Source organism: Gemmatimonas sp., assembly GCF_027531815.1.
Lineage (GTDB): Bacteria > Gemmatimonadota > Gemmatimonadetes > Gemmatimonadales > Gemmatimonadaceae > Gemmatimonas.
The window spans coordinates 113,989-171,659 of record NZ_JAPZSK010000010.1 but is presented as its reverse complement, the minus strand read 5'-3'; the positions used below and the strand labels follow the sequence as shown (position 1 = coordinate 171,659).

The 57,671-nt window shown below is 66.8% G+C and carries 54 protein-coding genes and 1 other RNA gene (2 of these 55 only partly in view); 39 read left to right on the top strand and 16 right to left on the bottom strand.

What is annotated here, in order from left to right; all coding sequences use genetic code 11:
- The 13 genes from mreC to O9271_RS13325 form a co-directional block, all read left to right on the top strand.
- Positions 1–573: the 3' portion of a rod shape-determining protein MreC gene (gene mreC, locus O9271_RS13385; RefSeq protein WP_298270583.1), read on the top strand. It extends 510 nt beyond the left edge of the window; the window shows 573 of its 1,083 coding nt (coding positions 511–1,083); the start codon falls outside the window, past its left edge; it ends in the stop codon at positions 571–573.
- Positions 573–1,082 (top strand): rod shape-determining protein MreD, encoded by a 510-nt coding sequence (gene mreD, locus O9271_RS13380; RefSeq protein ID WP_298270581.1) that lies wholly within the window; start codon positions 573–575, stop codon positions 1,080–1,082. Before mreC ends, mreD begins: the two co-directional genes overlap by 1 nt.
- Before the next feature lie 105 nt (positions 1,083–1,187).
- Positions 1,188–2,909: a penicillin-binding protein 2 gene (gene mrdA / locus O9271_RS13375; protein ID WP_298270578.1), complete on the top strand. Its 1,722-nt coding sequence runs from the start codon at positions 1,188–1,190 to the stop codon at positions 2,907–2,909.
- Between the two features lie 4 nt (positions 2,910–2,913).
- Entirely contained in the window at positions 2,914–4,179 is a 1,266-nt protein-coding gene (gene rodA, locus O9271_RS13370) for a rod shape-determining protein RodA (protein ID WP_298270575.1), read from the top strand.
- Between the two features lie 80 nt (positions 4,180–4,259).
- Positions 4,260–5,129: an acetyl-CoA carboxylase, carboxyltransferase subunit beta gene (accD, locus tag O9271_RS13365; RefSeq protein ID WP_298270572.1), complete on the top strand. Its 870-nt coding sequence runs from the start codon at positions 4,260–4,262 to the stop codon at positions 5,127–5,129.
- Positions 5,130–5,269: 140 nt separating this feature from the next.
- Positions 5,270–6,472 (top strand): Mur ligase family protein, encoded by a 1,203-nt coding sequence (locus tag O9271_RS13360; RefSeq protein ID WP_298270569.1) that lies wholly within the window; start codon positions 5,270–5,272, stop codon positions 6,470–6,472.
- A gap of 9 nt (positions 6,473–6,481) precedes the next feature.
- Entirely contained in the window at positions 6,482–7,783 is a 1,302-nt protein-coding gene (gene hisS / locus O9271_RS13355) for a histidine--tRNA ligase (protein WP_298270567.1), read from the top strand.
- On the top strand, positions 7,780–9,249 hold the full coding sequence (gene proS, locus O9271_RS13350; protein WP_298270564.1) for a proline--tRNA ligase: 1,470 nt from the start codon (positions 7,780–7,782) through the stop codon (positions 9,247–9,249). Before hisS ends, proS begins: the two co-directional genes overlap by 4 nt.
- Positions 9,250–9,269: 20 nt before the next feature.
- The gene (gene lysA, locus O9271_RS13345; protein WP_298270562.1) at positions 9,270–10,541 is read left to right on the top strand and encodes a diaminopimelate decarboxylase; all 1,272 of its coding nucleotides are present in this window, start codon (positions 9,270–9,272) and stop codon (positions 10,539–10,541) included.
- Positions 10,541–11,053: a metallophosphoesterase family protein gene (locus O9271_RS13340; protein ID WP_298270559.1), complete on the top strand. Its 513-nt coding sequence runs from the start codon at positions 10,541–10,543 to the stop codon at positions 11,051–11,053. The genes lysA and O9271_RS13340 overlap by 1 nt, the downstream gene beginning before the upstream one ends.
- Complete coding sequence (gene guaA / locus O9271_RS13335) at positions 11,053–12,603, top strand: glutamine-hydrolyzing GMP synthase (RefSeq protein WP_298270557.1); 1,551 nt, start codon at positions 11,053–11,055, stop codon at positions 12,601–12,603. The genes O9271_RS13340 and guaA overlap by 1 nt, the downstream gene beginning before the upstream one ends.
- Before the next feature lie 7 nt (positions 12,604–12,610).
- Positions 12,611–14,113, top strand: coding sequence for an amidohydrolase family protein (locus O9271_RS13330; RefSeq protein WP_298270554.1), 1,503 nt, complete (start codon positions 12,611–12,613; stop codon positions 14,111–14,113).
- Positions 14,114–14,171: 58 nt separating this feature from the next.
- Positions 14,172–15,488: an MATE family efflux transporter gene (locus O9271_RS13325; RefSeq protein ID WP_298270552.1), complete on the top strand. Its 1,317-nt coding sequence runs from the start codon at positions 14,172–14,174 to the stop codon at positions 15,486–15,488.
- Positions 15,489–15,507: 19 nt separating this feature from the next.
- On the opposite strand, the gene O9271_RS13320 is transcribed toward O9271_RS13325, so the two are convergent.
- Complete coding sequence (locus O9271_RS13320; protein ID WP_298270549.1) at positions 15,508–15,960, bottom strand: PTS sugar transporter subunit IIA; 453 nt, start codon at positions 15,958–15,960, stop codon at positions 15,508–15,510.
- Between the two features lie 81 nt (positions 15,961–16,041).
- Between O9271_RS13320 and dusB the strand changes: the two genes are divergently transcribed.
- Together dusB and ssrA are read left to right on the top strand one after the other, a co-directional pair.
- Positions 16,042–17,103, top strand: a complete 1,062-nt coding sequence (gene dusB, locus O9271_RS13315; RefSeq protein WP_298270547.1) for a tRNA dihydrouridine synthase DusB — start codon at positions 16,042–16,044, stop codon at positions 17,101–17,103.
- A 68-nt stretch (positions 17,104–17,171) separates the two neighbouring features.
- Positions 17,172–17,529, top strand: a transfer-messenger RNA (tmRNA) gene (gene ssrA, locus O9271_RS13310).
- 82 nt (positions 17,530–17,611) lie between these two features.
- On the opposite strand, the gene ppdK is transcribed toward ssrA, so the two are convergent.
- The 11 genes from ppdK to truA are packed head-to-tail and all read right to left on the bottom strand — an operon-like array spanning position 17,612 to position 30,702.
- The gene (ppdK, locus tag O9271_RS13305) at positions 17,612–20,275 is read right to left on the bottom strand and encodes a pyruvate, phosphate dikinase (RefSeq protein WP_298270544.1); all 2,664 of its coding nucleotides are present in this window, start codon (positions 20,273–20,275) and stop codon (positions 17,612–17,614) included.
- A 35-nt stretch (positions 20,276–20,310) separates the two neighbouring features.
- The gene (purF, locus tag O9271_RS13300) at positions 20,311–21,714 is read right to left on the bottom strand and encodes an amidophosphoribosyltransferase (protein ID WP_298270542.1); all 1,404 of its coding nucleotides are present in this window, start codon (positions 21,712–21,714) and stop codon (positions 20,311–20,313) included.
- Between the two features lie 11 nt (positions 21,715–21,725).
- On the bottom strand, positions 21,726–24,059 hold the full coding sequence (purL, locus tag O9271_RS13295; protein ID WP_298270540.1) for a phosphoribosylformylglycinamidine synthase subunit PurL: 2,334 nt from the start codon (positions 24,057–24,059) through the stop codon (positions 21,726–21,728).
- Positions 24,056–24,760 (bottom strand): phosphoribosylformylglycinamidine synthase subunit PurQ, encoded by a 705-nt coding sequence (gene purQ / locus O9271_RS13290; protein ID WP_298270538.1) that lies wholly within the window; start codon positions 24,758–24,760, stop codon positions 24,056–24,058. The genes purL and purQ overlap by 4 nt, the downstream gene beginning before the upstream one ends.
- Entirely contained in the window at positions 24,757–25,014 is a 258-nt protein-coding gene (gene purS / locus O9271_RS13285; RefSeq protein WP_298270536.1) for a phosphoribosylformylglycinamidine synthase subunit PurS, read from the bottom strand. Before purS ends, purQ begins: the two co-directional genes overlap by 4 nt.
- Positions 25,011–25,868 (bottom strand): CDP-diacylglycerol--serine O-phosphatidyltransferase, encoded by an 858-nt coding sequence (gene pssA / locus O9271_RS13280; RefSeq protein WP_298270534.1) that lies wholly within the window; start codon positions 25,866–25,868, stop codon positions 25,011–25,013. The genes purS and pssA overlap by 4 nt, the downstream gene beginning before the upstream one ends.
- Positions 25,869–25,897: 29 nt before the next feature.
- On the bottom strand, positions 25,898–26,059 hold the full coding sequence (locus O9271_RS13275) for a hypothetical protein (RefSeq protein WP_298270532.1): 162 nt from the start codon (positions 26,057–26,059) through the stop codon (positions 25,898–25,900).
- Positions 26,056–27,000: a phosphoribosylaminoimidazolesuccinocarboxamide synthase gene (locus O9271_RS13270; RefSeq protein ID WP_298270530.1), complete on the bottom strand. Its 945-nt coding sequence runs from the start codon at positions 26,998–27,000 to the stop codon at positions 26,056–26,058. The genes O9271_RS13275 and O9271_RS13270 overlap by 4 nt, the downstream gene beginning before the upstream one ends.
- Positions 26,997–28,445 (bottom strand): adenylosuccinate lyase, encoded by a 1,449-nt coding sequence (purB, locus tag O9271_RS13265; protein WP_343213915.1) that lies wholly within the window; start codon positions 28,443–28,445, stop codon positions 26,997–26,999. Before purB ends, O9271_RS13270 begins: the two co-directional genes overlap by 4 nt.
- Positions 28,446–28,461: 16 nt before the next feature.
- The gene (locus O9271_RS13260; protein ID WP_298270526.1) at positions 28,462–29,889 is read right to left on the bottom strand and encodes a trypsin-like peptidase domain-containing protein; all 1,428 of its coding nucleotides are present in this window, start codon (positions 29,887–29,889) and stop codon (positions 28,462–28,464) included.
- Positions 29,890–29,925: 36 nt separating this feature from the next.
- On the bottom strand, positions 29,926–30,702 hold the full coding sequence (gene truA / locus O9271_RS13255) for a tRNA pseudouridine(38-40) synthase TruA (protein WP_298270524.1): 777 nt from the start codon (positions 30,700–30,702) through the stop codon (positions 29,926–29,928).
- Positions 30,703–30,836: 134 nt separating this feature from the next.
- On the opposite strand from truA, the gene O9271_RS13250 reads away from it, so the two are divergent.
- Both O9271_RS13250 and trpD read left to right on the top strand, forming a co-directional pair.
- Complete coding sequence (locus O9271_RS13250; protein WP_298270523.1) at positions 30,837–32,147, top strand: GAF domain-containing protein; 1,311 nt, start codon at positions 30,837–30,839, stop codon at positions 32,145–32,147.
- Positions 32,137–33,195 (top strand): anthranilate phosphoribosyltransferase, encoded by a 1,059-nt coding sequence (trpD, locus tag O9271_RS13245; RefSeq protein ID WP_298270521.1) that lies wholly within the window; start codon positions 32,137–32,139, stop codon positions 33,193–33,195. Before O9271_RS13250 ends, trpD begins: the two co-directional genes overlap by 11 nt.
- A gap of 18 nt (positions 33,196–33,213) precedes the next feature.
- Here the strand turns inward: trpD and lexA are convergent, their stop codons facing one another.
- Positions 33,214–33,822: a transcriptional repressor LexA gene (gene lexA / locus O9271_RS13240; protein WP_298270520.1), complete on the bottom strand. Its 609-nt coding sequence runs from the start codon at positions 33,820–33,822 to the stop codon at positions 33,214–33,216.
- Between the two features lie 87 nt (positions 33,823–33,909).
- On the opposite strand from lexA, the gene O9271_RS13235 reads away from it, so the two are divergent.
- The 8 genes from O9271_RS13235 to O9271_RS13200 all read left to right on the top strand — a co-directional run bounded on the left by O9271_RS13235 (position 33,910) and on the right by O9271_RS13200 (position 41,650).
- Positions 33,910–34,782 carry an indole-3-glycerol phosphate synthase TrpC gene (locus tag O9271_RS13235; protein WP_298270518.1) on the top strand — a complete coding sequence of 291 codons (873 nt, stop codon included), beginning with the start codon at positions 33,910–33,912 and terminating at the stop codon, positions 34,780–34,782.
- Between the two features lie 3 nt (positions 34,783–34,785).
- Positions 34,786–35,448: a phosphoribosylanthranilate isomerase gene (locus tag O9271_RS13230; RefSeq protein WP_298270516.1), complete on the top strand. Its 663-nt coding sequence runs from the start codon at positions 34,786–34,788 to the stop codon at positions 35,446–35,448.
- On the top strand, positions 35,445–36,647 hold the full coding sequence (trpB, locus tag O9271_RS13225) for a tryptophan synthase subunit beta (protein WP_298270514.1): 1,203 nt from the start codon (positions 35,445–35,447) through the stop codon (positions 36,645–36,647). Before O9271_RS13230 ends, trpB begins: the two co-directional genes overlap by 4 nt.
- Complete coding sequence (locus O9271_RS13220) at positions 36,644–38,338, top strand: HEAT repeat domain-containing protein (RefSeq protein WP_298270512.1); 1,695 nt, start codon at positions 36,644–36,646, stop codon at positions 38,336–38,338. Before trpB ends, O9271_RS13220 begins: the two co-directional genes overlap by 4 nt.
- Positions 38,335–39,789, top strand: a complete 1,455-nt coding sequence (locus tag O9271_RS13215) for an HD domain-containing phosphohydrolase (protein WP_298270510.1) — start codon at positions 38,335–38,337, stop codon at positions 39,787–39,789. Before O9271_RS13220 ends, O9271_RS13215 begins: the two co-directional genes overlap by 4 nt.
- 4 nt (positions 39,790–39,793) lie before the next feature.
- On the top strand, positions 39,794–40,579 hold the full coding sequence (gene trpA / locus O9271_RS13210) for a tryptophan synthase subunit alpha (protein ID WP_298270508.1): 786 nt from the start codon (positions 39,794–39,796) through the stop codon (positions 40,577–40,579).
- A gap of 14 nt (positions 40,580–40,593) precedes the next feature.
- Positions 40,594–41,124, top strand: coding sequence for a hypothetical protein (locus O9271_RS13205; RefSeq protein ID WP_298270505.1), 531 nt, complete (start codon positions 40,594–40,596; stop codon positions 41,122–41,124).
- 196 nt (positions 41,125–41,320) lie between these two features.
- Positions 41,321–41,650, top strand: coding sequence for a LytR C-terminal domain-containing protein (locus O9271_RS13200; RefSeq protein ID WP_298270503.1), 330 nt, complete (start codon positions 41,321–41,323; stop codon positions 41,648–41,650).
- On the opposite strand, the gene rlmN is transcribed toward O9271_RS13200, so the two are convergent.
- Complete coding sequence (rlmN, locus tag O9271_RS13195) at positions 41,579–42,676, bottom strand: 23S rRNA (adenine(2503)-C(2))-methyltransferase RlmN (protein ID WP_298270500.1); 1,098 nt, start codon at positions 42,674–42,676, stop codon at positions 41,579–41,581. The two genes, O9271_RS13200 and rlmN, sit on opposite strands and share 72 nt — an antisense overlap.
- Complete coding sequence (locus O9271_RS13190) at positions 42,673–43,569, bottom strand: hypothetical protein (RefSeq protein WP_298270498.1); 897 nt, start codon at positions 43,567–43,569, stop codon at positions 42,673–42,675. Before O9271_RS13190 ends, rlmN begins: the two co-directional genes overlap by 4 nt.
- Before the next feature lie 172 nt (positions 43,570–43,741).
- On the opposite strand from O9271_RS13190, the gene aspS reads away from it, so the two are divergent.
- Genes aspS through O9271_RS13155 form a run of 7 tightly spaced genes read left to right on the top strand, consistent with a single transcriptional unit; the run spans position 43,742 to position 52,065 of the window.
- A complete protein-coding gene (aspS, locus tag O9271_RS13185) occupies positions 43,742–45,559 on the top strand; it encodes an aspartate--tRNA ligase (protein ID WP_298270495.1) in 1,818 nt (605 codons plus the stop codon).
- A complete protein-coding gene (locus tag O9271_RS13180) occupies positions 45,556–46,533 on the top strand; it encodes a PhoH family protein (protein ID WP_298270493.1) in 978 nt (325 codons plus the stop codon). Before aspS ends, O9271_RS13180 begins: the two co-directional genes overlap by 4 nt.
- Entirely contained in the window at positions 46,530–47,009 is a 480-nt protein-coding gene (gene ybeY / locus O9271_RS13175) for an rRNA maturation RNase YbeY (protein ID WP_298270490.1), read from the top strand. Before O9271_RS13180 ends, ybeY begins: the two co-directional genes overlap by 4 nt.
- On the top strand, positions 47,006–48,286 hold the full coding sequence (locus O9271_RS13170; protein ID WP_298270487.1) for a hemolysin family protein: 1,281 nt from the start codon (positions 47,006–47,008) through the stop codon (positions 48,284–48,286). Before ybeY ends, O9271_RS13170 begins: the two co-directional genes overlap by 4 nt.
- Positions 48,283–49,233, top strand: a complete 951-nt coding sequence (locus O9271_RS13165; RefSeq protein ID WP_298270485.1) for a CBS domain-containing protein — start codon at positions 48,283–48,285, stop codon at positions 49,231–49,233. Before O9271_RS13170 ends, O9271_RS13165 begins: the two co-directional genes overlap by 4 nt.
- Complete coding sequence (gene meaB / locus O9271_RS13160; RefSeq protein ID WP_298270483.1) at positions 49,208–50,374, top strand: methylmalonyl Co-A mutase-associated GTPase MeaB; 1,167 nt, start codon at positions 49,208–49,210, stop codon at positions 50,372–50,374. The genes O9271_RS13165 and meaB overlap by 26 nt, the downstream gene beginning before the upstream one ends.
- Positions 50,371–52,065 (top strand): methylmalonyl-CoA mutase family protein, encoded by a 1,695-nt coding sequence (locus O9271_RS13155; protein ID WP_298270479.1) that lies wholly within the window; start codon positions 50,371–50,373, stop codon positions 52,063–52,065. Before meaB ends, O9271_RS13155 begins: the two co-directional genes overlap by 4 nt.
- Here the strand turns inward: O9271_RS13155 and O9271_RS13150 are convergent.
- On the bottom strand, positions 52,062–52,502 hold the full coding sequence (locus O9271_RS13150) for a BLUF domain-containing protein (protein WP_298270476.1): 441 nt from the start codon (positions 52,500–52,502) through the stop codon (positions 52,062–52,064). The genes O9271_RS13155 and O9271_RS13150 overlap by 4 nt on opposite strands.
- 112 nt (positions 52,503–52,614) lie before the next feature.
- Between O9271_RS13150 and O9271_RS13145 the strand changes: the two genes are divergently transcribed.
- From O9271_RS13145 to O9271_RS13115, 7 genes are all read left to right on the top strand, one after another.
- Positions 52,615–53,370: a class I SAM-dependent methyltransferase gene (locus O9271_RS13145; protein WP_298270473.1), complete on the top strand. Its 756-nt coding sequence runs from the start codon at positions 52,615–52,617 to the stop codon at positions 53,368–53,370.
- A 76-nt stretch (positions 53,371–53,446) separates the two neighbouring features.
- Positions 53,447–53,860, top strand: coding sequence for a cobalamin B12-binding domain-containing protein (locus tag O9271_RS13140; RefSeq protein ID WP_291260951.1), 414 nt, complete (start codon positions 53,447–53,449; stop codon positions 53,858–53,860).
- A 4-nt stretch (positions 53,861–53,864) separates the two neighbouring features.
- Positions 53,865–55,481: an acyl-CoA carboxylase subunit beta gene (locus tag O9271_RS13135; protein WP_298270471.1), complete on the top strand. Its 1,617-nt coding sequence runs from the start codon at positions 53,865–53,867 to the stop codon at positions 55,479–55,481.
- Positions 55,481–56,857: an acyclic terpene utilization AtuA family protein gene (locus O9271_RS13130; RefSeq protein ID WP_343213914.1), complete on the top strand. Its 1,377-nt coding sequence runs from the start codon at positions 55,481–55,483 to the stop codon at positions 56,855–56,857. Before O9271_RS13135 ends, O9271_RS13130 begins: the two co-directional genes overlap by 1 nt.
- 5 nt (positions 56,858–56,862) lie before the next feature.
- Positions 56,863–57,216 carry a hypothetical protein gene (locus O9271_RS13125; RefSeq protein WP_298270467.1) on the top strand — a complete coding sequence of 118 codons (354 nt, stop codon included), beginning with the start codon at positions 56,863–56,865 and terminating at the stop codon, positions 57,214–57,216.
- Positions 57,213–57,356, top strand: a complete 144-nt coding sequence (locus tag O9271_RS13120) for a hypothetical protein (RefSeq protein WP_298270465.1) — start codon at positions 57,213–57,215, stop codon at positions 57,354–57,356. The genes O9271_RS13125 and O9271_RS13120 overlap by 4 nt, the downstream gene beginning before the upstream one ends.
- Before the next feature lie 32 nt (positions 57,357–57,388).
- Positions 57,389–57,671, top strand: the beginning of a protein-coding gene (locus O9271_RS13115) for a U32 family peptidase (protein WP_298270463.1). The gene runs 2,234 nt beyond the window's last position; only the first 283 of its 2,517 coding nucleotides appear in the window; it begins with the start codon at positions 57,389–57,391; the stop codon falls past the right edge of the window.

Sequence of the window (57,671 nt, the reverse complement as noted above, 5' to 3'; positions counted from 1 at the left end):
GCCATGAGCATCGACCAGGATGCGTTCGGCATCGTGCAGCCGTATCTGTCCACGGGCGCCGAGCGCTGGTTGCTGGAAATGCGCGGGGTGCCGTTTCGCGCCAAGCTCGATTCCGGCACGCTCATCGTGAGTTCGGGGCTTGGGTCCACCTATCCGCGCGGCATTCCTGTGGGGATCGTCATTGGCGAACTCAACACGCCCGAGAAATGGGCGCGCACCTACTTGGTGAAGCCCGCGGTGTTGCCGGAAAACCTCGGCGCTGTACTCGTGCTCATGCCGGGACGAGCCCAGCGCGGGGTGAATGGGGTATGGACGAGTGTGGCCGCGGCCGATAGTGCGGCCCGGGCGGTGGCGGCGACCGGGGATTCGGTTGGACGTTCGGCCGCCCTGGACGAGTTGGCGGCGCGGCGTGCCGCCCTCGATTCGCTGATGGGCGACAGTTTGGCTTTCGCGGACACCATCGGCGGCATGCGCCGGCGCCTGCTCCCGCGCCCCGACAGCAGTCGCCGTGACAGCGTGCGCCGTGACAGCGTGCGTCGCGATAGCGTCCCGCGTCCGGCAGGACGTCGCTGATGCGGGGGCCACAGCCGACACCCGGTCTTGGCAGTGCGCTACGCGCCTGGATGGGCTTTGCGCTGCTCATCACCGCGCAATTCGGGGTGCGCCCGCTCCTTGGTGATCGGGCAAGTGTCGACTTCGCGGTCATCGCGGTGCTCTTCTCGGCGGTCCGCATGCGGCCCGGGCTGGCCGCCGTTTCCGGATTCGCCACGGGGGTGGCGCTCGATGCCCTGTCACCGGGCAGCTTCGGTGCCAGTACCCTCGTGCTGTCGCTCGTGGCCTTCGCTGCGTCGTGGCTCAAAGCGGTTTTTTTTGCGGACCATGTGGCGCTCACGGGCCTCTTTGTATTCGCTGCCAAGTGGCTTTTCGACGTGGCCATGACACTGCTCACCGGCGTCGGTACCGGATCGTCGCTCGTGGTGACGCTGCTGCTGTGGGCGCCGCTGTCCGCCGCCGCCACAGCGGTGGTGGCGGTCTTGCTGCTTGTGCTCTTTCGTCCGTTGTACCGACCGCAGGCATTGTAGCAGTCTCCGTAACCGTCTTTCCCCTCTCCGCCGCGCGGTGCGCTCCCCGACGGTTCGCCATCCCTGATGAGCTACCATCCGAACTCCATAATCAGGCGTGCCCGCGTGGCGCGTGTGCTGCTCGTTGCGGCGTTCACGACGCTGGGGGGCGCGTTCTTTCGTGCTCAGGTGTTGCGCAACGAGGAGTTCGTGCTCCGCTCGGAGAGCAATCGGCTGCGTGAAGTCCCGTTGCCCGGGGCCCGTGGCATTATTTACGACCGGCACGGCCAGATCATCGCTGAGAACCTGCCGGGGTACTCGGTCTCCATTCTCAGTCCAACGGTGGATTCGCTGCGCTCGGCGCTGCGCTCACTGTCCCGGGTCATCGAGATCGACTCGGCGCAACAGGTACTTGCCGTGCGGCGCTTTCGGGCGGCGCCCACACGGCCGGCGGTGATCTTCAACGACGCGAGCTTTCAGGTCGTTTCGGTGCTCGAGGAGCGACGGGCCGAGTTCCCCGGCCTCATCATCCAGAGTGCCCCAAAGCGGTATTATCCCGATGCACAGGCCGTGGCGGCGCTGGTCGGATACACCGGGGAAATCTCCGAGAAGCAGCTGGCGATGCCCAGGTACGAGGGGTACAAGGCGGGACAGCAGGTGGGCCGGGAAGGGCTCGAGATGCAGTATGAGGAGCAGCTGCGTGCTCGGGAGGGCAGCCGCTTCGTGGAAGTGGACGCCAGAAATCGGGTGGTGCGCGATAACGGTGTGCGCGCCGAAGTGCCCCCGGAGGCACCGCCGCCGCTGCGCACCAACATCGACCTCGACTTGCAACGGTATGCGCACGAGTACTTCGGTGACTCACTGCGCGGCGCGGTCGTGGCCCTCGAGCCGGAAACCGGGGGCGTGCTCGCCATCTACAGTGCCCCCAGTTACGACATCAACCGCTTCATTGGCGGCGTGTCTTCGTCGTACTACCGCGAACTGCAGGAGCACAAGTACAAGCCGTTGTTCAACCGGGCGCTGTCCGGGCGCTATCCGCCCGCGTCCACCTGGAAGCTGGCCACCGCGGTACTGGGCATGGAGCTGGGGCTGGTCACCATGGAGACGCACCAGGAGCAGCCATGCACCGGCGGCTACTACTATGGCCGCGTGTTCAAGTGTTGGGACAAGCGCGGCCACGGCGACATCTCGCTGGCGCAGGCCATCGCCAAGTCCTGCGATGTCTACTTCTACCAGCTTGGCCTCAAGATCGGTCTCACCCGGCTGCTGGCAGGCGGTGTCCGGTTGGGGTTCGGTGACTCGACCGGCATCGACATGCCCGGTGAGAAGACGCCGATCTGGCCGGCGAGCACCGCGTACTTCGATCGGCGATACGGACCGCGTGGCTGGAACAGGTCGGTCGTGCTGAGCCTCTCCATTGGGCAGGCCAACAACTCCCAAACCCCGCTCAATATGGCGCGCTTCTACACCGCGCTCGCAACCGACGGCTACGCGGCAACGCCGCAGGTCGTGGCACGGACGCCGGAGCGCAAGAAGCTGTTCGATCTTTCACCGGAGCAGCTCAAGAGTGTGCAGCTGGCCCTCGCCGACGTGGTGAGCCGGGGTACGGCCGCCGGCGCGCAAGTCCAGGGACTCACGATCGCCGGCAAGACCGGCACCGCGCAGGTCCCGCCCGAGGAGGATTATGCCTGGTTCGTGGGGTATGCGCCGGCCGACAAACCGAAGATCGTGCTGGCCATCATCATTGAAGAAGGGCTGCACGGTTCGACGGCCGCGAAGGTCGCCACGAAGCTGATGGAGCGCTATCTCAAGACGAAGCTCACCATGAACGCCGTTCCCACCGACTGAGGCCATGGCTGCTCCCGGCATCCTGCGACGGCAGAGCATTGACGTCCCCCTGCTCGTCACCGCGCTCCTGCTCACGGTGTTCGGCCTCGCCATGGTATTCTCGGCAGGGCAGACGGACATGCCGGACAAGGGGCTCGAGACATTGTGGCAGCGGCAGCTGGCGTTCTTCGGCGTGGCGATGGCCGCCACCTGGGTGATCACGCGCGGCTCGGTGCGGCTCATCGAGTGGAGTGCGTGGCCACTGTACCTGATGGCCTGCATCATGCTCCTGCTGTTGCAGTTCCTCGGCAGCGGTGCCGGCACCGCGGCCAGCACCAAACAGTGGCTCACCATCGGTGGCGTTCGCCTCGGGCAACCGGCAGAGCTGGCCAAGTTGGCGACGACCTTCATGCTCGCGCGCGTGCTGGCCTCGCAACGCGACACAGTCACGTCGATGCGCGAGCTATGGAAGCCGCTGTTGGTGGTGGCGGTTCCCTGGGTGCTCGTGCTGGCCACCAAGGATCTGGGCACGGCGCTCACATTCATCGGCATCTGCTTTGCCATGCTTTTTTGGGCCGGCGTACCTTGGCCGGTGCTGCTCATGCTGGCCAGCCCGGGAATCAGCCTCGTCCTGGCTTTCAGCACGGGTGTGTGGGGCGCGTGGTTCCTCATCCTCGTGGCGCTGGTGCTGTGGTATCGCCCGTACCTCCTCGAAGGGGTGGTGCTGGTGGTGGCGAACGTGGTAATGGGAGTTGTGGCCCCTGTGCTGTGGGACAAACTCAAGCCGTATCAGCAGCAGCGGTTCCTGGTGTTCCTCGATCCGTCGGTCGACGCGCAGGGGTCGGGGTATAACGTGATTCAGAGCCAGGTGGCCATCGGCTCCGGCGGGCTGTTCGGCAAGGGGTTCACACTGGGGAGCCAGAAGCGTCTGAACTTTCTTCCCGAGCAGCAGACCGACTTCATCTTCTCGGTGGTCGGCGAAGAGTTGGGGTTCGTGGGTGTCGTGGTCGCCCTGTCGCTCTTTCTGGCGTTGTTCCTCCGCAGCACGCGCATTGCCGTGCGCGCCGCCGACGCGTTTCCCAGCCTGGTGGCCTTCGGCCTCATGTCGGCCTGGTTCGTGCACGTCATGGTGAACGTCGGGATGACACTCAACCTCATGCCGGTCACGGGTATTCCGCTGCCCTTCTTCAGCTACGGGGGATCCTTCCTGCTGGTCAGTTGGCTGGCCGTGGCGGTGCTGCTGCGGATCTCGGCCGAGGGACGGGGCCAGGCGGACGCGCTGGGGCTGTAGGGGCGCCCAGGCAAAACGACGGACCCAGGCGTGCGCAAGGTCTAGCCTTCGGGGGGAGAACTTCCGATCTTATCAGGCCTATGGCCTGGTTCCGGAAGGAAAAGAAGCCCCGACAGGCGAGTCGCGAGCGCCTCGAGATCCCGCGGGATACGTGGGAGAAGTGCGAGGCCTGCGGGCACACGGATATCCGTGACAAGTTCCTGCGCAACCTCAACGTGTGTCCGGCGTGCGATTTTCACCGCCGTATGCGCGCCTGGGACTACGCGGGTGCGCTGATCGACGACGGGACACTCAACGAAGTGGGCGGAGAACTCCGCTCGGTGGATCCGCTCGGCTTCCCCGATTATCCAAGCCGTCTCAAGCGCGCGCTCGCCAATGCCGGGGACACCGACGCCATCCTCACCGTCACGGGCCAGCTGGAGGGGATGCCTGTGGGTATCGGTATCATGGACTTCGCCTTCATGGGTGGCTCCATGGGGTCGGTCGTAGGCGAGAAGATCGCCCGCCTCGGCCAGCGTTCGCTCGAGAAGAAACATCCGCTCGTCATCGTGTCACAGTCCGGTGGCGCACGAATGCAGGAAGGCATCCTGTCGCTCATGCAAATGGCGAAGGCGTCTGCGGTGCTCTCCCAGCTGGCAGAACGCCGCATCCCGTACATTTCGGTGCTGACGAACCCGACCACCGGCGGCGTGAGCGCCAGTTATGCCATGCTCGGCGACGCCATCCTCGCCGAACCAGGGGCCGTCATCGGCTTTGCCGGGCCACGGGTCATCAAACAGACACTCGGGCAGGACTTGCCGGAGGGGTTCCAGACCGCTGAGTTCCTCCTCGAAAAAGGCATGGTCGATCGGGTCGTGCATCGCAAGGTGATGCGGGGTACGCTTTCGCGCCTCCTGCGTCACATGACTGGGCGTCCGGCCGCTGCCGGACACGACCAGCAGGAAAGCTGACCGCGAGCTGACCGCTGGACCCTCGGACCCCACGACCGGTTACGGCACTCCCGCCGGACGCCCGCGACGACGCCTATCATGAGGCCCTCCGTCGCCTTTTCGCGCGCACGGGGGGGGCGTGGCGCCTGGGGTTGGAGCGCGTGAGCGCCTTGCTGTCGGCGCTCGGCAACCCACACGTCGCCTATCCGGTCTTTCATGTGGCGGGCACGAATGGGAAGGGGAGTACCGTTGCCACGCTTGATGCCCTGTTGCGCGGGGCCGGAATGCGCGTGGGACGCTACACCTCGCCGCACCTGGTGGACTTCTCCGAGCGAATTGTCGTGAACGGCGCGCCCATGAGCCACGACGCGATCACGGCGTGGTTGACGCGATGGGAGCCGCTGCTGAGCGACCTCGGGGCGACCTTCTTCGAGGCCACCACCGCAATGGCCCTCAGCCATTTCGCGGAACAGCGGGTCGAGGTCGCTGTCGTGGAGGTGGGATTGGGGGGGAGACTCGACGCCACGAACGTCGTCCAACCGCTTGCCGCCGGTGTCACGCAGATCGGTTTCGACCACATGGAGTATCTTGGTGATTCGCTGGAAGCCATTGCCGGCGAGAAGGCAGGGATCTACAAGCGGTCGGCGGTCGCGGTCGTCGGCGATACCTCGCCCGAGATCCGATCGGTGCTGCAGCGGCACGCCGAAGCCTCCGGTGCCGCACCCATTCTGGTGACGGGTCGCGAGTGGCAGGTCGAGGATGTGCGCGTGCATGCGCAGGGCACGACCTTCACTCTCCATGCGGAGGGGCAGAGCCGGCGTCTCACGACCCCCCTGGTGGGACAGTTCCAGGCGCACAATGCCGCCGCGGCGCTTGCGATGCTGCGGGGGGCGGGTGGTCGATGGGCGGAGGTGGAGGCGCGGGCGGCCGACCTACTGCCGGGGGTACGGCTCGCGGGGCGCTTTCATCAAGCATCGCCGTGGCTCTTCGACGTGGCGCACAATGCCGACGGTGCGGCCACCGTGGTGGAGAACCTGCTTGCCGTAGGTATGCCGCGTCCAATGACCGCTGTGGTCTGCGTCCTGCGCGACAAGGACTGGCGCGGGATCATCCGGGCCGTCGCCCGTGCCGCTGAGCGGATCGTGGTCACGATTGCGCCCACGTCGCCGCCGAATCGTCTGTGGGACCTCCTCGAGGTGGAGCAGTGGGCGGTCGCCGAAGGATTGCCGATCGAACGCATCGATGATTTCGGCCAGGCGCTTGCCCATGCCCGCTCCGAGGCGGCCACGGTACTGGTGACGGGGTCTTTCCACACGGTCGGAGACGCCATGGAACGGTTGCAGGTGCATCCATTGGCTCGGTAGCTTACCGGGATGTCCCACAAGCCGCTGCCCGGATTCCGCGATTTCTATCCCGAACAGTTCGCCGAGCGAGCCCACATCTTCGACACCTGGCGCCGCGTCGTGCGGCGCTATGCGTTTCAGGAGTACGACGGGCCACCCCTCGAACCGCTCGAACTGTACACGCAGAAGAGCGGGGAGGAGATCGTTACGCAGCTCTACAACTTCGTGGACAAGGGTGAGCGTGCCGTGGCCATGCGCCCGGAAATGACGCCGACCTTTGCCCGCATGGTTGGGGCGAAGGCGCAAACGTTGCGCAAGCCGGTGCGCTGGTTCTCGCTGCCGCAGCTGTTTCGCTACGAGCGCACGCAAAAGGGCCGATTGCGTGAGCACTACCAGTTAAACGTGGACCTCGTCGGCGAAGCCGACGTGCTTGCCGACGCCGAGCTCCTCTCGGTGGCGCTCGAAATCATGCGTGCCTTCGGCCTCACCGCAGCTGACGTACGGGCGCGTGTGAGCGACCGCCGCCTGCTGAACGGGTTACTGACGCACTTGGCCATCGCCGAGCCGGCGTGGCCGGCGGTGTACACCGTGCTGGACAAGCTCGAGCGGCAACCGCGTGAGCTCTCCGCCGAAAAGCTGGCGGAGGCGGGGCTCGATGATGAAGCGGCAACGGCCGTACTCGGGTTTGGCGCCCTCGATTTCGCCACGATGCGCGCGCGCTACGGCGACGCACCTGCCGTGCAGCCCCATGTGGCGCGTTTTGCCGAGTATCTGGCCCACTGTGACGCGCTTGGCGTGGCCGACTGGATCCGGTTCGATCTCACCATCGTGCGCGGGCTGGCGTATTACACCGGCATCGTCTTCGAGCTGTTCGATCAGGTGGGTGAATTCCGGGCGATCTGCGGTGGGGGGCGGTACGACAACCTCCTCAAGTCGCTGGGCGGCGCCGACCTGCCGGCTCTGGGTTTCGGCATGGGCGACGTGGTGATCGGCGAATTGCTGCGCGCGCGGGGGCTCATGCCTCCTACGCCATCGACGGTGGCGATATGGGTGGCGCAGTCACCCGATACGCCGGATGCGCCGCACGCCGCTCTGCGCACCGCCGCGGCGTTACGCGGCGCCGGGTGCACGACCGAGTTCGCGTTGCGGGTGCAGAAACTGGACAAACAGCTGGAGTCCGGGCGCAAGGCAGGCGCCGGGACCTTCGTCATCGTAGATCCCGGCATGGGTGACGCGCCTTGGCGCGTCCGGCGAACCGGCAACGACGACGTGATCTTTTCTTCGCTCGACGCGCTGTGCGCCTGGGCATCCTCGAACGGAACCGTACGATGAGTGACGACAAGAAGCTGACCACCCGCGCCGAGAACTTCAGCGACTGGTACAACGAACTTGTGCTGCGGGCGGAGCTCGCGGACTACTCGCCCGTTCGCGGCTGCATGGTCATCCGGCCGCACGGCTATGGCGTCTGGGAGCGCATGCAGCGGGCGCTCGACGACATGTTCAAGGCCACGGGCCACGTGAACGCGTACTTCCCGCTGTTCATTCCCGAGAGCTTCCTGTCGAAGGAGGCGCAGCACGTGGAAGGGTTCGCGCCCGAGTGCGCCGTGGTGACCCACGGCGGTGGCAAGCAGCTTGAGGAGCGCCTCGTGGTGCGCCCCACGTCGGAGACGATCATTTACTCGATGTTCGCCAAGTGGGTGCAGAGCTATCGCGACTTGCCATTGCTGTACAACCAGTGGGCGAACGTGGTGCGGTGGGAGATGCGCACGCGCCTGTTCCTGCGCACGATGGAGTTTCTCTGGCAGGAAGGGCACACCGCGCATGCCACGCACGATGAGGCGGAAGCGGAAACACGCCGCATGCTGGGCGTGTACCGTGAATTCATGGAAGGCTGGATGGCCATGCCGGTCATCACGGGGCAGAAGACGGAAAGCGAAAAGTTCGCCGGCGCGCTGCGCACCTACGCCTGCGAAGCCATGATGCAGGACAACAAGGCGCTGCAGGCGGGCACGTCGCACAATCTGGGACAGAACTTCGCCAAGGCCTTCGACCTCACCTTCCAGAATGAGCAGGGGCAGCAGGATTACGCGTGGAACACCAGTTGGGGTGTATCCACGCGTATGATCGGCGGGTTGGTCATGACGCACGGAGACGACAGCGGCCTGCGTCTGCCACCCCGCCTTACGCCCATTCAGATGGTGATCGTCCCCATCTGGAAGACCGACGAGGAGCGCGCGGCGACGATCGAGGCGGCGAAGCGGATCGCCGACGAGTTGGGCAGCTACAAGCGCCCCGACCACGAGCGCATCCGGGTGCATGTGGACGACCGCATCGGCATCAAGCCGGGGGCCAAGTATTATCACTGGGAGTTGCGTGGCATTCCGCTGCGGTTGGAGATCGGGCCGCGTGACCTGGCCTCCAGTTCGGGGATGCTGGCGCGGCGCGATACCCGCGAGAAGCGGAGCATCAGCCTCGAGGCGCTGCGCGCCGAGTTGCCAGTGATTCTGGACACCATTCAGGCGGACATGTTGGCTGCGGCGCGGACGCGCCTCGAGGCCAATACGATTCGTGAGCGCATCGGCTACGATCGGTTCAAGGACGTCATGGATGGTCCGGGCGCCTTCGTGTTCGCCGGCTGGAATGGCGACCCTGCTGTCGAGGCCAGGGTGAAGGAGGAGACCAAGGCGACAATTCGCGTCATCCCTGATGCGGAGTTCCGGTCCGCCGAGGCACCGACCACGTGCATGGTGACCGGCGAACCGGCCAAGTACGAGGTCGTGTGGGCGCGCTCGTACTGACGTCGAGCGAGGCGCCACGCATGCCGACCACCGGGTTCACGACCATCGACGGCGTGCTGCACGCCGACCAGGTGCCGCTACCAGCCATCGCGGCGGCAGTCGGCACGCCAGCGTACGTGTACTGCGCGAACACCGTGCGCGATCGCTTCCGCCGCCTGGACGACGCCTTCGCCGGAATACCGCACCACATCCACTTTGCGGTCAAGGCCAACTCGAACCTGCATGTACTGTCCCTCCTGCGCGAACTCGGTGCGGGCGTGGACATCGTCTCGGGGGGAGAGCTGTTCCGCGCACTGGAGGCCGGCTTCGGCGGTCGTGACGTGGTGTTCAGCGGTGTGGGGAAGACGGTTGCCGAGATCGAGCAGGCGCTCCGGGCCGGGGTCGCGCTCATCAATGTCGAATCGGAAGCCGAAGTCGTCGCCGTTGACCACGTGGCCGGTGGCCTCGGCCTCAGGGCGCCGATCGCCATTCGCGTCAATCCGGAAGTCACCGTGGAGACGCCCCACGCGTACATCAAGACCGGAGAGAAGGGACAGAAGTTCGGGATTCCGCGTGACGACGTGACGCGCCTGGTGGCGTTGATTGCCACACTCCCCCACGTGGAGTTGCGCGGCCTCGGCATGCATCTCGGGTCGCAGATCAGTAATGCCGATCCACTGCGGGATGCCTTGCCCCGATTGCTCGCGGCCATCGCCCACGCGCGTGCCGAAGGGCACCCCGTCACGTACATGGACGTGGGCGGTGGCCTCTCGGTCCCGTACGAGCCGGGCGAGACGTCGGCTGATCTCGATGACTACGCCCGCCTCGTCCGCGCCGCGGCACTGGAAACGGGACTGACGCTGCTGCTCGAGCCGGGGCGCTATCTCGTCGCGGAGGCTGGCGTGCTGCTCACGGAGGTGCTGTATCGCAAGCACGCCGCCGGCAAGGATTTCGTCGTGACCGACGCCGGCATGAGTGATCTCATTCGTCCGGCTCTCTACCAGGCGTATCACGCGATCGAAGCCGTGCAGCAGACCGCGGGAGCACTCACCGCCGACGTGGTGGGCCCCATCTGCGAATCCGGCGATTTCTTCGCCAAGGCTCGCGCGCTTCCCGACGTGCAAGCGGGAGCACTGCTCGCCATCCGTACGGCCGGCGCGTACGGCTTCACCATGGCGTCCAATTACAACTCGCGTCCGCGACCGGTTGAGGTGCTCGTCGACGGCGAGCGTTTCGCCGTGGCCGGGGCACGCGAACAGTTCGATGATCTGGTGCGCCTCGAGCGCGCCCCCCTCCACTGGAGAACTGCCTGATGCGCATCGGTCTGTTGTCGGATACCCACGACCGCGTCCCTGCCATACGCGAACTGCTCCAGCAGATGGTCGCTGGCGGCGTGTCACTCGTGATGCACGCGGGGGACTACTGTTCCCCTTTCTCGTTGCAGCCGTTCCACGACCTGTCGTTGCCGCTGCTCGGGGTGTTCGGACGCAACGACGGTGATCGCGATGCTCTGATTGCAGCGGCGAAGACCGGTTTCGGCGCCGCCGAGCTGTACGAGTCGCCGCACAGCTTCGATCTCGGCGGCAAGTCCGTCCTGCTCGTGCATGATCTGGCTGATGTCCACCAACGCTCCATCGACGGGCATGAAGTGATCGTGCACGGCTTCACGCATGTGCCCGAGATGAAGGCTCGGGGCGACTCGCTCCTGGTCAATCCGGGTGAGGGGTGCGGCTGGTTGCACGGTGCACCCACCGGGGCGATCCTCGACCTCGATACCAAGGCCATCGAATTCCTGAAGCTCACCGGACCGGAGTGGAAGGTCTGATGCAGAAGACAGAGAGCCGTATCCTCATCCTCGACTGCGGGTCGCAGTTCACGCAGCTGATCGCGCGACGGGTCCGCGAGGCGCGCGTGTATTCGGAGATTCATCCGCCGTCCCGGTCGCTCGAGTGGATCCGCAAATGGAAGCCGACGGGAATCATCCTGTCCGGAGGCCCCAGCAGCGTGGCGGACGAGGGGGCTCCAACCGTCTCGCGGGATCTGCTCGACATCGCGCCGGTGCTTGGCGTGTGCTACGGCATGCAGCTCATCGCGCACCTGGAAGGCGGCGCGGTGGTTGGTGGTGGGCGACGCGAGTACGGCCGGGCCGAGGTCACCATCGATGACACCACGGGGTTGTTCAAGGGGTTCGACGCAGCGGAACGGACAACCGTGTGGATGAGTCACGGCGATCATGTGGATGAGGTCCCGCCCGGCTATGTGGCCACCGCGCACAGTGGCACCACCTGCGCCGGCTTTCGCCATGCCACGAAGCCCATTCACGCTGTCCAGTTTCACGCCGAAGTCCACCACTCGGTCCGTGGTGCGGAGATCATACAGAACTTCCTGTTCGGGGTGTGCCATTGCACACCGGACTGGACGCCCGGGCACTTCATCGAACAGGAAGTGGCGCGCATCCGCGAGCTCGTGGGAGACCGGCAAGTCATCTGCGGTCTTTCGGGCGGTGTGGACTCGAGCGTGGCCGCGGCGCTCGTGCATAAGGCCATCGGTGATCAGCTCACCTGCATTTTCGTGGACACGGGATTGCTGCGGCTTCATGAGCGCGACCAGGTGGAACGCACAATGGGGGAACACCTGGGTATCCGGCTCATCACCGTGCGCGCCGAAGAGCGCTTCCTCAACGCGTTGGCTGGCGTCGGTGACCCTGAGCGCAAGCGCAAGATCATCGGCGAGCATTTTATCCGCGTATTCGAGTCGGCCAGCGCCGACGCCGGTAAGGAGGCGGCGTTCCTGGTACAGGGGACGCTCTACCCGGATGTCATCGAGTCGGTCAGCGCCAAGGGTGGGCCGAGTGCCACCATCAAGACGCACCACAACGTGGGTGGACTGCCCAAGGACATGAAGTTCCAGCTCATCGAGCCGCTGCGTGAGCTGTTCAAGGACGAGGTGCGCAACGTGGGGCGCGAACTCGGTCTGCCGGAGGAGATGGTGGGGCGTCACCCGTTCCCCGGTCCTGGCCTCGCCATCCGGGTGCTCGGGGAAGTGAGCCCGACCGCGCTCGATGTGCTCCGGCGTGCAGATGCGATCTATCTGGAAGAGATCCGGGCGTCAGGTCTGTACCCCGAGATCTGGCAGGCGTTTGCCGTGTTCCTGCCGGTGCGTTCGGTGGGAGTCATGGGTGACGGCCGCACCTACGAGCACGTCATCGCGCTGCGCGCGGTGACCAGCACCGACGGCATGACGGCGGACTGGTTCAACTTCCCGCACGAGGTGCTGGGACGCATTTCGAACCGCATCATCAACGAGGTGGACGGCGTGAACCGCGTAGTATATGACGTGAGCTCCAAGCCGCCCGCCACCATCGAATGGGAGTGAACCGCAGATGCGTATGACCGACCGCGTTTCCCGGCTCGTTAGCTTGGGCCTGCTGTCGCTGGCGTTCGCCTCCGAACTCTCGACGCAGTCGGCGCCCGCGCACGGCGTGCGCCCACGTCGCATGGCCATTCGCAACGCCATGGTGATCGAGGGGAACGGCACGCCCGCCGAGGGGCCCAAGGACATCATCCTCGAGGGCAATCGCATCGTCGAGATCGTGGCACTCGACCCGGTGGCCGTGAAGTCGGGGACCGTGCGACGCGCGCCGGCCGATGTCGAAATTGACGCCACGGGGAAATACGTCCTGCCCGGGCTGATCAATCTGCATGGGCACGTGCAGGATGAGCGCGGTGGCCTGCCGCAACCACTCGACTATCAGCTCAAGCTGTGGCTGGGCATGGGGATCACGACCGTGCGGGATGTCTCCAGCGAGACGCCCAAGACGCTGCAGCTGCGGGCGCGCAGTCTGACCGGAGACATCGCGGCCCCCCGGCTGTACGTCTACGCGCGGTACGCCTACATGCCGGTGCCCCGCAACGAGGCGGAAGCGCGCCAGCGTGTGCGCGATCTCAAGACGATTGGGGTCGATGGACTCAAGCTGTTTGGCATGGACAAGGACGTCTATCTTCCCGTCCTCGATGAGGCGCGGAAGCTTGGCCTGCGCACCGCGCACCACATGGCGGTCGATGAAACCAACGCCTGGGACGCCGCAAAGGGTGGACTGACGAGCATCGAGCACTGGTACGGGGTTCCCGACGCGGCGATCATCGACGGGGTCCAGCCCTTCCCGTCGAATTTCAACTATGCCGACGAGGGCATGCGCTTTCGGTATGCCGGACGCCTTTGGCGCGAAGCCGATCCGACGCGGCTGCAGGAGGTGCTCAAGGCGATGGTGCAGGGTGGGGTCGCGTGGAATCCGACCCTCGAGATCTACGAGGCCAGTCGCGACCTGCAGCGCGCGGAAACCCAGCCGTGGTTTGCGCAGTACCTGCACCCGACACTGGAGAAGTATTTCCGCCCTGACCCCGCCAATCACGGGTCATACTTCGCGAACTGGAGCAGTACCGACGAGGCATACTGGAAGGAGAACTACCAGATCTGGTTCCGCGCGGTGCGTGACTTCGAGCGACTGGGCGGCCTCATCGGTGCCGGCGAAGACGCCGGGTTCATCTACCAGGTGTACGGATTCGGCCTCATCCGTGAACTCGAGCTGCATCAGGAGGCGGGGTTTCCCACGCTCAAGGTGTTGCAGCATGTCACGGCCAACAACGCGCGCATACTCGGCGAAGAGCAGCGGCTTGGCCGCGTCCGTGCAGGCTATCTGGCCGATCTGGTGGTGGTGAACGGCAATCCGTTGGAAGACCTCAAGGCGTTCTATCCGCCGCGTGCCGATGCCGCGGCGGGGCCCGGTGGCGGCATTCAGTGGACGATCAAGGATGGAATCCCGTACGATGCGCCGCGCCTGCTGCGCGAAGTTCGTGAACTGGTGAAGGCGGCGAAGGCGCCGTGACCGCGGTACGGCGCCTATTGTGAGGGCTGCGCGCGGCTGGCGGGACGATCTGCGCGACATGGCCCAGGTTGCCGCGCCGGTTGTGCTCATCAACGTGGGCCTGCAGGCCATGGGTGTGGTGGATACGCTCATGGTGGGTCGGCTCGGAGGCGCTGCCATCGCCGCCGTGGCGCTCGGCAACTTCTATTTCTTCAACGTCAGCGTCTTCGGCATCGGCCTGCTCTTCGCCATTGATCCCGTGGTGGCGCAGGCGGTTGGCGCCGGCGATCGGCTCGGGATCACGCGCGGCGTGCAGCGCGGTCTCGTGCTGGCGTTCGGGGTGTCACTCGTCGTCATGGCGGCGCTCCTCCCCGGCGAGTGGCTGCTCACGGTGCTCGATCAGCCGCTCGACGTCATTGACGAAACCGCCGTCTACACCAGACGCCGAGTGCTTGGTGTCCTCCCATTCTTCCTTGTTGCCGTGTTGCGCCAGGCGCTGCAGGCGATGGGGCCGGTGCGTCCGATCATCGTGGCGGCGGTGGTCGCCAATATCGTGAATGCCGCAGCCAACTGGCTGCTCATCTTCGGGAACTTCGGGGCCCCGGTGCTTGGCGTAGAGGGCGCCGGCTATGCGACGGCTATCGCCACGTGGGTCATGGCCCTCGTCCTCGCGTGGCTCGCGTGGCCGTTGCTCGGGACACACATTCTGCCGTGGCATCCCGAAACGATGGCACGTGCCCCGATGCTCCGCATGCTGCGCATCGGCATCCCCATTGGCGTGCAGTGGTTCTTCGAAAGCTTCGCGTTTGGCCTGACTGCGCTATTCATGGGATGGATGGGTACGGCCTCCCTTGCCGGTCACGAGATTGCGCTCAACATGGCCGCGCTCACGTTCATGGTGCCGCTGGGCGTATCGGGAGCCGCCGCTGCCGTTGTGGGCCGTGCCATTGGGCGCGGCGATATCAGCACGGCTCGACGCGACGCAGTGGCCGCGATCGCGTGCGGCGTGGGCTTCATGTGCATCAGCGCCCTGGTGTTCATCGGGGCACCGGCATGGCTCACGTCACTCTACACGAACGAGCCGGCGACGGTGGCCGTGGCCGTATCGCTGATTCCGCTGGCCGGATGGTTTCAGGTTTTCGACGGTCTGCAGGCGGTGACCAGCGGCGTGCTGCGGGGAACCGGCGACACGCGCGTACCGGCAATGCTGCACCTGATCGCGTTCTGGGGCGTGGGTATTCCGCTGGGCTACTACCTGGGCTTCCATACCCCGTGGCGTGAGCAGGGGTTGTGGATGGGTCTGGTGGCCGGATTGGCAGCGGCAGCCTTCCTGCAAAGCGCGCGCGTGGCCCGACGACTGCAGTCGGACCTCGCGCGCGTGCGAATCGACCACTGACCCAGCCGCCGCGGCAGCGCTACACGCGCTTCTCTTCCAACAAGGCCATGAACTCGGCGGGCGATCCGATCTCGAGCAGTCGGCCCGGCACATCGCTCTCCTTGCTGAACTGCGCAATTTTACCGAGCACGGGGAGGTACTGATTGGAGACCTCGAGCGGCGGCGCAACGATCAGGAAGAAGAAGTTCACGGGCTTGTCGTCGATAGCCTTGAAATCGACGCCGTCCTTCTTGCGGCCAAACGCGACACGCAGGCGGTTGACGACCAGTGATCGGCAATGTGGAATGGCGATGCCTCGGCCGATGCCCGTCGAGCCCAGGTTCTCGCGTCGCTTGAGCATCTTGAACAGCATGCCCTCGGACTTCTCGTCGAGCTTGAGGAGGCCGATCAATTCCTTCAGGATCTCATCCTTGCTGGTGCCCTGAAGCTCCAGTTGGACGGCGTCTTCGGAGAAAAACTCGCGCAGTTCCATAGCCTTGCAACCTAACCGTCGGACGCGCTGAGTCAAACGGGACGCGTTGCCCCCCGGTTTGGGCGTCGCTACTTTCATGGAATGGCCAAGTCCTTGCCCCGCAAGACGTTTCCCTTTCCGGTCCCAAACCAGACGCCGCTCTACCTGGCCCCCATGGCCGGTGTATCGGAATCGCCGTTCCGTCGCTTGTGCCATAGCCATGGCGCGGACGTGGTGATCACCGAGTTTCTGTCGGCCGAAGGCATTCGCCGGGAGAACGAAGCAACGATCAGCAAGCTGCGCTTCAATCAGGACGAGCGGCCGATCGGCGTACAGATCTTCGGGGCCGACCCGCGGGCCATGGCCGATGCGGCCGCCATGGTCACCGATCTCTTCATGCCGGACTTCGTCGACATCAACTTCGGATGTCCGGTCAAGAAGGTCGTGCGGCGCAACGGCGGGTCGGGGTGCCTCAAGGACATGGACCTCGTGCAGGAGATCATCCGCGCGGTGTCGAAGGCCACCCCGCTTCCCGTCACGGTCAAGACGCGCAGTGGCTGGAACGAGGAGATGCGCGACCCGGTCGGCATTGCGCTTCGCATGCAGGATGCGGGCGCCACCGTGTTCACGCTCCATGCGCGGACGCGGACCCAGATGTACAGCGGTCAGGCGAACTGGGACGAGATCGCCAAGGTTGCCGAGGCACTCGACATCCCGGTGCTGGGCAACGGCGACATCAAGACGGCGTCCGACGCCAAGCGGATGCTCGACCATACGCGGGCTGACGGCATCATGATCGGTCGCGGGTCCTACGGCCAGCCGTGGATCTTCAATCAGGCGCGGGCGCTGATCAACGGCGAACCAATGCCGGCCACGCCGGCTGTGCACGATCGCTTCGCGGTTGCCCTTGGACACGCGCGCATGGTGCAGGCCTACGAGACGGATCCCATTGGTGCGGCGATCGAGTTCCGCAAGCACTTGGGGTGGTACGTGAAGGGACTTCCCAACTCCGCCGATTTGCGTGCCAAACTGCATCAGGTGCGCGACTTTGCCGAGGTGGAGGCGATCTTCGCCAATTACCTCCTCTTCTACGATGAGTACGTCGCCCGGGGCGCGAAGGCCGACGATCCGGATGTATCGGATCTCACCTGTGAAGCGGCCTGAAACGGCGGCACAGTTGCCGGAACCGGCGTGGGGCGTATAGTGTAACAGGTAGCAGGACCGTTCGAACCGGGGGTGACTGGCTTCGACGGGGTTGGTGAAGCTCTGGTAGCGTGCCCAGGTACTCGAGCACCTGGTAAAACACTCGGGAAAACCACAATCGCGAACAACAACCTCGCGCTCGCTGCCTAACCTTCGGGTTACGTAGCAGTGCTCACGCGGCAGCCCGCCCGGGGCGGCACGTGAGTATCGCAAATCTGGGCTAGCCTGTTGGTGCGTCTTCCGTCGGCAGGCAAAACTCTAGAAGACTTGTCCTGAGGTGGGCTTTCCATTGGCCAGCCGAGGGAGACCTCAATCAATGGAATACGCACGTAGAAGCTGGGGTCGATCTAGTCTCGGACAGGGGTTCGATTCCCCTCACCTCCACTACAGCAAAGGGCTCGCTTCGTGGCGAGCCCTTTGTTGTTTTGCCCCTGGTGGCGCTTCAGGGCGCCGCTCAGTCGGCCAGTGCTCAGTCGGCCAATGCCGCGTGGGCGGCGGCAAGGCGTGCCACGGGGACCCGAAATGGCGAGCACGACACGTAGTCGAGACCAACCGAGTGGCAGAAGGCCACGCTGCGCGGTTCTCCGCCATGCTCGCCGCAGATCCCCACCTTGAGCGTTGGCTTGGTTTCGCGCCCGTCACGTACGGCCCACTTCACCAACTTGCCAACGCCCTTGGTGTCGAGCACCTGGAACGGATCGTCGGGGAAGATGCCCCCCTCCACATACTGCGGGAGGAAGCGTCCAGCGTCATCACGACTGAGCCCGAACGTGGTCTGTGTGAGGTCGTTGGTGCCGAACGAGAAGAAGTCGGCCTCGGCAGCAATCTCGTCGGCGGTGAGCGCCGCGCGAGGGAGCTCGATCATGGTGCCGACGAGATACGGGACACGTTCTCCCATCACTCCCATGACCTGGTCGGCGGCGCGCTCGATGATCGCCCGCTGATGCCGGAACTCGGTCACATCCGACACGAGCGGTACCATGATCTCCGGCAGCACCTCGATACCGCGCCGACAGGCACGAACGGCCGCCTCGAAAATGGCGCGCGCCTGCATTTCCGTGATCTCGGGGTACACAATTCCCAGGCGACACCCGCGGTGCCCCAGCATGGGGTTGGTTTCGCGCAGCGCCGACACGATGCGCGACAGCTCCGGGCGCGAAAGATTCAGGGAGGCCGCCAGCAGTGACGATTCCTCACCGCCGTGCGGCAGGAATTCGTGCAGCGGCGGATCGAGCAGCCGAATGGTGACCGGATAGCCATCCATCGCCTCGAAGATTCCCTCGAAGTCGGTGCGCTGCATGGGCAACAGCTTCTCGAGTGCGCGGCGGCGCCCGCCTTCATCACGGGCCACGATCATCTCGCGCATCGCGGTGATGCGATCACCCTCGAAAAACATGTGCTCGGTGCGGCACAGGCCGATGCCTTCAGCCCCAAAGTTCCGTGCCACCCGCGCATCGCGCGGCGTGTCCGCGTTCGCGCGCACCTTGAGCCGGCGATGGGTGTCGGCCCACCCCATCAACGTGGCGAAGCCGCGATACGTGGGGGCCTCGCTCGCCGGCTGCAGGCCATTGATGACGCGCATCACCTCGCTTGGCTGGGTGGGCAGGTCTCCGAGAAACACGCGCCCGGTGCCACCGTCGAGCGTCAGCCAGTCCCCCTCAGAGACTACCACGTCCCCCACACGCATGCTGCGCTGATCGCCCAGAATTTCCATGGCTGTGCAGCCCACGATCGCGCACTTGCCCATGCCTCGGGCCACAACGGCCGCATGGCTCGTCATGCCGCCGCGCGCCGTGAGCACTGCGCGCGCCGCCACGATCCCGTGGAAATCCTCCGGGGTGGTTTCCTCGCGGACGAGAATGACCTGTTCACCCTGCTGCTGGCGACGTTCGGCCACATCGGGATCGAAGACCGCCACACCGCTGGCCGCGCCTGGGCTTGCCGGCAGCCCCACGGCAATGGGCGTCGCCTGCGACGTGCTGGCAATGACGCGGTGGAGCAGCTGGTCCAGCTGGTTGGGCTGCAACCGCAGCACCGCATCCCGCTCGGAGATGAGGCCTTCGTTCACCATGTCCAGCGCGATCCGCAGCGCGGCCGCCGTGGTGCGCTTGCCCGTCCGCGTCTGCAGCAGATAGAGCGTACCGCGCTCCACGGTGAACTCGATGTCCTGCATGTCGCGGAAGTGCCGCTCGAGACGTGCCTGGGTCTCAAGCAGCGCCTCGTAGGCCCCCGGCAGCTGGCTCGCCATTTCGTCGATGTGGAGCGGGGTGCGAATGCCGGCCACAACATCCTCCCCCTGCGCGTTCACGAGGAACTCACCATAGAAGCGGTGTTCGCCGGTACTCGGATCGCGCGTGAAGGCCACACCGGTCCCGGAATCGCTTCCCATGTTGCCGAACACCATGGACACGATATTGATCCCCGTGCCGAGGGCATGCGAAATGCCATTCACCTTGCGATAGTCCACCGCCTTCTTGAGCGTCCACGAGTTCCACACGGCCTCGATGGCGCCCCAAAGCTGCACCTGCGGATCGGAGGGGAAATCAGCACCGGTGGCAGCGCGTACGAGTTGCTGATACTCCGTGACGAGCGAGCGCAGCGCATCCGCGCTCAACTCCGCGTCGGAGCGGACGCCAGTCGTGAGGCGCTTCGTTGCGAGCAGTTGCTCGAAGCGATGGATGTTCACCCCCAACACCACGTCGGCGTACATTTGCACGAAGCGCCGGTACGAGTCGAATGCGAAGCGCGTGTTGCCGCTAGCCGCGGCAAGTCCCTCGACCGTCTTGTCGTTGAGCCCGAGGTTGAGGATCGTTTCCATCATCCCTGGCATGCTGACCGCTGCCCCCGAGCGCACGGAGACGAGCAGCGGGTTGGCCGGATCACCGAACCGCTTACCGCTCACGGTCTCCAGACGGACGAGCGCGGCTTCCACTTCGCTGCGCAAAGCGTCGCTGATGCCGCCATGCTCGAGATATGCCACACACTGGTCGGCGGCAATCGTGAAGCCAGGCGGGACGGGCACCCCGAGATTCGTCATCTCGGCCAGATTGGCCCCCTTTCCGCCAAGTAGCGACTTCATCTCCCGCGTGCCGTCAGCCGTGCCGTTACCAAAGAAATAGACCGACCGCTTCACGAGAGAGGCTCCTGCTGTGGATGGAAGAGTGAGGATCAGGCGATGCCGACCGGCACACCAGCGGAACTGCCGGCGCGAAGCAATTCCGGCTCCGACGGCGTGGCCGTCGGATAGCGACCGGAGAAACAGGCATGGCAGTAGCCGTCCGGACCGGTCGGCATGGCCGAGAGCATGCCCTCGATGGACAGATACCCCAGCGTGTCCACGCCCAGATGACGGACCAGTTCCTCGTGGCTCATTTGCGCCGCAATGAGCTCTTCCCGGCGCGGCGTGTCGATGCCGTAGTAGCATGGGCTGATGATGGGCGCACTGGATACGCGCATGTGCACTTCCCGCGCACCCGCCGCCCGTACGAGCGACACCAGGCCGCGCGTGGTCGTGCCACGCACGATCGAGTCATCCACCATGACCACGCGCTTGCCCTCGATGATCTCGCGCACCGGGTTGTACTTCACCTTCACCTTGGCATCACGCCCCGACTGCGTGGGCTGGATGAAGGTGCGCCCGACGTAGTGATTGCGAATGAGCGCCAGTTCGTAGGGAATGCCCGAGGCCTCGGCGAATCCCAGCGCCGCTGAGTTGGACGAATCGGGGACCGCAAACACGACGTCCGCGTCGGGAGCGGGGCATTCGCGCGCGAGCTGCCGCCCCAGCGCGCGCCGCGAGCGATCCACCGAGCCACCGAAGATCTTGCTGTCGGGACGGGCGAAGTAGACGTGCTCGAATACGCAGCGATTCAGCGGTGCCGCCGGCAACGCCGTGATCGACCGCAGCCCGTGCCGATCCACGGCCACGATCTCCCCCGGCGCGATCTCGCGCTCGACGACCGCGCCCACGATGTCCAGTGCGCAGGTCTCCGACGCGAACACCAGGCTGTCGGCGAGGCGCCCCATGACGAGCGGCCGCCATCCGTGCGGATCGCGAGCCACCACCACCGTTTCGTCCAGGACCACGAGCAGGCAGTACGCACCTTCCACCCCCTGCAGGGCCTCGGCCACGCGCGCCTCTGGGGATTCGCCGGAGGCACGGGCGATGCGATGCACGATCACTTCCGAGTCCATCGTGCTCGAGAAGATGGCCCCATCATCTTCGAGTGCCCGTCGCAGCTCCACGGCATTGGTGAGGTTGCCGTTGTGCGCGAGGGCAATGTGCCCCCGGCGCACACGGGCCAGCACCGGCTGCGCGTTCTCAATGGCCGAAGAGCCGGCCGTGCTGTAGCGCGTATGCCCGATGGCGATCGGCCCCTGCAACGCCAGCATCTCGTCGTCGCCGAACCCCTCGGACACGAGGCCCATCGCGCGACTCACGCGCGCCTGCCCGTTGTCGTCGACCGCCACGATGCCGGCCGACTCCTGGCCGCGATGCTGCAAAGAGTAGAGGCCCAGCTGCGTCAGGGCCGCTGCATCCTTGTGGCCGTAGACGCCGAAAATGCCGCACATGGGAAACTCCCTCAGTCGTTGGTAGGAGCGTGCGACGCGGTCACCACATGCTCAGCCGGCGTGTCGCCGTCCATTGCCTGGGGAATGGCCTCGTGGAACGCTTTGGCGAGCCAGTTGATCGGCGCCGTGAAGGTATCGTCGGAAATGGTGAAGCTCGCGCCGGTGTCGGCCTCGGTCACGCGCCCGATCACCCGCGCCGGTACCCCGTACCGTTGCGCGATCTTCAGCACGGCCGCGCTGTCGGCGGTGGACACGACCACCCGGCCGTGCGCTTCGCCGAACAGCAGCGCACGATGGGGGAGCGTGGTCCACGGGGACAGGTCGACCGCAAACCCGAAGGCGTGGTCGCGCTCCATCATGGCACATTCCGCCAGCGCCACGGCAAGGCCCCCGTCGCTGCAATCGTGTGCCGACCGCACGACTCCCGCTGCGATGGCCTCGAGCAGCGCGTCGATGAGGGAACGCTCCGTGGCCGGGTTGCACGCGGGCGGCTCGCCGATCGTGAGACCATGGACGCTGAGCAGGTACTCACTCGCCCCCAGTTCATCCGTGCATTCCCCCAGCAGCACGATGGCGTCGCCCACGCGCTGAAACGCCGACGGGGTGATGTGCGCAAGGGACTCAATCAGACCAACCATGCCGATCGTTGGGGTCGGATGAATGGCGCCTTGTGGATTCTCGTTGTACAGCGAGACGTTGCCGCCCGTGACCGGAGTCTCCAGCACCGTGCAGGCTTCTCCCATCCCGGCGATTGCCTCGCTGAGCTGGAAGTACACTTCCGGCTTCTTCGGATTGCCGAAGTTGAGGTTGTTCGTGATGGCCTTGGGGCGCGCACCGCTGCACGCCACGTTGCGCGCGGCCTCGCACACCGCTGCGCGCCCGCCGTTGCGCGGCGACAGCGCCACATGGCGTCCATTGCCGTCGATACACAACGCAATCGCCTTATCCGTGCTGCGAAGACGCACGACGGCAGCATCACTCCCGGGCCCGCGTACCGTGCTGGTGCGCACCGTCGAGTCGTACTGCTGCCACACCCACCGCTTGCTGGCAATCGTGGGCGACGAGAGCAGGCGCTCCAGCGTCCACGCATGGTCGCGTTCGTCGGCGAGTGGCTTCACGTCATGCGGGTCGCGCGCCCGCGCCGCTCTGAGCGCCTCGCTCTCCCTCGGCTCCAGCACGTACTGCGGGCATTCGGTCACGAGCCGCGAGCCGGGAAACTCCGCGACGATCGTCTCCCCCTCGGTCACCCGATACACCGGCTCCGCGATCACTTCGCCGATCACCGCCGCTTCGAGATCCCACTTTGCGAGGATCTGGCGGACGGCGTCCTCATGGCCCTGGCGGGCCACCACGAGCATGCGCTCCTGGGATTCAGAGAGCAGGATCTCGTAGGGCGTCATCCCCTGCTCGCGCACGGGGACCTTGGTCGCGTCGATCGTGACCCCCACGTCACCGCGCTCCGCCATCTCCGCCGAGGAGGATGTGAGACCAGCCGCACCCATGTCCTGGATGGCCACGATGTGCCCACTGCGAATCAGTTCGAGCGAAGCCTCGAGGAGCAGCTTCTCGGTGAACGGGTCACCCACCTGCACCATGGGGCGCTTCGCCTCGCTGGACTCGGAAAGATCCTCCGAGGCGAACGAGGCACCGTGAATGCCGTCGCGACCGGTTCGCGCCCCCACCGCCATGATGGGATTGCCAACACCGCTGGCAACGGCGCGGATGAGTTCGTCCTCGCGCATGAGCCCCACGCACATGGCATTCACGAGAGGATTGCCTTCGTAGGACGGGTCGAACACGACTTCGCCGCCCACGGTAGGGACGCCCACGCAGTTGCCGTAATCGCCAATGCCCTTCACCACACCGGCGAAGAGCCATCGCACTCGCGAGGAGGTCAGCGGGCCGAAGCGCAGCGAGTTCAGCAGAGCGATGGGGCGGGCGCCCATGGTGAAGACATCACGCAGAATGCCGCCCACCCCGGTGGCAGCCCCCTGATACGGCTCCACAGCCGAAGGATGGTTGTGGGACTCGATCTTGAACGCCACGGCCCAGCCGTCGCCGACGGAAATGACGCCGGCGTTTTCTCCGGGCCCCTGCAGCACCCAGGGAGCCTTGGTGGGCAGCGTCTTGAGCATGGGGCGGGAATGCTTGTAGGAGCAGTGCTCGCTCCACAGGGCACTCACCACCCCCAGCTCGGTGAACGTCGGCGTACGGCCGAGCATGTGCACCAGACGCTCGTACTCGAACTCGGTGATGCCATGCTCGGCAACCAGCGCCGGCGTAATGGTCGGGTCACCGGGACGCGACTGCACGCGCGAGGCGGTCGAAGGTGTGGATACGTTCATATGGCAACTCCTCCCAACAGCGATTCAACGATCGACGTGAAGAGCGGCAGACCGTCCGTCGAGCCCAGCGCCCCCTCCATGGCCCGCTCCGGGTGCGGCATCATCCCCAGCACGTTTCCGGCCTCGCTGACGATGCCCGCAATGTTGCGGAGCGATCCGTTCGGATTGGCCGCGCGGGTGGCCTCACCGCTGGCGTCGACGTAGCGGAACACCACACGCCCCTCCCCCTCGAGTCGGGCGAGTACGTCGCCGTCGGCGGTGTATCGCCCATCGCCATGTGCCACCGGAATGCGGATCTGCTGCCCCAGGTGATACTGCGAGGTGAAACGCGTGGCGATGCTTTCCACCCGCAGCGTGACCGGCGCACTCACGAAGCGCAACGTATCGTTGCGCAGGAGCGCGCCAGGCAGCAGCCCCGCTTCGCAGGCAATCTGAAAGCCATTGCAGATGCCCAGCACGAGGCCGCCGCGGTTGGCGTGCTGCACCACCTCCCGCATGATCGGACTGAATCGCGCGATCGCGCCGGCGCGCAGGTAATCGCCATAGCTGAAACCACCGGGGAGAATCACCAGATCCACCCCCTGGAGGTCCTGATCCTTGTGCCACAGGTAGACGGCGTCCTGACCGAGGATGTCCGCGACGGCGTGGAACGCATCCTCGTCGCAGTTGGAGCCCGGGAAGCGAACGATGCCGGCTTTCACGCGCGCTCCACGCTGGCGATGTCGTAGTCTTCGGTTACGGGATTGGCGAGCAGCTTCTCGCACATGGCCTTCACCGCCGCACGCGCCGCGTCTTCCGACTCGGCGGTTGTGTCCACCACAACGTACCGACCCACGCGCACATCACTGACATTGGTAAACTCGAGTGAGTGCAGCGCGTCGGCGACGGCCTTACCCTGAGGATCGAGAATACCACGACGCGGTACGATGTGGACGGCGCAACGGAAACGGGTCATGCGGGCTTATCCTCGCGACCGGTGTCGGAACCGGCTGGGTTGCGTTGGGAAGGACGACGCCGGCGACGGCGACGGGGAGGGGCGCTCTCCGAATCTTCATCATCGTCATCGCCGGACGCATCACGACCCGGCAGACGGTCGAGAAGACCGAGGAACACCGTGCGGCCGATCCCGTACAGCACGTACGCCATGCCGGCCGGAAAGAAGAACTGCTTCGGCAGGAAGATCACGCCAATGAGCGTACCGATGACGAGCAAGAATCCGAGGATGCCCTGGAGGGAGCGGAAGTTGACGACGGGAAACTTGGCGTACTGCACGTTGCTGATCATCAGCATGCCAAGGCCGAGGATCAGGAATCGGAGCATCTGATGCCAGGGAAGGTCGGCGACGATCGTCTCGGTATACAGCGAGGTCTGGCTGAACCAATAGTACGTGGCCAGCACCCCGCCGGCTGCCGGGCTCGGAAGCCCCTGGAAGTGCGTCGTCTTGCGACCGGCCTGCATCACGTTGAATCGGGCCAGACGCATCACCGCGCACGCGGTGAAGAAGAAACAGAAGATCCACTCCCACCGTGTACTCTGAAACACCGCGAAGTACATGATGAGTGCGGGCGCGGTGCCGAACGAAATGGCATCCACCAGCGAGTCCAGCTCTTCGCCGAAGCGCGAGCCGGTCTTGGTGGCGCGCGCAATGCGGCCGTCGAGCGTATCGGCGACGGCACCGAACACGATGAAACGCGCCGCGGCATCGAAGTCGCCGCGTGAGGCGGCCACGATGCCGAAGATGCCGAAAAACAGGTTGGCCAGCGTGAATCCGTTGGGCAGCGCGATGACCGCGGCCTCCTGGGGCCGCATCCGCCGGCGCTCCGTACCGTCGGGGGCGTTCATCGGCGAGTCCAAGCGAGTACCAGTGTCACCAGCGTCATGACATAGCCCAGCAACCACCAGGTCCACGAACGACCACGCAGGGCGAGTCCGAACAGCACGAGCAGGGCAACACCCGTCGCCGCGGTAATGCCCCCGATTTCGACCGAGGGGGCGTTCACTGGGCGACCGGAAGCCCCAGACGGGCCAGGTCGAGCGGGGAACCCGTCAATCGATGAAAGGCGTCGCGATACCGTAAACTGGTGGCTTCCACGATCTCCGGGGGCAGTACCGGAGCGGGCGCGTCACCATCCCAGCGCCCCGCCTTCCGCTCCACGTCCAACCAGTCACGCAGCGGCTGTTTGTCGAAGCTCGGCTGCCCGCGGCCGGGGACGTAGCGGTCGGCAGGCCAGAAGCGTGAGCTGTCGGGGGTGAGGACCTCGTCGATGAGCAGCAACGTGCCCTCGCGCCAGCCGAACTCGAACTTGGTGTCGGCCACGATGATGCCGCGCGGCTCGGCAACCGCCCGCCCGAATTCGTAGATCGTGCGCGCCAGTTGCTCGAGCGTCGCCGCTGTCTCCGCCCCGACCCGTGCCACCACCGTGGCAATGGTGATGTTCTCGTCGTGCCCGGTCTCGGCCTTGGTGGCTGGACTGAAGATCGGCGGATCGAGACGGTCGCTTTCACGCAATCCCGTGGGCAGCGCCTCGCCCGCAAGGGTGCCGATCGCCTGGTATTCCTTCCATGCCGAGCCGGTGATGTAGCCTCGCACTACGCACTCGATGGGCACCACGTCCGCCTTCCACGTGAGCATGGCCCGACCGGCCAATGCCTCGCGATAGGGCGCGAGCGCGGGCACGGCGGCGAGGATGGCGTCGGTGTCGGCCGTGATGAGATGGTGCGCGATGCCCGACGGCAGTTGGCCGAGCCACCACGCGGTGAGCTGCGTGAGCACGGCCCCCTTGTAGGGAATCGCCTCCGACATCACCACATCGAAGGCGCTGATGCGATCGGTCGTTACCAGCAGAAGGCGATCGGCATCGACCTCGTATACGTCACGCACCTTGCCACGCCGCACCAGCGGCAACGGCAGGTCGGTCTGCAGAAGCGCCGCTGTGCTCATACGCGAACCTCTTCCTGGTCCACGCTGGCACGTTCGCGCGACAGCCACGGGGCGACGTGCACCTCGAGGAACTCCTCCACCTGCTGCGGAGCGCGCCCGACGAAACGCGCGGGCTCCGCCACGGCCTGCAGATCCTCCAGCGGCACACCGAACGCCGGATCAGAGGCAAGCCGCTCCAGCATGTCGTTCCTCGCGGCGCCATCCTTGACCGCCCGCGCCGCCGCAATGCTGTGCCCACGAATGATCTCGTGCGCCTCCTGGCGGTCGCCGCCCGCGCGCACGAAGCGAACGATCAGTTCCTCCGTGGCCATGAACGGCAGCTCGTCATCGACGCGCCGCCGGATGCGCGCCGGATGCACCTCGAGTCCCCGCACCACATTCTGCAGCAGCACCAGAATGGCATCGGTCGCGAGAAACGACTCTGGAATGGCCAGACGGCGATTCGCCGAGTCGTCGAGGGTACGCTCGAAGTACTGCACGGCGTGGGTCTGGTTGGCATTCGGCTCGAGCGAGAGCACAAAACGGGCAAGTGCCGCGATGCGCTCCGACCGCATGGGATTGCGCTTGTATGCCATGGCCGAGGAACCGATCTGATTCTTCTCGAAGGGCTCCTCGATCTCCCCGAACGCCTGCAGCATGCGAATGTCGCCGCTGAACTTGGAAGCGGTTGCGGCGATCCCGGCCACGACACCCAGCACCTGCGCATCGATCTTGCGCGAGTAGGTCTGTCCGCTCACCGGGATGCTGGTGGCGAAGCCCATTTTCGCGCACACCATCCGGTCGAGTTCGCGCACCTTGGCATGGTCGCCGTCGAACAGCGACAGGAAGGACGCTTGCGTCCCGGTGGTGCCCTTGACGCCACGGAAGGGGAGGGAGCCGATGCGGAACTCGAGATCCTCGAGATCGAGCAGGATGTCCTGCATCCACAAAGTGGCCCGCTTGCCCACCGTGGTCAGCTGCGCCGGCTGCAGGTGGGTGTACCCGAGCGCCGGCACATCTTTCCACTCCCGCGCGAAGCCGCTCAGCGCGTCGAGGGCGTCGAGCAACTTCGCCCGTAGCAGGCCGAGACCGCGCCGCATGAGAATGAGCTCGGCATTGTCCGTGACATAGCAGCTGGTCGCCCCGAGATGAATGAACTTGCGCGCCTCGGGGGCCACGTCGCCGAAGGCGTGCACATGCGCCATGACGTCGTGGCGAAACTTCCGCTCGTAGTCGGCCACCGCGTCGAAATCGATGTCGTCGAGGTGCGCGCGCATCCCGGTGAGCGCTGCGTCGGGAATGGCAATGCCGAGCGATTGCTGCGCTTCCGCCAAGGCCAGCCACAGGCGACGCCACAGGCCATAGCGCTCCTGCGGCCCCCAGAGCGTGAGCATGGCACGGGACGCATAGCGGTCGGCAAGCGGAGACTGATACGACGATCTATCGGAAGCGGTCACGGAATCGATGGTGAGGTACGTCGGGTCAGCGGAGGTAGAACGACGTCTGGAAGTACTGACGATTGCGCTCGAATACGACGAACACCGGCCCGCGGGCACCGTAGCGATCGAAGGCACTGGAGGCGGCCTCGGCGGAGCCGATGCGCGTTTGCCCCACCTGCGCGATCACATCTCCTTCCTGCAGCCCGATCTCGTCTCGGATGCGATCGGAAATGCGGTACACGAGCGCCCCGGCGGAGGCGGCGATGCCGCGCTCCTGACGGATGGCATCGGTAAGAGTGATGAGTTGCAGTTCCCGGAGGACTGTGACCTTCTGGGCCGTTACCTCGGGCGCGTCAGCCACCTGCACGGTGAGACGCACATCGCGGCCGCCGCGGCGCACGGTAATGGGCAGTGCCTCGCCCACTCGCAGGTCGAGCAGCCGCGCCTCCCAATCGAAGGGATTGCGAACGGGGCGCGTTCCCGCACCCACCACCTGATCGCCCATCCGCACCCCCGCCTTTTCTGCCGGCGAGCCGGGAACGACACGCGCCACCACCGCGCCGGCCTTGGCCACATCGCGTGCGCTGCTCGCCTGTGGCGTTTGCAGCCGGATCCCGACCCATGGCTGCCGGACCGCGCCATGCTCCAGGAGGTCCTCAACGATGCGCTTCGTGCGATCGATGGGGATGGCGAATCCCAGGCCTACCGAGCCGCCGCTGGGGGAGTAGATCGAACTGTTGACACCGATCACTTCCCCCGACGCATTTACAAGCGGTCCCCCGGAGTTGCCCGGGTTGATGGCGGCGTCCGTCTGGATCATGTCGATGTACGCGCCTCCCCCCTCGCCACGCCCGGCAAGATTGCGACCCACCGCGCTCACCACGCCAACCGAGACACTCGGCTCATTGTTGCCCAGCACGAATCCGAACGGATTGCCGATGGCGATCGTCCATTCGCCCACAATGAGCTCCGATGACCGGCCGAGTGGCGCCACCGGCAGGTTCCGCGCCTTGATTCGCACCACCGCAAGGTCGTTCGACTCGTCGGTGCCTACCACCGTGGCGTCGTAGGTGGTCCCGTCGCGCATCGCCACCGAGACGCGGGACGCGCCCGCGATCACATGGGCATTGGTCACGATCACGCCATCGGCACGCACCACGAAGCCCGAGCCGATCCCTGCGTTGCGCCGCTCCCCCGAGCGCCCCCCCATGAAGTACTCGAAGAAGTCGACCGGCACCCGCTCCACCGTTTCCGTCTGTACCGTCACGACGGCAGGGGCCACACGCTCGACAGCGGTGGTGATGGCAGTACGACGGGAGGTGGCTACGGAGGCCGCCGGAACGGAGCCAGCCGGCAGGGGTGGGGCCGGGGGCAACGTGCGCGACTGCGCCTCCGAGCGGGAGGGATTGGCCCCCTCGCACCCGACGAGCGCCAGAGCGAGCAGGGCGACGAGCGTGGGACGCGGTGTCATGGACGCACGACGGCGAGCACCGGGCGGCGAGCGCGTTTACCCGTTGGTGGCATAGCAGGACCCGGGGTAGACCACCTCACGCAGCGAAAGCCCGTGGGCCGGCGCCGGCGGCGATGTCTCGGTGTTGTCGGGTGCCACGAGCAGCCGCGCGATGCTGCCACGCGGCCGGCGTCCCTGTGCCACATCGATCATCGTTCCCACGAGAAAGCGCACCATGTGATGGAGAAACCGGTTCGCAGCGACCTCGAAGACCCAGCCGCCGTCGCGAGGCACCCACGCCGCGTGCTGAATGACACAGCGATGGTGATCGTCGATCGGCGCCGTGTGAGCCACGGCAAACGCCCGAAACGTGTGTTCTCCCAGCAGGTGACTGGCTTCCTCGTGAAGCGCTTCCGCCGCCAGCAGGCGGGAAACCGCCCACTCGTACCGGCGCCGGAAGGGCGACCGGGCAGCGTCATCCGTCCCCACAAGATAACCATATCGGCGCTCGATTGCGCTGCGCCGGGGGTGAAAGTCCGCAACCATCTCGTGGGCCGAGGCCACCCAGATGTCCGGCGGCAGCAAGGCGTTGATGGCCCGCTGGAGCCGCTCCGGACTCCAGCGGGCGGGAACCCGGACGCCGACACCCTGGCCATGCGCATGAACGCCGGCATCGGTCCGCCCGGCGCCGACCGCGGGAATGGCGCCGCCGCAGAGCCGGGCAAGCACGGCTTCCATCTCGCCCTGAACGGTCCGGGCGACCGGTTGGCGCTGCCAGCCGGCGAAGCGCCCTCCGTCATATTGCGTTACCAGGAGGATCGGTCGCAGGTCCATTAGGCGGGGAAGCTAGGCACCTCAGGCGTTTGCTTCAACTCGCCGGGTCACGCCCCGGCAGCGGCGGGACGCAAGCGGCTCAGCCATTGCGCGACCGCCTTGAATGACGTTGTGTGCACGTCGTCTCTTTCACCATGCCTCCACGCACCCTCGCCTCCCTCGCGCACGCCCTGTCGGCGGCCCCCGATCTCGATCAGGCGCTGATCGCCTTGGGGGAGACGATTGCCGAACTTGACCGGGGCGCGTCGCTGGCGCTGATCCAGTACGATGCGCGCCGCGACATGCTGCGCGACCGGCTCACTCCGGTCGGCGCGCAGGTGGTACGGAGCAGCATGGAAACCACCTTCGACCATCTGCCCGAGCCCGTGCGGACCCGCGTACTGGCCGGCGGGCCGTTCATCGATGTCACCGACCGGTCGGCCGATTACGCCCGCCTGTGCGGTTTTTCGGCGATGCTCGAAGGCGGAGTTCTTGCCGTGCGCGGCATGCGCATGGACGGGATGCTCGGCGCTGTGCTCGCACTGTACGAGCCCCGCAAGATTTTCGGCACGCGCACCACCGAACGCCTCGCCCCCGCCATGGCGCTCTTCGACCTGGCGTATGCCCGCCTGGCGGAACGGGATGCGCGGGAAGAGGCCGTACGGACGCTTGAGGACGTGACCCAGCGCGTCCACGGCGAGTATGTCCGCAAGCTGGGGGCGCTCGAAGCGGAACTGCGCGAGGTCCGCAACACGCCGCGCGAAATTCCCGCCCTGGATCGGGCGGAGATGATCGCCGTGCAGGCCGAAGCGGCGCGAGCCCTGGAAGAGGCGCGCCGAGCCACCAGACGCGCGGTGCTCTCGGATCAGCAGCTCGCAGCCGCCGTGTCGCAGCTGGAGCAGGCGCACATCGAACTGCACCGACGCAGCGAAGCACTCCGCCAGCGGACGCGGACGCTGTACCTCGTTGATCGCGCTCTGACGCTGGACGCCGAAACCACGGACGCCCGAACGCTGGTCGACGCGCTCCTCGCGCTCGTGGGCGACGATATGCAGGCGCAGCGCTGCTCGCTCATGCTGCGATCGCCGGACCCCGATTATCTGTACCTCGCTGCGGCTCGTGGGATCGCGCCGTCCGTGTCCGAGGGCATGCGAATTCGTATTGGTGAGGGCGTGGCGGGGCGCGTCGCCGCGGCACGCGAGCCGTTGCTGGTGCAGGACGTGCGCGAGGCGGCTCAGCACCCGCTTCTGCGAGACCAGTACTTCACCACGGGCAGCTTCATCTGCTTCCCCCTGCTGTATCATGGCGAGCTGGTCGGTGTGCTTAACCTCACCAACCGTGCCCAGCGCGGGATCTATACCGATGAAGATGTCGAGCGCGTGCGCCTGCTCGGCCTGGTCATCTCCCTCATCGCCTCGCGCAACGGCCTCGCAGAGCGCCTGCTGAACACGCTGCATGTCGGCTGACGCCCTACTCGCCGCGATCCGTCGTCTGGCCCAGCATGCGTCGCTCGACGCGGAGGCACTGCGCGCGGCCTTCCGCGTCATCATGCGCGGCGAAGGCACATCCGCGCAGGTCGCCGCCTTGCTCATGGCGCTGCGCGTGAAGGGAGAAACGGCCGCGGAAGTGGCCGGGGTCGTGCAGGCGTTGCGTGACGCCATGCTGGTGCTGCCCGCTTCGCAGCCGGACGATCTGGTAGACACCTGCGGAACCGGCGGTGGCGCCCTCACCACATTCAACATATCCACGGCGGCGGCGTTGGTGGCCGCGGGCATGGGGGTGCGGGTGGCGAAACACGGCAATCGGTCGTTCACTTCACGCAGCGGAAGCGCCGATGTGCTCGAGGCGCTTGGGGTGGCGGTGGACATCTCGCCGGCGGCCATGGCCGACACCCTGCAGGAAGCGGGGATCGTGTTCATGTTCGCGCCGCTCATGCATCCGGCGCTGCGCCATGTGGGACCGGTTCGGCGGGAGCTGGCCGTACCCACGGTCATGAACATCGTGGGCCCGCTGGCCAATCCGGCCCGCGCCGGACGGCAGGTGGTGGGCGTGGCGGAACGCGCGCGCCTCCCGCTCCTGGCGGACACGCTGTGCGCTCTGGGCTCGGTGCGGGCCCTCGTGGTTCACGGGGAGCCGGGCCTCGATGAAATCTCACCGCTCGGCGTGACGTCGGTGCAGGAGGTTGCCGGTGGCCGCGTGCACTCGTGGGAGATCGATCCCGCGGCCCATGAGGTACGTGCGGTAGACGCGTCGGAGCTCGCGGGCGGCGATCCCGCCGACAACGCGCGCGTGATAGAACAGGTGTTGCAGGGAAACGGGACCCCAGGGGCGCACGCCGCCGTGCTGCTGAATGCCGCGGCCGCGCTCTATGTGAGCCGAGAGGACCTCGCCTATGCGGACGCCGTGGCCCACACGCGCGACGCCCTGCGCTCCGGCGTGGGCTTCACGGCTCTGGAGCGGCTTCGCGCCGCCTCGCAGGCCGCAGCCGCCCGATCGCGTCACGCCGCGCAATAGCCCCCTTGGCGGCCCGGCTCAGTAGCGCCGCAGCACTCCCACCACAATGCCCTGTATGCGCACGTCGTCCTCGTGGACGAAAAGCGGCTGCATGGTTTCGTTCGCCGGCTGTAGACGAATGCGTCCGTCGCGCTCACGATAATACCGCTTGACCGTGGCGCCCGAGCCGTCGAGCAGGGCAATGACCATCTCCCCGTTGTCCGCAGCCTGCTTGTCGTTGATGACCACGTAGTCGCCGTCGCGGATGTGCTCCTCGATCATGGAGTCGCCCTTCACCCGCAGCACGTAGTGGCTCCCGTTCTTGCGCAGGAACCCATCGGGCACCGCCATGGTCTCGCCGGTGTGCATCGCTTCGAGCGGTGCACCGGCAGCCACCGTGCCCAGCAGCGGGAGTTCGACCGAGCGCTGGTAGATCTCCGAGGGCAGAATCTCGATCGCGCGGCTTTCGTTGTACGACCGCTTGATGTATCCCTTGCGCTCGAGATTGGTGAGGTGCTCGTGCACCGTAGCCAGCGAGTTATAGTTGAAGCGCGAGGCGATTTCCTCGAAGCTCGGTGCATACCCGTTGACTTCGTTGTACTCCGACAGGAACGACAGAATTTCCCGCTGTCGCTTGGTGAGCGGCATGGTAGCTCCATGGATTGAGGGGACGCCTCGCGCCCCGAAAACAGGCCGAATCCAAACACCCGGCACGCTAACCGAAGACGCCCCGAAGTGCAAGCATTTTTTTCGTCCGCGCCCTGGAGCTTCCCCAGCGGCACCCTTGGCGCACTGACTCGCGAGGCCCATGAGCGGGCAGGCGCCGTAGCCGGCACCCTGGCCGAGCTGCGGACGCGCGTCCATGACCAGCCACCCGCCCGTCCGTTCGCGGCGCCATTGCGGGGCCCGTGCCTGCGGGTCATCGCGGAGGTGAAGCGGGCATCCCCGTCCAAGGGGGCCATCGCTCCCGGCCTCGACGCCAGTATGCAGGCCGCGGCCTATGTGGCCGGTGGCGCCGCCGCGATCTCGGTTCTCACCGAGCCGACGCGCTTCGGCGGTGACCTCGCGGATCTCCGCAACGTGTGTCATGCGGTTCGTGTGCCGGTAATCCGGAAGGATTTTCTCGTGCACCCGGTGCAGCTCTGGGAGGCACGCGCCGCGGGCGCGTCGGCGGCGCTACTCATCGTGCGGTCGCTCTCCCCCGACGAGTTGCCGCGCCTCATGGACGCCGCTGCCGAAGCGGGGCTCGCCACGCTGGTCGAGGTCCGCACCCTGGGGGAGCTCGATCGTGCGCTGGCCGCCGGGGCCACGGTGATCGGGGTGAACAACCGTGACCTGGAGACGCTCGTCATCGACCCCGCAACAGCCCCCGCACTGGTTCCATGCATCCCGGCGGAGTGCATCGCCGTGGCGGAGAGCGGCATGCGCACCCCGGTCGACCTTGCCCCCGCGGCGGCCGCGGGCGCCGATGCCGTGCTTGTGGGCAGCGCGATCTCGGCAGCGGCCGACCCGGCAGCCGAGGTGCGTGCCCTCGCCGGCGTAGCGCGCCCCCTCAGCTCCCGTGATGCCGACGAGGCGCGCCGTGCGCTGGGATCGGGCGGTCACTGAACCATGGCCGACGTCAAGATTTGTGGTCTGACCAGGGCGGAAGACGCACGGCATGCCGAGCGATCCGGTGCGTTGTTCCTGGGGGCCATCCTTGCCGGGGGGCCACGCCACCTCGCTGTCCCCGACGCGCGTCAGGTGCTGGGCGCGCCGCGTCACGGCGTGCGACGTGTGGCCGTCGTGGGTGATCAGTCCGCCGAGGAGGTGATCGTCCTCGCCCGCGAGCTCGCACTGGACGCGGTGCAGCTGCACGGCTGGCGGACCCCCGACGAGGCGGTGCGCATTGCCCGTGCCGCAGGCTGCGAGGTCTGGCCCGTGCTGCGGATCACGGGCGCCACTCTTCCGGTGGATGCGGTGATGTGGGCGGGTGTGAGCGGGACGCTGGTACTCGACGCCTTCGTCGAGGGACAGCTCGGAGGTACCGGCGTAGCACTCGACTGGTCCGGGCTGGCCAGGTCGGTGGCAGCGCTCCGAACGGAACTCCCAGCGCTCCGGCTGGTATTGGCCGGCGGACTCCGACCGGAGAACGTGGCCGAAGCGGTGCGTTTGCTTGCGCCGCAGGTCGTGGACGTATCTTCCGGCGTGGAGAGCGCGCCCGGTGTGAAGGATCCGGAGCGCGTCCAACAGTTTGTGCAGGCGGCGCATCGCGCCGCGGAGACGTCGCGATGACGATGGTCGGCAGTGCAGGGATTCCTCCGACGGACCGCTTCGGACCGTACGGCGGTCGGTACGTTCCCGAGACGCTCATACCCGCGCTCGATACTCTGGAAGCGGCCTTCGAGACGGTGCGTCACGATGCCGCGTTCCAGGCCGAGCTCGACGGCCTGCTGCGCGAGTACGTGGGGCGTCCCACGGCCCTCACCTTTGCGCCGCGACTCAGTGCGCGCGTGGGAGCACCGGTGTGGATGAAGCGCGAGGATCTCAACCATACGGGCGCCCACAAGATCAACAACACGGTGGGGCAGGCGCTCCTTGCGCGCCGCATGGGGAAGCCGCGCATCATTGCCGAAACCGGCGCCGGACAGCACGGGGTTGCCACGGCGACCATCTGTGCCCGCTTTGGGCTGGAGTGCGTGGTGTACATGGGCGAGGAAGACATGCAGCGGCAGGCGCTCAATGTCTTCCGCATGCGCCTCATGGGGGCCACGGTCGTTCCGGTAACCTCGGGCACCCGCACCCTCAAGGACGCCACAACCGAGGCCATCCGCGATTGGGTGACCAACGTCACCAACAGTCATTACATCATTGGGTCAGTGGTCGGGCCGGCGCCGTATCCACGCATGGTGCGGGAGTTCCAGTCGGTGATCGGCACCGAGGCGCGTACCCAGATATTGGCGAAGACCGGACGCCTGCCTCGTACGGTGGTCGCCTGTGTTGGTGGGGGCTCCAATGCCATGGGTATCTTCGCCGGCTTCGTGCGAGACGACGGGGTAGAGCTGGTAGGGGTGGAGGCCGCCGGTGACGGTCTCGATACCGACCGTCATAGTGCCTCGATTTCCAAGGGGACGCCGGGGGTCCTGCACGGCTCGCTCTCGTATCTCCTGCAGGATGCAGCCGGTCAGGTCCACCCAGCGCACTCCATTTCTGCCGGCCTCGATTACCCCGGGGTGGGACCGGAGCATGCCTGGCTGAACGACAGCGGGCGGGCCGAGTACGTGGCAGTGACGGATACGGAAGCGTTGCGAGGGGTGGCCTTGCTCAGTCGTCTGGAGGGGATCATCCCGGCTCTCGAGACGGCGCATGCGGTGGCGTGGCTTGAACGAGAGGCCGGACGGTGGTCGGAGCAGGACCCGGTACTGCTGTGCGTGAGCGGCCGGGGGGACAAGGACGTGGGAACCATCAGCCAGCACACCCTTCCTGCGGTATGAACGTTTCGGTACCGGACGCTGACGTCTCGCCGCAAGCGATATCGGCCGTCGAGGACGCACTGCGGGCGTTCGCGAAGGCGCTTCGCGCCGTCCAGTTGTATCTCCCCAACAACCCCACGCGCGTCCAAAGCGTCGACCAGGCCCGCCAGGCCTTCGCGCGTGTGTGGACGTACCTGCCGCCGCTCGACCTGCAGGTGCGGGAAGCGTCGTTCACGCTCGACGACCGGGTGGTGTACCAGGATTTGGAGCGCGGCAGCGAGTCGCTGCCGTGGCTGTTGTACCGCGACGGTCTGCGCACGCTGAGTTTCCTCCCCGGTTTCGAGACCCACGATCTGGAGACCTTCCTCGCCCTGCTGCATCGGGCGCGGACGGCATCCACCGACGACGACGACCTGGTCACGATGTTGTGGGTGGCCGACGTCGCGCACATCACGTACCGGTACGTCGAGAACAGCGGCGCCAGCGATTTCGTAATGGCATCGGGCGACCGGCCCGGCGTGGCCACGCAGGCCGCCGGCGAATTGCCCCTGGCGGTGCCGCCGGCGGAGACACAGCCCCCCGGTGACGGACCGCCGGGGCTGGTGCGCCCGGAGGATTTCGAATCCACGCTGTACTTCCTCGATCCACGAGAGGCGGCGTACCTGCAGGATGAGCTGAAGCGCGAGTATACCGAAGACCAGCGACGCCTCGTCCTCGCCAGCCTCTTTGACATCATCGAGCTGCAATCCGACGTGGGTACACAGCGTGAGGCGTTGGCGATTCTCGAACAGCTGGTGCTCGAGTTTCTCACGCTCGGGGAGTACGAGCTCGTGGCCTACACCCTGCGCGAAGCGGGGGCCACGGCCAAGAGTGCCGGTGTCCACGGAGACGTGCAGAACGGACTGCGCGAGCTGCCGGCGCGGCTGAGCGAACCGCAGGTCGTCGCCCAACTGCTGCACGCGCTCGACGAGCGGGCGCGGACCCCGGTTGCGTCGCTGCTGGAGGGGCTGTTCGCCGAGCTGCGCCCGACGGCGCTCGAACCGCTGGTCGCCTGGCTCGGTGCCGCCTCCGCATCTCCCGCCCGCGTGGCCATCGAGCGCGCGTCATTGCGACTCGCGGGCGCGAACACCGGTGAGCTGGCCAAGCTGCTCGAGCAGCCTCAGGAGTCGGTGGTACGCGGCGCAGTTCGCCTTGCGGCGCAGCTCGCGACGCCGGCCGCCGTCCCGGGGCTCGCCCGTATCCTGCGCGGGGCGGACACCAAACTGCGCGCCGAAGCGGTGGCAGCGCTGGCGGACATCGGCTCCCCAGCAGCCCTGCAGGCTCTGGATCGCGCCATGGACGACGCCGATCGCGAAGTGCGGGTGGCGGCGTTTCGCGCCATTGGCGCCCGCAAACACAGCGGCGCGCTGCCGCGACTGCTCACCGCCATCCGTCGCAAGGAACTCCGCAGTGCCGACCTCGGAGAGAAGATGGCGCTCTTTGAGGCATACGGCGGCCTGTGCGGTGATCAGGGTGTCGCTGAACTTGATGGGATCCTGAACGCCCGCGGTTTGCTCGGCGCCAAGGAGACACCCGAAATGCGTGCCTGCGCGGCCCGCGCGCTGGGGCTCGTAGGCAGTCGGACCGCCGTGGCCGCTCTGCAGAAGTCGGCAGATACCAAGGATGTCGTGGTGCGAAGCGCGGTCGCCCGCGCCATGCGAGGTGGGACATGACCGCGCCGCACACCACCGTGCGCGGCGCCACAGACGGCGGCCCCCAGAAGACCGTCCGGGCGTTCGTCGTGGCGATGAATGGTGCCATCCGCGCCGTACGCCTCTACCCGGTAGAGAACGCCGCGGTGCAGAAGGCGATTGCGGAATTGGGGGTGTGCGCCGATCGGGTGCGGGAGAGTGAGGGGCAATGTACCGTGCGTCGGGTCGGTGACTACCTCTTCGTCAACGACACGCGCTTGCGCCTTACCTTCGACAACTATGCGGCCGTTGCCGCCTTGCTGGGGATGTTCCGCGAGGCTGGTATCGGCGGCGTCGGTACCTTCGAGGCCCCGCCACCGCGCTCGTGGGTGGTCCTGCTGTCGTTCCTGCAGGCGCCCCCGCTCGAGTATCCGGAGGAGGAGCGTCTTTCACAGCTGATGGCCCGGCTGGAGACGGCCCAGGTCCATGACTTCGAGCTCTTTCCGGTGGCTGACGAATCGGATGAACTCGATCATGATCTCGACGCCAAGGAGCGGGCGCGCCAGACCTATGTTCGCTCGCTCGATGTCACGCGCGAGGTGATCACGTCAGCGCGACTGGGGAAGAGCCCGGGGCTCAAGCGCGTGAAGCGCGCCGTGCAGGGCATTGTGGACGCCATCCTCACCGATTCGTCGTCGCTGATCGGCCTCACGACCCTCCGTGAATTCGACGAGTACACGTTCGTGCACAGCGTCAACGTGTGCATTCTGTCGGTGGCGCTCGGTCGCCGCCTTGCCCTCAGCAAGACGCAGTTGCTCGATCTGGGCCTGGCGGCGTTGTTGCATGACATCGGCAAGTCGCGCCTCCCGCTCGCCCTGCTGAACAGGCGCGGACAACTCGCGGATGAGGAGCGGGTCGTGCTGCAGACGCATACCTGGAACGGGGTGCTGGCGCTGTTCGCGCTGCCGAACGGCGGCGTCCGCCCATGGCGCTCGATGACGGCGGCCTACGAGCATCACATGCGCACTGACCTGTCCGGCTACCCCAAGGTCTCGCGGCAGCGGAAGTTGTCGCTGTTCAGCAAGATCATCGCCGTCACTGACGGGTTCGATGCGGCCACCACCACGCGCGTCTATAAGGATTCTCCCTGGACCCCCGCCGATGTCCTTCGCGGCATGCGAGACAACCCTCGGCTCGGTCTTGATCCTACTGTCGTCAAGGCCTTCATCAATCTCACGGGGATCTATCCCGTGGGAACGGTGGTCGTGCTCGACACATTCGAGTTGGCGATCGTACTGGCGGCCAACCCCGATCCATCGGCACTGTCGCGGCCGATCGTTCGCCTGCTGACGGACGACCGCGGCAACCTGCTGGACGATCCGACACCGGTGGACCTTACGGCGCGTACGGCGACTGGTCAGTTTGCACACACGATCATTCGGACCGAAGACCCGCAACGCTATGGCATCAACATCGGTGACTACTTCGCCTGAGGCCGTGGCTCCCGCAGCCTCGCGCCTCACGGCGCGCTTCGCCGCCCTCCGGGCGGAGGGACGCAAGGCCCTCGTCTGCTATGTCACCGCCGGACATCCCGACCCGGAACGCAGCATCGCGCTCATGCGTGGCCTGGCTGCCGCAGGGGCGGACGTCCTCGAGGTGGGCGTACCGTTCTCCGATCCGCTCGCCGACGGTCCGGTGATTCAGCGCAGCTCACAGGTCGCGCTGGAGCACGGCATGACCCTGTGGCGCACGCTCGACCTCGTCCGCGAGGCGGCGGTGGCGGTACCCGTCGTCCTGTTCAGCTATCTCAACCCCGTCATCGCCGCTGGCGCCGACGCGTTGCAGCGGGCGCGTGATGCCGGCGTGGATGGGGTCCTGGTGACCGATCTCCCCGTCGGCGCCGACCCGGTGCGCGAGCAGTGGTTGGGGACCAGTGGTCTGGACTTCGTGCGCTTGGTGGCGCCGACCACACCGTTGCCTCGCATGGAAGAAATCAGCCGGCACGGTGGCGGTTTCGTGTACCTCATCAGTCGACTGGGGGTCACCGGGGAACGTGCCGCGCTCCCCGACGACCTGCCTGCCACCGTGGCGCGGTTGCGTGCGGCCACGTCGCTGCCGCTGTGCATTGGCTTCGGCATTTCCACGCCGGAGCAGGCGCGCGTGGCCGCGCTGCTCGGCGACGGGGTGGTGGTCGGGAGCGCCATCGTCCGTGCGGCCGGCACCAGCGTGGACGACGCCTGTGCGCTCGTGGCGGCCATGCGTGCGGCGCTCGACGCGCGCTGAGCGGCTGCGGGCACGTGACCGGACTTCCGACGTGGGCCGTCGTGGGCGACAAGCGCCGCGCTCACATCGAACGCGTGGTGGCGCTGCTCGATTCGTGGGCTGAGCGCATGGCCCTGCCGCCCGAGCGTCGCGTCGCGTGGTGTGACGCGGGCTGGTGGCATGATGCCCTGCGCGACGCCGACGAACCGACGTTGCGCGACATGACCGGCGACCGCGTGAGTCCGGTGGGGTTGCTGCACGGGCCTGCCGCCGCCCTCCGGTTGGAAGCAGTCGGTGAAGCGCGGGGCGATGTGCTGGAAGCGATCCGGTGGCACACGGTGGGGCACACCGCGTGGGCCGACACCGGCCGCGCGCTCTACATGGCGGACTTCCTCGAGCCCGGACGCACGTTCATGCAGAGCGATCGCGCCTTTCTCGCGTCGCTTGTGCCGGTCGCGTTCGATCGCGTCTTCCGTCAGGTGGTGCGACTGCGTCTCGAATGGGTCATTCGGGAGGGGAAGGGACTCTCGCCGGAAACGGTGGCACTCTGGAATGGCGTCCGATGATGTACTGGCACAGCACATGACCGTCGGCATACCCTCTCCGCCGTCCCAGGCACCCCGCAGGGCCAGGAGCAGGAGCCTCCTGATCGCCGGGGGGCTGGTCCTTCTGGTGGCGACGGGCGCCGGTGTGGCCTGGTGGCAGACGCGCGATGCCGAGTCGAACGCGTCTGGCACCGATTCGACGTCCGTCGCGGCAGCCGTGACCGACACGTCCGCGCGCGCACCCGCGGGGCTGCGGATCCGCGTCCGCGTGCTCAATGTGAGTGGGGTACCGGGGCTCGCTCGGCGCGCGACGAATCACCTGCGCGAGTATGGGTTCGATGTGGTCGATTTTGGATCCGGACGACGCGATGGCGAAACGCGCACCCGCATCAGCAACCACACCAGCCATGCCGACTGGCCGCTCCGGGTGCAGCGGGCGCTCGGGGTCGGCGTCATCGCCACCGACCCCGATACGTCACGCTACGTGGACCTCACCGTGTACCTCGGGCGCGACTGGCGCCCGTCGACCGAGACGCTCCGTCCGTAGCTGTCCACAGGCGGCGGCGATATCGAGCCCGCGGCTGCGGCGCACGGCGGTTTCCACGCCGCGAGTGCGCAGGGCCTTGGCGAATGCCGTAATCACCGGCGCCGGCGTCGGCGTGAACCCCATCGAACCGCCCGGATGGAGCGGAATGAGGTTGACGAAGGCACGACATTCGCGCGCCAGTTGCGCCAGCTGCGCCGCATGCTCGGGCTGATCATTCACGCCACCCAGCATGACATACTCGAACGTCACGCGGCGGTCGAAGGCGCGCGCCGCCTCGATGACCTCCGCCAGGGGATACTTGGTGTTCACCGGCATGAGCGTTTTCCGCAGGGCGTCGCTTGGCGCATGAATGGAGATGGCGAGGCGGAACTGCTCGGGCCGTTCGCTGAGCGCCACGATTCCCGGGAGCACACCCACGGTGGAGATCGTGATGTGACGCGCACCGATGCCGAGCGCTCGCGGATCGTTCAGCAAGGTGAGCGTGGGACCGACCGCCTTCCAGTTCATGAGCGGTTCGCCCATGCCCATGAAGACGATGTTCGTGGGGATGACGGGAGGCGTCAGCATGCGCAGCGCACGCACCTGTCCGGCGATCTCCGAGGGCTGGAGATTGCGCTGAAACCCCATGGCCCCCGTCGCACAGAACGCACACTGCAGGGCACACCCTGCTTGCGACGAGATGCAGAACGTCATGCGGTCGCCGTCGGGGATGGCCACCGTCTCGATGAGCTGGCCGTCATGCAGGCGGAACAGGAACTTCTCGGTACCATCAGAGGAGCGCTGACGCGTCGCCAATTCCAGCGTCGTGATGCGGAACGACTGCGCAAGCGCTTCCCGCAACGCCTTCGGCAGCTCCGACATCGCCTCGAACGAGTCCACAGGGCGCTGCCAGAGGCGACCGAACACCTGACCGGCTCGATAGCTCGGTTCCCCGCGCTCGGCCATCCACGCCCGGAGCAGCGCGAGGGCCGCCTCGGGTTCATAGTCGAGCAGATCGGGAAGGGACGGTAAGGCGGAGTCGGTCACTTGATGAGCGAGCTGAGCGTGAACTGATACACGGCCCCGAGGCCGGCAATGCCTTCTTCACGCGCGACGCCCACGGCGTAGCGCGCGTAATACAGCGCCAGTCCGGTGCGCAGCCGGTGATCGGATACCGTGCCTGCGGCGCTGCGCACATAGGCCGCGCGCGCTTCGACCCGTTCGAAGCGCCCTGCGATGAACAGGCCACGCTCGCGTGCTCCCCGATTCACGGCGGTCGTGCTGTACCCCAGGCGCGTTTCGCGCGTGGGTGACCGACCGAAGACGCGGATGTCGCCGGCGGCAATGACCGTCGGTCGGTCTTCGATTTCCCGCCCCGGTCGCCAGAGGAAGCTCGACAGCGCCACTCGGGCATTCCGCCAGGGGAGGTCGTGCAGGACGGCCCCGAAATCCGCCGCCACGGCATGCCGCGACAGCTGATCCGCACGGCCATTCCGCCACCGCATGGCCACCCCGGCCGTCAGGTGCGGCACCAGTTCTCGGGTCGCGGTGAGACTCAAGAGAGTACTGGTATACGGGATGTTGCCGATGGATTGCGGGTCGGAGTCGGTCCGCACGAGTCCCCCGACCGCGGCCCGCCCGAGCGACAGACCAAGGGTGGTGCCGCTCGCTCGCCGCCATCCCACGGAGAGCAGCTGCCCATCGACGCCCTGCGCACTGCCCGTCGTGAGGGAGGCCACGCCGAGGCGAAATCGCTCACCGGCAGGCACGGAGGCAGTGGCGGGGTTCCACAGCCCCGCGCCCGGCTCGGAAGCAAGCGCCGGCGGCTCGAAGATGGCCCCCAGCGGGAACTCCCAGAGATCGCGCGCGGGCACCGGCTGCGCACGGAGCCCAGTGGCCCAAAGCGACGCGGCAAGCCCGCAAATGAGCATGCGGCGCATACGGGAGACTAAACGGCGCCAAGAGGCGAGGTCAAGCGAAACGGCGCAGAAAAATGCTACCTTGAGTGACGTAAGGCGTTTATCTTTCACTGTTTGCGTCCTGTTCTGCGTCGTCGCGACGCCGCGTGTCGCGCACGCACCCCTCGCTCCTGCTTGCGGAGTACCGCCCTCGATGTCGTCTTCGATTCCGTCGTCCGTGCTCGCCACGTCCATGCGCACCGACACCTGCGGCCTGCTTCGGCGCAGCGATGTGGGCCGCACCGTTCGCCTGGGCGGGTGGGTGCATCGGAGTCGCGACCTTGGCGGTCTGGTCTTCATCGACCTGCGCGATCGCACGGGGCTGGTCCAACTCGCCTTCGGGCCGGCGTGGAGCGCAGCGGCAGTGCAGGCACTGGCCGCCGCCGTTGGCGTGGAGTCGGTCGTGATGTGCGAAGGGGAGGTCGTGGCCCGCGAGGCCGACCGGCTGAACCCCGACATGGGCACCGGCGAGGTCGAGGTCCGGGTGCACAGTCTGCGTGTCGTGGGGCCTGCCGTCACGCCCGCGCTTCCCGTGGCCCGCGGGCGCGGCGACAAGATGCCCGCCGAGGAACTGCGCCTGCGTCATCGCTATCTCGATCTGCGTCGCCCCGAGTTGCAGGAGAACCTGGTGCTCCGGCACCGGTTGTTGCAGCTGTCGCGGCGCTATCTGTCCGACCACGGCTATCTCGAGTTGGAAACGCCCATCCTCACGAAGCCCACGCCGGAGGGGGCGCGTGACTACCTCGTGCCCAGTCGGGTGCATCCGGGCGAGTTCTATGCGCTGCCGCAGTCGCCGCAGATCTATAAACAGCTGTTCATGTGCTGTGGCTTCGATCGCTATTTCCAGGTCGCCCGCTGCTTCCGTGACGAGGACCTGCGCGCCGACCGGCAGCCGGAGTTCACGCAGATCGACATCGAGGCGTCGTTCATCGGGCGCGAGGACATTCTCACCCTCGCAGAGGGGCTGCTCGGGGCCATGTGGCGCGAAGCCGGCCACGACGACGTGCCGCCGCAATTCGACCGCATGAGCTACGCCGAGGCGATGGAATCGTACGGATGCGACCGTCCGGACCTTCGCTATGGCCTCAAGCTGCACGACTACAGTGCTCTGTTTTCCGCGCTCGACTTTGCGGTAACCACCGCGGCACTGGCGAACGGACACCGGGTGCGTGGCCTCGTGGTGCCCGGCGGCGCGGCGTGGAGTCGCAAGCAAGTGGACGAGCTCGAAGCGCTGGCCAAGGGAGCTGGTGCCGGCGGTCTGCTGCGCCTCCGCAAGGCGGATGGGGCCTACGATGGGCCGCTGGCGAAGTTCCTCACCGACACGGCGAAGCAGACGCTGGCGCTCACTGACGGCGACCTGGCGCTTTTCGTGGCGGCGCCCGACCGCATCAGCAGCCCCGCACTCGATCGGGTGCGGCAGGAGTGCGCGCGCCGACTCGACCTGGTCGACGAGCAGGCGCGCCGCTTTCTCTGGGTCCTCGACTTCCCGATGTTCGAACAGGACCCCGAGACGGGGGCGCTGGCCGCCGTGCATCATCCGTTCACGGCACCGAACCCCGAAGATATGGCCGCCTATCCCGACGAGCCGGCCCGGTGGCGTGCGTTGGCCTATGACGCGGTGCTCAACGGCACCGAGCTGGGTGGTGGCAGCATCCGGACCAGCGACCCCGCCGTTCAGTCGCGCATGTTCGCGCTGCTGGGGATCGGTGATGCCGAGGAGCAGGAGCGTCGGTTCGGCTTCCTGCTTGAAGGATTGCGCGCCGGCGCCCCCCCGCACGGCGGGATCGCGTTCGGCTTCGATCGCATTGCCATGCTGCTCTCCGGTGCGCCGTCGCTGCGTGACGTCATCGCCTTCCCCAAGACCACCGCGGCGCGCTCGCTCTTCGAGGGCGCGCCGGTCGCCGTGCCGGCTGACGATCTTGCGGAGTTGCACATCGCCGTGGCAACGGGCCGACGCGGAGGAACGTCATGAGTGACCCCCGGGGCGATCGGGGGGACGTCACAATGACCCGGGTTTCGGTGGAGGGTGCCGACCTGCAGATGCTGGCGGGGGTGAACGACGGCAACCTCAAGGAACTCGAGCGTGCCACGGGGGCCCGCGTCGCACTGCGGGGGGACCATCTTTCCCTCACAGGGGACATGGACGCCGTCACGCGCGCCGAAGCCGTGGCGGCCGCGCTCGTGGCCCTCGTGCGTGACGGCAAGTCGGTATCGGCCGACGATGTCCTGCGGCTGACGCTCACCGAGCGCCCCGCGGATACGCCGGGCGCAACAAGCAGCACCCTCGCGCTCCCCGGCGCGCGGCGCGGCGTGCAGGCGAAGACGCCAGGGCAGGCGGCGTATCTCAAGAAGATTGCCGAGCACGACATCGTGGTCGGGATCGGACCGGCAGGGACGGGCAAGACCTACCTGGCGGTAGCCGCTGCCGTGGATGCACTCATGCGCAAGCGTGTCCGACGCATCGTGCTGGCGCGCCCGGCGGTGGAAGCCGGCGAGAGCCTCGGCTTTCTGCCTGGCGACATGCAGGCCAAGGTCGACCCGTACCTGCGCCCGCTCTACGACTCCCTCGACGACCTGATCCCATTCGAGCGCATCCAGAAGCTCATCGAGGCGCGCACCATCGAAGTGGCCCCCTTGGCCTTCATGCGTGGTCGCACACTGGGCGACGCCTTCGTGATCCTCGACGAAGCGCAGAACGCGACGGGCGCGCAGATGAAGATGTTTCTCACGCGGCTCGGCGTGAACTCCAAGATCGTCATTACCGGTGACAAGACCCAAGTGGATCTGCCGCGCCGAGAGGAGTCGGGCCTCATGCAGATCGAGCGCATCCTGCACGGGATCGAAGGCATCGCGTTCCACTACTTCAGTGAGGCGGACGTCGTGCGCCACCGGCTGGTCCGCGACATCATCCGGGCGTACAACGAAGACGCGGCGGGTGGAGGATGAGTACGGATCGATTGCCCCGACCGGAACCGCGCGCCGTGGCCATCAGCTGCGAGGGCGTGCGAGTTCCGGTGGCGGCCGACCGGCTGGCGACACTCGCCCGCCAGGTGCTGCAGGCCCTCAGGGTGCCGCGCGCCATGCTTTCCATCACCTTCGTCTCGGCCCGCGCGAGTGCGCGGCTCAACACCACCCATCTCGGCCATACCGGACCGACGGACGTGATCACGTTTGCCCTCGGTGCGGATCCGTCGGGGGCGGTCATCGGTGACATCTACATCTGCCCCGACGTGGCGCGTGCCCAGGCACGGGAGCACGGCGTCGGCGTACGGGAAGAGATTGCGCGTCTGGTCGTGCACGGCACGTTGCACGCCTGCGGGTGGGAGCACCCCGAGGATGAGACCCGCACGACGTCGCCAATGTGGCGACGCCAGGAGCAGTTGGTGCGACGCTTCTGGACCACCTCGACCCCCCGCGCATGAGCGCGGTGGCGTGGGGACTGGCGGCAGCGGGTGCCGCCGTCGCCGCCCTCTCGGCGGTGGCCGACGGGGCGCTGCTGTCGGAGAACGCGCTGCCGGTGAACAGCGACCGGGGGGGCGCGCCACAGCCCTCCGTGGCACGCGCCGTGCCGGCGCGCGAGCAGGCGCATCGCGCTCTGGCGTATGCACGCGTCGTGGGGCATCTGGCGGCCGGCTGCGGTCTTGCCGTGGCGCTCGACCTCACCGGACGCCCCACGCTTGCTCTTGTGGCGGCCCTCGTGCTCCTCGGCCTTGCCACCGTGCTGGTGGCGGAGAGTACCGCCCGCGTGCTGGGGGATGCGCTGGGCGATCAGGCGGCGCTGCGCCTCGCCGGTTTCACCCGGGCGGTGGAACGCGTGTTGTGGCCCGTGGTCGCGCTGGGCAATTGGATGGACGGCCTGTTCGCCGAGGTGGTGTCGGAGTCGGACGCCACGCAGGAGCGGCGCGAGGAGGCCGCGCAGCAGTTTCGCGATGTGGTGACCAGTGAAACCGACGTGTCCGGCGATGAGCGGGCGCTGCTGCTCGGCGTGTTCGAGTTTGGCGAAACGACGGCCGAAGAGGTGATGGTACCGCGCGTGGACATGCTCGGTGTGGAGCGCGAGACGCCGTGGTCGGAGATGGTGGATCGGTTGCGCAGCATTCAGCACTCGCGTGTCCCCGTGTACGAGGAGACGATCGACGAGATCGTTGGCATTCTGTACGTGAAGGATCTCCTGCCGGCGGTCCTGGCTGACGCCGAGCCGGAAGGCGGCTGGACGACGCTCATGCGTCCGCCGGTCTTCATCCCGGCGTCGAAGCGCATTGCCGACCTGCTGCGGGAGTTCCGTCAGGCGCGGCGGCACATTGCCATCGTCGCCGACGAATACGGCGGCACCGCAGGGCTGGTTACAATCGAGGACATCCTCGAAGAGTTGGTCGGCGAGATTCGCGACGAGTACGATGATGAAGAACGCCTCGTGGAGAACGAGGACGACGAGCGGTTCTGGGTCTCGGGGCGGCTGACGCTCGATGATCTCTCGGCGGCGCTGGGGCATGAATTCTCGCGTGATGATGTCTCGACCGTGGGTGGCCTGATCATGGAACTGCTCGGCCGCGTGCCGCGCGCCGGGGAGTCGCTGGTGATGGGACCGTTCAAGGTGATCGTCGAGCGCGTCATTCGTCGCAAGATCGAGCGCGTGTACCTCGAGCGGCTTCCCGTGGCGGAGGCGGCGAGCGACCCCGACGAGGTGGTGGACGCATGACCGGCGTCGTGATTTTCTTTGCGGTCATGGCCATCGCCGTGCTCACCACCGCGGGAACGGCAGTTCGCGCAGTGAGCCGGCTCTGGCTTCGGCACTGGATCGAGCATCAGGTCGGGGGCGTGGGGGCGATGGCGCGATATCTCGAGCGCCCAACCCGGCTGGTGCACACCGCTGGGACCGCCGTGATGCTGATCGTCTTCGCGACCGGGTCGATTATCGCCATGCAGGATGGACTGCGCGCCTGGGTGTTTCTGCGCGACGTCGTCCTGTTCCTGCTGCTCCTCCTCGTGTTCGGCCAGCTGCTGCCGCGCGCCATTGGCCGTCGCTGGGCACCGCAGCTGGTACCGGTTCTCGTTCCCCTTCTGCGCGTCGTCGATCTCGGCCTCGCCCCCTTTCACGCCGTCTCACATGGTGTGCGGCGGCTGGTGGCCCGACAGCAGACCCAGGAGCCGGACGAGGGACGTGACGGCATCGAGGAGTTGCTTCGCGATGGCACCTTCCACGACATCGGTGCCACCGAGGAGATGGAAATCATTTCCGGCGTTGTGCAATTCGGTGACAAGACCGTGCGCGACGTCATGACGCCGCGGAGCGAAATGTTCGGGGTGCAGGACGGACTTGGCCACGCGGAATTGGCCCGGCAGGTCGCCAGCGCCGGGTACAGTCGTGTTCCGGTGTTTGGCGAGTCGCCCGGACAGATCGCGGGGATGGTGCACGTTTTCGACGTCTTCCGCCGCCGGGGGGAGTCGGTGCCGGCCATGCGTCCGGTCGCGACCACGCGCGCCGACACGTCGGCCAAGGAACTGCTCTTCGAACTGCTGCGCTCGCGCCGGCAAATGGCCATCGTACAGGACGAGGGCTCCGTCGTGGGGCTGGTAACCCTCGAGGATCTGCTCGAGGAGTTGGTGGGTGACATCCGGGATGAGCATGACGACAGCAACGAGTGACGCGGGTCGCGTGGGCGCGAGCATGACGCAACTGCTGGAGCAGTTCCGTAACGGCAAACCGGCGGCGCTGGCGCGCGTGGTCAGCATCGTGGAAAACCACCGGGCTGGCTTCGAGCAACTGCTGGCCGCTCAGCACGCGCAGCTCGGACGGGCGCGGCGCATCGGGATCACCGGCCCGCCGGGGGCCGGAAAGAGCACGCTCACCACCCGCCTCACGCGCTTCTACCGTGATGCTGGGCTGACCGTGGGCATCGTGGCCGTCGACCCGACCTCGCCGTTCACCGGTGGGGCCCTGCTTGGCGACCGCATTCGCATGGAAGAGGTCGCCCTCGACCCGGGGGTGTTCATCCGGTCGATGGCCACACGCGGATCGCTGGGCGGACTCGCCACGGCCACCCGGGAAGTGTGCGATGTCCTCGATGGTTTCGGGCTGGACGTGATCATCATCGAGACGGTGGGCGTTGGTCAAAGCGAGCTGGACGTTGCTCGCGCCGCTGACTCCACCCTCGTCGTGCTGGTCCCCGAGTCGGGCGATTCCATTCAGACGCTCAAGGCCGGCGTGATGGAGATCGCCGACGTGTTCACGGTGAACAAGGCCGACCGTCCGGGCGCCGATCGCCTGCGCAACGACATTGAACTCATGCTGGGGTTGCGAGCCGGGCATGGCGCGCAGCACATGCCGGCGCATCACGGGGTGGACCTGCGGCAGGTGGCCGATCGCGACGCCGTGCGCGACGCCATGAACCCGGCGCGTGCGGCACGCGCGGCCGCGCAGGCCGAGCACCCCGAGCAGTGGACGCCGCCGGTACTCCGGTCGGTCGCAGCCCAGAACGAGGGGATCGCGGAGGTGGCTGACGCGCTCGATCGGCACTTCCGCTATCTTGCCACCAGTGGTGAGCTCCGGTCCCGCCGTCGCGCCCGACTTCGGGAGCGGGTGATGGAGGTGGTGGAGCAGCAGCTACGGCAGCGCCTCTGGCGGGACGCGGATACGATGTCCTGGCTCGATGCGCAGCTGGACGGACTCGAAGATGGCACCCTCGTCCCATTCGCTGTGGCGGACACCCTGCGTGCCCGCAGCAGCGCCCTCCTCACCGGCGCCGCCTACGCGCCGCTGCCGACTCCCCAGGGGATCAGCGCATGACCACGGTTCGCGAACTCGAAGACGTCGTACGTCAGCAGCAGCAGGAGCTCGACACCTTGCGGCAGGAAGTGGCGCGGTGGCGTGAGCAGTACGACGGCGGGCGGACGCGGCACATTGCGTACACCAACTCCGCGCAGGAGGTGCCACCGCTGTACACGGCGCTGGATCTCGAGAATTCCGCGGGTACCGCCTTCGAGACGCCGGGAGCGTGGCCGTATACGCGCGGCATTCATCCCACGGGATACCGCGGCAAGCTGTGGACGATGCGGCAGTTTGCCGGCTTCGGCACGGCCCGGGAAACGAACCAGCGCTACAAGTTCCTGCTCTCGCAGGGGCAGACCGGCCTCTCGGTGGCATTCGACTTCCCCACGCTGATGGGCTACGACAGCGACCATCCGCGCTCTGAGGGGGAAGTGGGGAAGTGCGGGGTGGCCATTTCGTCACTGGCCGACATGGAGACGCTCTTCGAGGGGATCCCCCTCGACAAGGTCTCCACGAGCATGACGATCAACGGGCCGGCGATCATTCTGCTGTGCTTCTACATTGCCGCCGCCGAAAAGCAGGGCGTGGATGCAGCGAAGCTCCAGGGGACCGTGCAGAACGACATCCTCAAGGAGTACATGGCGCAGCACGCCTGGTGCTTTCCCATTGAACCCGCCCTGCGCCTCATCGTTGACGGATTCGAGTGGTGCGCCCAGCACGCGCCCAACTGGAATACCATCTCCATTTCCGGCTACCACATCCGCGAGGCGGGGTCCACGGCGGCCCAGGAGCTGGCGTTCACGCTTGCCGATGGTTTCACCTACGTGGAGCGCGGCATCGCGCGCGGCCTCGACGTGGATGAGTTTGCGCCGCGGTTGTCATTCTTCTGGGATATCCACAACGACTTCTTCGAGGAGATCGCCAAGCTGCGCGCTGCCCGCCGCATCTGGGCGCGGCACCTCAAGGAGCGGTACGGCGCCAAGAATCCGCGCTCGTGGATGATGCGCTTCCACTCGCAGACCGCCGGGGTGACGCTGACCGCGCAGCAGCCGATGAACAACGTGGTGCGGGTGGCGTATCAGGCGCTCGCCGCGGTGCTGGGCGGCACGCAGTCGCTGCACACCAACTCCATGGACGAGACGCTGTCGCTCCCCACCGAGGGCGCCGTGCAGGTGGCGCTGCGCACGCAGCAGATTCTGGCCTTCGAGACCGGGGTGCCGAACGTCATGGATCCGCTCGGTGGGTCGTACTATGTGGAGGCGCTCACCGACCAGCTCGAGCGGGAAGCCGAGCAGCTCTTCGCGCAGATCGACGAGATCGGTGGGGTGGTGAAGGGGCTCGAAGACGGGTGGTTCCAGAAGCGCATAGCCGAGAGTGCGGCAAGGCAGCAGTGGGAGATCGAGCAGCGCCGCAAGCTCGTGGTCGGGGTGAACGAGTTCGTCACTGAGGAGCCGGAACTCACCATCCCCATTCTTCGCATCGGGCAGCAGGCCGAGGACGAGCAGCGGGTCAAGATGGCGGCGCTGCGCGCGTCGCGCGACAACGCGCGGTGCCTGCAGAACCTCGAGGCACTGCGCGCAGCGGCGCGCGGCACGGAGAACGTGGTCCCGCACATCCTCGAGTGCGCACGCTCGTACTGCACGCTGTACGAGATTCGTGCCGCGCTCGAAGACGTGTTCGGCGCGTATCGCGAACCCGTGTTCTTCTAGTCGCCCGCCAGCTCGCGCTCCAGTTCGGCGAGGTGCATCAGGAAGGCCGACGCCTGTGTCGCCGTCATGGCACTGGGCGCGAATACTTCCGATCCGGTATCCGCCTGCAGCATGGTACGCCGGCGCGCCATATCCCCGTCTTCCCAGTTCACGACCTTCATGGTCCACTCCGGGAAGGCGCGGGACGCGATCTCGTCCACCGACATGAGCTGACAGTCGTCGTGGCGCCGATCCACGGCGATGCGGTGGTAGAGCGCCGTGACCGCGGCGCGCTCTCCCTCGAGGGCCTGCAGAAACTGCCCGGAACCGTAACAGAGGATGCCGGTGATGCCCTGAGCCATGTTGCGCGTGTGCGCCTGACTCATGATGTCGACCAGGGTGGAGTAAGTCATGCCGCCGGCGGCAGCACTGGAATAGACGAGGCGGATGGTGGGCACAGGATCCGATGCAACGAGGAAGGGTCGGCCCCGGGGGCGTGGCAGCGATCCGCGCCAAGGTGCCGGGGGCATACGGCTTGTGCGGCTTCGTCCCAGTATCTACCGTCTCCGGATGCACAGCAATAGCCCTTGGTGGGCCACCCAGTTCGATCAGCAGTACCTGCACGAGTACGAACCGCTGTTCGACCTTGGGCAGGACCGCCGCGAGGTGGCGCGGCTCCTCGAGGTGCTGGCCCTTCCCTCAGGGGCTCGCGTGCTGGACTGCCCCTGTGGCCAGGGGCGGCATGCCCACCTTCTGGCTGAGGCGGGGTTCAATGTGGACGCCCTCGATTACTCAGCCACCCTGCTCAATCAGGCCAGGGCGCGCGGCACCGGCACGACGCTTCGCTATATCCAGGGCGACATGCGCGCACTCCCGGGGCGCTGGTCGGGCCGCTTCGATGCCGTGGTGAACCTGTTCACCTCGTTCGGGTTTTTCGACGAGCCACAGGACGATTTGCGCGTCTTGGCCCAGTTCGCGCGCGTCCTCAAGCCCGGTGGCGTGCTGGTCTGGCACGGCGGCGCCCGTGACGGTGTGATGGCGAAATTCCTGTCGCGCGACTGGTGGAGCAGTGCCGACGGCACGATGTTCGGACAGGAGCGCCACTTCGACCCGCTTTCCGGCTTCCTCGAGATCACCTCCACCTGGCGTGGCCCGAAGGGACACGGCGAACGGTCGCACCGAATCCGCCTGTACACAGCCTCCGAGCTCGCCAGCCGCATGCGCGACGTAGGGCTCGTGGTGGAGCAGGCCTTCGACTCGTGGAGCCCTCGCCCGCTACACCGGAAGTCCAGCGAGATGATGCTGGTGGCTCGCAAGGACGGGTGAGTATTTTCCGACGTTGGTGCAGCTCGGACTCGCGTTCCGCCCCGCCTCCTGCAGGTCCCTCCGATTCTCCGACCCGATGACCCGACCCATTCGCGTGCTGGTGGCCAAGCCTGGCCTCGACGGACACGATCGCGGCGCCAAGGTAGTGGCAGCCGCGCTGCGTGATGCCGGCATGGAAGTGATCTACACCGGCCTCCATCAGACGCCCGAGATGATCGCCACCGCGGCCGTGCAGGAGGACGTGGATGTGGTGGGCCTATCCATCCTCTCCGGTGCGCACATGACGCTCTTCCCGCGCGTACGAGATCTTCTGCTCGAAGCGGGCCGCGACGACATTCTGCTGACCGGCGGCGGCATCATCCCCAAGGAAGACATGGACGCGCTCCAGGCGCGTGGCGTGGCGCGCCTCTTCGGCCCCGGGACCAGCACCCAGGAGCTGGTAGACTACATCCGCGAGTGGTTCGCCACACGCGAACAACAGGACGCATAAGCGCGTGAGTTCACGACTGCGCCAGCTCGCCGACGACATCCGCGCGCTGGAGGCCCGCCTGCGTTTAGGCGGCGGCCCGGACAAGATCGAAAAGCAGCACAAGCAGGGGAAGCTCGCCGCGCGTGAGCGCGTGGAACGTCTGGCCGATCCGAACACGACATTCCTCGAAATCGGCCTGCTCGTGGCCCATGATCGTTACGACGGTCAGGCGCCGGGCGCCGGCGTCATCACGGGCATCGCCATGGTCGAGGGGCGCGAAGTGGTGGTGGTGGCCAACGACGCCACCGTCAAGGCCGGTTCGTGGTGGCCCGAGACCATCACGAAGATCCTGCGCGCCCAGGAAGTGGCCATGCGCTGCCGGATCCCGATCATCTACCTCGTGGATTCGGCGGGCGTGAATCTGCCGTATCAGGGTGGTGTGTTCCCCGGGCAGTACGGCGCGGCGCGCATCTTTTACTACAACTCCATCATGCGCCGGTACCTGCGCATCCCGCAGTTCGCCGCGGTGATGGGGCAGTGCGTGGCCGGCGGCGCCTATCTCCCCGCCTTGAGCGATGTGATCCTCATGGTGAAGGGCACGTCGTTCATGGGGCTCGGCGGTCCGAATCTCGTGAAGGGGGCCACCGGGCAATCGGTGGACGGCGAAACGTTGGGGGGCGCCGTCACCCACACCGAGATCTCCGGCGTCGCGCACTACGCTCTTGACGACGACCCGTCGTGCCTCGACAAGCTGCGCGAACTCGTGGCGCGGCTGCCGCGTCCGCAGCAGCAGGCGGCGACGACCTGGCGCCCGCCGGCCGAGCCGCCCTCCTCGTTGTACCACCTGCTCCCGGCCGATCACCGCATGCAGTACGACATGCATGCCCTCCTGCGCACGGTCCTCGACGACGGCGCCCTGGATGAGTTCCAGCCGAATCTGGCCAAGGAGATGATCTGCGGGGACGCGCGCATCGAGGGGATTCACGTGGGGGTCATTGCCAACCAGCGTGGACTCATCAAGGGGCGTCCCGGCGAGCGTCCGCGTTTTGGCGGCATCATCTACGCGGAAAGCGCGGAGAAGGTCGCGTACTTCATCGAACGCTGCGACAAGCAGGGACTCCCCATTCTTTTCGTGCAGGACGTCTCCGGCTTCATGGTGGGGCCGGACGCCGAACACGACGGGATCATCCGCGCCGGCGCCCATTTCGTGGAAGCCATGGCGTGCGCGCGCGTCCCCAAGATCGTGCTCACGGTAAATCACGCCAGCGGCGCCGGCTACTACGCCATGGCCGGGCAGGGCTTCGACCCGGATTTCATCTTCTCTTGGCCCACGGGGCGCATGGCGGTGATGGAAGGTGAGGCCGCCGTACAGGCCGTACATGGTCCGGCCCTGGACGCGGCCAAGAAGGCGGGCGACATGCCGACCCCCGAGGTGCTCGAGGCCGTGGACGCGATGCGGGCCGACTACGAGCAGCAGCTTGACGCGCGCTACGCGGCGGCCCGCGGATTCGTGGACACCATTGTCTACCCTGAAGACACCCGTGATCTGCTCGCGATGGCCTTGCGCGCAGCCAACCAGAATCGCGGTCCGCATCTCGGCGCCTTCGTGCTGCCGCCGATGCCGGCCGTCGGAGGCGAATGATGTCGGACGCAGCGCAGGACAAGGTGGTTCGGGTCGCCAGTGGCCAGGGCTTCTGGGGGGACTGGCTCGAGGCGCCTCGGCGTCAGGTGGAAGGTGGTCCGGTGGACTACCTGATGCTCGACTACCTCGCCGAAGTCACGATGTCGATCGTGCAGAAGCAGAAGGAGCGCGACCCGCGCATGGGCTACGCCCGTGACTTCATCGGCGCCATGGAGAGTGTCTTCCCCGCCGTGGCCGAACGCGGCGTGAAGGTCATTGCCAACGCCGGCGGGGTGAATCCCATGGCGTGCGCCGAGGCCGTGCTCGAGGCGGCCTCGAAGCACGGGGTGCGCGGCAAGATCCGCATCGGTGTGGTCACGGGTGATGATATCCTCGACCGCCTCGACACCCTGCTTGCCGAGGGGCACGAGCTCAAGAACATGGACACCGGTGAACCGCTCGCCGGTATCCGCGATCGCGTCCTGTCCGCCAATGCCTACATCGGGTCCACGCCCATCGTGGAGGCGCTGCAGCTGGGCGCCAACGTGGTGGTGACCGGCCGCAGTACGGACACGGCACTCACCATGGCGCCGCTGCGCCACGAGTTCGGCTGGGCGGCCGACGACTGGCACCGGCTCGCGGCCGGTATTGTCGCCGGTCACATCCTGGAGTGCGGCGCCCAGTGCAGCGGCGGCAACTGCCTGCACGAGTGGCGCACCATTCCCGACCTGGCCAACGTGGGCTATCCCATCGCGGAAGCACGCGCCGACGGCACGTTCACCATCACCAAGCATCCGGGCACCGGTGGCCGCGTGAGCGTACCCAGCGTCACGGAGCAGCTCGTGTACGAGATGGGCGATCCGCACGCGTACATCACCCCCGATGTGGTGGCCGACTTCACCAGCATCCGGCTTGCGGCCGATGGCGAGAATCGCGTGAAGGTACATGGCATCACCGGCGGGCCGCCGACGCCGTTCCTCAAGGTGTCCATTGCCTACCGCGCCGGCTTCAAGGCGGTGGGGTCGCTCGTGTATGCCTGGCCCGACGCGATGGAAAAGGCGCAGCTCGCCGATCGCGTGCTGCGCGAGCGACTCGATCGGCTTGGCCTGCGCTTCGACCAGGTACTGAGCGAATTCGTGGGGGCTACCTCGACGCATGGCGCCCTCGCGGGTGACGGCCGCGATGCCCCCGAGGTGCAGTATCGCATTGGCGTGCGTGGCGGGGATCGCGCCGCCGTGGAGCGCTTCACGCGGGAGATCGCGCCCCTCGTCCTGAACGGTCCGCCGAGCGTGACCGGCTTCGCCGGCGGGCGCCCGAAGGTCGAGGAAATCGTGGCCTACTGGCCGGCGCTGCTGGACAAGCGCGCCGTTTCCACCGCTGTCCGCATCGTGGAGTGAACCACATGAACGTTCGTTTGCTCGACATCGCGCACGCGCGCAGCGGCGACAAGGGTGATACCGCCAATGTGGGGCTCATCGCCCTGCGGCCGGAGTGGTATCCCGTGCTGGAGAAGTACGTCACCCGCGATGCGGTGACCGCGCACTTCACCGGGCAGCTCACCGGCGATGTGGTGCGCTTCGAGCTGCCCAATCTGGGGGCACTCAACTTTCTTCTGCACGGCGCGCTCGATGGCGGCGGCACGCTGTCGCTCAAGACCGATGCGCAGGGGAAGGTGTATTCCACGGCGCTGTTGCGGATGGTGATCGACGTGCCCGAGGCTGAGGCCAGGGCGCTGGGGTTGCCGGCCGCCGCATGATTGTGCGATTGCGGGTGGCACTCATCTGCTTCGGGGTGATCGCCTTTACCTTTGCCCAGCAGACGGGGCGGGAGTGGCTGCGCTGGGTGGGGATTGTCCTCGTCGCCACCGCCTTCCTGCTGCGGTTCCTGAAGCGCTGAACGGGAGTTCCGGCCCCCATTATCATTCAGGGATGGCCCGTTCTTCCGTTCCTGAACTGCTCGCCCCTGCCGGCACCATCGATGCCGTTCGCGCTGCCGTCGCGAACGGCGCCAATGCCGTGTATCTCGGCGCGTCCATGTACAACGCGCGCGACGAGGGGGCGCAGCTCACGCTCGACGAACTGGGGCAGGCGTGCGCCATCGCGCATGCGCGCGGGGTGCGGGTGTATCTCACCTTCAACGTGCTCATCAAGCCGCACGAACTCCCCGAGGCACTGCTGTACCTCGGGGAGTGCATCGATCGTGGCATCGATG

Coding starts and splice junctions, on each gene's coding strand:
- mreD (WP_298270581.1), top strand. CDS start 573: ATGCGGGGGCCACAGCCGACACCCGGTCTTGGCAGTGCGCTACGCGCC.
- rodA (WP_298270575.1), top strand. CDS start 2,914: ATGGCTGCTCCCGGCATCCTGCGACGGCAGAGCATTGACGTCCCCCTG.
- accD (WP_298270572.1), top strand. CDS start 4,260: ATGGCCTGGTTCCGGAAGGAAAAGAAGCCCCGACAGGCGAGTCGCGAG.
- hisS (WP_298270567.1), top strand. CDS start 6,482: ATGTCCCACAAGCCGCTGCCCGGATTCCGCGATTTCTATCCCGAACAG.
- proS (WP_298270564.1), top strand. CDS start 7,780: ATGAGTGACGACAAGAAGCTGACCACCCGCGCCGAGAACTTCAGCGAC.
- lysA (WP_298270562.1), top strand. CDS start 9,270: ATGCCGACCACCGGGTTCACGACCATCGACGGCGTGCTGCACGCCGAC.
- O9271_RS13340 (WP_298270559.1), top strand. CDS start 10,541: ATGCGCATCGGTCTGTTGTCGGATACCCACGACCGCGTCCCTGCCATA.
- guaA (WP_298270557.1), top strand. CDS start 11,053: ATGCAGAAGACAGAGAGCCGTATCCTCATCCTCGACTGCGGGTCGCAG.
- O9271_RS13330 (WP_298270554.1), top strand. CDS start 12,611: ATGCGTATGACCGACCGCGTTTCCCGGCTCGTTAGCTTGGGCCTGCTG.
- O9271_RS13325 (WP_298270552.1), top strand. CDS start 14,172: ATGGCCCAGGTTGCCGCGCCGGTTGTGCTCATCAACGTGGGCCTGCAG.
- O9271_RS13320 (WP_298270549.1), bottom strand. CDS start 15,960: ATGGAACTGCGCGAGTTTTTCTCCGAAGACGCCGTCCAACTGGAGCTT.
- dusB (WP_298270547.1), top strand. CDS start 16,042: ATGGCCAAGTCCTTGCCCCGCAAGACGTTTCCCTTTCCGGTCCCAAAC.
- purF (WP_298270542.1), bottom strand. CDS start 21,714: ATGTGCGGCATTTTCGGCGTCTACGGCCACAAGGATGCAGCGGCCCTG.
- purL (WP_298270540.1), bottom strand. CDS start 24,059: ATGAACGTATCCACACCTTCGACCGCCTCGCGCGTGCAGTCGCGTCCC.
- purS (WP_298270536.1), bottom strand. CDS start 25,014: ATGACCCGTTTCCGTTGCGCCGTCCACATCGTACCGCGTCGTGGTATT.
- pssA (WP_298270534.1), bottom strand. CDS start 25,868: ATGCGGCCCCAGGAGGCCGCGGTCATCGCGCTGCCCAACGGATTCACG.
- O9271_RS13270 (WP_298270530.1), bottom strand. CDS start 27,000: ATGAGCACAGCGGCGCTTCTGCAGACCGACCTGCCGTTGCCGCTGGTG.
- O9271_RS13260 (WP_298270526.1), bottom strand. CDS start 29,889: ATGACACCGCGTCCCACGCTCGTCGCCCTGCTCGCTCTGGCGCTCGTC.
- truA (WP_298270524.1), bottom strand. CDS start 30,702: ATGGACCTGCGACCGATCCTCCTGGTAACGCAATATGACGGAGGGCGC.
- O9271_RS13250 (WP_298270523.1), top strand. CDS start 30,837: ATGCCTCCACGCACCCTCGCCTCCCTCGCGCACGCCCTGTCGGCGGCC.
- trpD (WP_298270521.1), top strand. CDS start 32,137: ATGTCGGCTGACGCCCTACTCGCCGCGATCCGTCGTCTGGCCCAGCAT.
- lexA (WP_298270520.1), bottom strand. CDS start 33,822: ATGCCGCTCACCAAGCGACAGCGGGAAATTCTGTCGTTCCTGTCGGAG.
- O9271_RS13230 (WP_298270516.1), top strand. CDS start 34,786: ATGGCCGACGTCAAGATTTGTGGTCTGACCAGGGCGGAAGACGCACGG.
- trpB (WP_298270514.1), top strand. CDS start 35,445: ATGACGATGGTCGGCAGTGCAGGGATTCCTCCGACGGACCGCTTCGGA.
- O9271_RS13220 (WP_298270512.1), top strand. CDS start 36,644: ATGAACGTTTCGGTACCGGACGCTGACGTCTCGCCGCAAGCGATATCG.
- O9271_RS13215 (WP_298270510.1), top strand. CDS start 38,335: ATGACCGCGCCGCACACCACCGTGCGCGGCGCCACAGACGGCGGCCCC.
- O9271_RS13190 (WP_298270498.1), bottom strand. CDS start 43,569: ATGCGCCGCATGCTCATTTGCGGGCTTGCCGCGTCGCTTTGGGCCACT.
- aspS (WP_298270495.1), top strand. CDS start 43,742: ATGTCGTCTTCGATTCCGTCGTCCGTGCTCGCCACGTCCATGCGCACC.
- O9271_RS13180 (WP_298270493.1), top strand. CDS start 45,556: ATGAGTGACCCCCGGGGCGATCGGGGGGACGTCACAATGACCCGGGTT.
- ybeY (WP_298270490.1), top strand. CDS start 46,530: ATGAGTACGGATCGATTGCCCCGACCGGAACCGCGCGCCGTGGCCATC.
- O9271_RS13170 (WP_298270487.1), top strand. CDS start 47,006: ATGAGCGCGGTGGCGTGGGGACTGGCGGCAGCGGGTGCCGCCGTCGCC.
- O9271_RS13165 (WP_298270485.1), top strand. CDS start 48,283: ATGACCGGCGTCGTGATTTTCTTTGCGGTCATGGCCATCGCCGTGCTC.
- meaB (WP_298270483.1), top strand. CDS start 49,208: ATGAGCATGACGACAGCAACGAGTGACGCGGGTCGCGTGGGCGCGAGC.
- O9271_RS13155 (WP_298270479.1), top strand. CDS start 50,371: ATGACCACGGTTCGCGAACTCGAAGACGTCGTACGTCAGCAGCAGCAG.
- O9271_RS13145 (WP_298270473.1), top strand. CDS start 52,615: ATGCACAGCAATAGCCCTTGGTGGGCCACCCAGTTCGATCAGCAGTAC.
- O9271_RS13140 (WP_291260951.1), top strand. CDS start 53,447: ATGACCCGACCCATTCGCGTGCTGGTGGCCAAGCCTGGCCTCGACGGA.
- O9271_RS13130 (WP_343213914.1), top strand. CDS start 55,481: ATGTCGGACGCAGCGCAGGACAAGGTGGTTCGGGTCGCCAGTGGCCAG.
- O9271_RS13125 (WP_298270467.1), top strand. CDS start 56,863: ATGAACGTTCGTTTGCTCGACATCGCGCACGCGCGCAGCGGCGACAAG.
- O9271_RS13120 (WP_298270465.1), top strand. CDS start 57,213: ATGATTGTGCGATTGCGGGTGGCACTCATCTGCTTCGGGGTGATCGCC.